The organism is uncultured Massilia sp., from assembly GCF_913773735.1.
Lineage (GTDB): Bacteria > Pseudomonadota > Gammaproteobacteria > Burkholderiales > Burkholderiaceae_D > Telluria.
In genome coordinates this window covers 55376-113046 of record NZ_CAJYEB010000025.1, presented here as the reverse complement: position 1 = coordinate 113046, position 57671 = coordinate 55376, and the positions used below count along the sequence as shown (strand labels likewise).

Here is a 57671-nt window from a genome sequence, read left to right as displayed (position 1 = left end):
CCGCCAGGTCGGCGCGATCGCCGCCAGCCTGGACCAGGCCGCCGGCACCGCCGCCGTCGAAGCCGACTGGACGCCGCCGTCCGGGATCAAGCGCTGGGCCTGCGGCCTGGCCCAGCTGGCGACCGTCCCGGTGCTGGTGACGCTGCGCATGGCGCAGTGGCTGGCGCCGTTCTTCACCTACCACTTCTTCACGGGCGACCCGGGCGATTCGGTGGCCCGGGCGATCGCCGCCTCGCTCGGCGTGTTCCTGCTGGCGACGCTGTTCGAATTCGTGCTGGCGATGCTCGGCAAGCGTCTCCTCGGCCGGCTCGAACCGGGCACGTACCCCCTGTGGGGCGTCACCTATTTCCGCTGGTGGCTGGGCGACCGCCTGGTCGAGGCGGCGCCGGTCTACCTGCTGGCCGGTTCCTCGCTGTATGCCTGGTGGCTGCGGCTGCTGGGCGCGCGGATCGGGCGCGACGTCGTGATCGGCTCGATGACGCTGCGCGCGCCGGAACTCCTGTGCGTCGGCGACAACGTCAGCATCGGCAACGGCGTCAACTTCGAGAACGCGCGCGTCGAGCGCGGGCGCCTGGTGCTGGGCCGCATCGTGCTGGACGACGATGCCTGCATCGCGTCCTACGCCGTCCTGGAAGGCAATACCCATGTCGGACGGCGTGGCCACCTGGAGGGACAGTCGGCGCTGCAGGACGGCGCCGCGGTGCCGGAGGGCCGCGTGTGGTCCGGTTCGCCGGCGCGCGATACCGGCGCCTTCGACCCGTCGACGCTGCCGCCGCGCCCCGTGGCCAGCCGCGCGCGCCTGGCCGGGGAAGCGCTGTTCTTCGTGTTCGGCATCCTGCTGGTGGCGACCGTGTTCTTCATGCCCGTCTTCCCCAGCTTCGTGCTGATCGACTGGTTCGACGAGCGCGGCGCCCTGCCCGGCTTCCACCAGAATGCCGTCTGGGGCCAGCTGGCGCGCTACTTCCTGCTGGCGCTGCCGGCCAGCGCCGTGCTGATCGCGCTGACGATGCTGGTGTCGGCGGCGATCCGCTGGGGCTTCCTGCCGCGCCTGCAGCCGGGCCGCTCGGCCGTGCACAGCAATACCTACTGCAAGAAATGGCTGGTCAGCCACATCCAGGAATCCAGCCTGAACGTCCTGCACGGCATCTACGCGACCGTGTTCGCGCCGTTCTGGTACCGCCTGCTGGGCGCCAGGGTCGGCCGCGACGCCGAGATCTCGACCGCGCTGGGCGTGGTGCCGGACATGCTGACGCTGGGCGACGAGACCTTCATCGCCGATGCCGTCATGCTGGGCGACGAGCAGATCGACGGCGGCTGGATGACGATGGAGCCGACCGTGGTGTCGAACCGCTCCTTCGTCGGCAACGGCAGCTACATCCCGGACGGCACCGTGCTGCCGGAAGGCGTGCTGGTGGGCGTGCACACCCATGCGCCGCCCAACGCGCACATGCGCGGCGGCGACACCTGGCTCGGCTCGCCGCCGATCCACCTGCCGGCGCGCGAACAGGTCAGCGGCTACCCGGAACACCTGACCTACCGCCCGTCCGCGCTGCGCCGCCTGGGCCGCACGGTCGTCGAGGCCTTCCGCATCGTCGCCCCGCATGCGCTGGTGATCGCGGTGGGCTACACGGTGGTGCTGGACCTGATGCCCCTGGCCGGCGCCGGCCGCTGGGGCGAGGTGCTGTGGGACCTGGCCCTGATCGGCCTGGCCTTCGGCATCGGCAACTACCTGTTCGTGCTGGCCTTCAAGTGGCTGCTGCTGGGCCGCTACAAGAAGCGCGCCGACCCGATGTGGACGCCGTTCGTCTGGCTGTCCGAGGGCGTCACCAATATGTACGAGGGCATCGCGGTGCCGAACTTCATGCGCTACCTGCGCGGCACGCCCTGGCTGCCGCTGGCCTTCAACCTGCTGGGCTGCCGCATCGGCCGCGGGGTCTACATGGACACGACCGACATCACGGAGTTCGACTGCGTGACCATCGGCGACCACAGCGAGCTGAACGCCCTGTCCTGCCCGCAGACCCACCTGTTCGAGGACCGGGTGATGAAGATCGACCGCGTCGAGATCGGCAGCAAGGTCTATATCGGCCCGCGCAGCGCCGTGCTGTACAGCGCCCGCGTCGGCGACAATGCGCGCCTCGGCCCGCTCACGCTGGTGATGAAGGGCGAACACATCCCCGGCGCCACCGCGTGGCACGGCCTGCCGGCGGCGCCGCAGCGGGGTTGACCGTGGCCGCGCGCGCTCCCGTCGACGTCCGCTGGGTGGATGGCGCCGACGCGGCGGCGGCGGCGGCCTCTACCCCTACCCCGGCCGTCGTCGGCGTGGCGGGGCAGGCCGACCGCGCCGCCGCGCGCCTGGCCATCCGCGCCGCCCTGCGCGGCGCGCTGGCCGCGGCCTGCGGCGTCGATCCCGCGCGCGTCCGGCTGGAGGAGGCGCCGGGCCGGGCGCCACGCGCCCGCGTCGACGACGGCACGCCGGGCGGGCGCGCCGCCTGGCTGGCCATCAGCCACGACGGCGCCCTGTCGCTGGCGGCCTGGCGCTTCGACGGGCCGGTGGGCATCGACGTCATGCAGGTCCAGCCGGTGCCCGACTGGGAAGCGGTGGCGCGCGACTACCTCGGCCCGGCCGCGGCGGCGTCGCTGGCGTCGCTGGCGGCGGACGCGCGCCCGGCCGCCTTCGCGCACGCCTGGAGCCTGCACGAGGCGCGCCTCAAGTGCCTGGGGCGCCAGCTCGAGGAGTGGCAAGCGGCCGTCGCACCGGCGCTGGAACGCTGCGCCTGCCTGCCGCTGGCCCTGCCGGAGGGCTACGTGGGCTACGTGGGCTACCTGGCGCTGGGCTGAGGCGCCCGCGCGCACTGGCGGCGCCGTGCCTCGTCTGTTGCCACCGCCGGTCGGTTAGTTGCGAAATTCGACGTTCCCCATCGGCATCGCGCCCGTTGTGCGTTACGGGTAAGATTGCAGGATGGATAACCTGACCCACTCCGTCGTCGGCCTCGGCATCGGCGCCCTGATCGACCGCAGCCTGGCGCCCGAACCCGATACCGCCGCCGAGCGCCTGCGCGCGCGCCTGCTGCTCACCGTCTGCTGCCTGGCCAGCAATTTCCCCGACCTCGACCTGGTGCTCACGCGGCTGCTCGAAGCGCCGCTCGGCTACCTGCTGCACCACCGGGGCCACACGCACACGCTGCTGGTCGCCGTCGGCGAGGCGGCCCTGCTGCTGGGCCTGGTCTGGCTGCTGTGGCCGGGCGCGCGGCGCCTGCTGCGCGCCAGCGCCCCCGCGCGCCGCGGCGCCGTGCTCGCGGCCGGCGCCGGCCTGCTGCTGCACATCGGGATGGATGGCCTGAACGTCTATGGCGTGCACCCGTTCTGGCCGTTCGACGCCGGCTGGTACTACGGCGACCTCGTGTTCATCGTCGAGCCGGTGTTCTGGATCGCCTTCGGCGTGCCGCTCGCCGCCATGGTGCGCCGGCCGTGGCTGCGCCGGGCCTGGCTGGCGCTGCTGGTCGCGGTGCCGGCCGGCTTCACGCTCGCCGGTTTCCTGCCATGGGGCTCGCTGGCCGGACTGCTGCTGCTGGGCGCCGTGCTGGCGTGGCTGCAGCGCCGCGGCGCCGCACCGTCGGCCGACGCCACCGCGCCCACTACCGCCACCGCCACCACCACGCAGCGCCCGCGCCGCCGCCGCACGGCCCTGGCCGCCGGCCTGGCGGCATCGCTGGCCTTCGTCGCGGTCCAGGCCGCGGCCATGCATGCGGCGCGCGGCATGATCGCCGCCGAGATCGCGCGCCTGGACGGCGGCGAGCGCCTGCTCGACGTGGCGCTGTCGGCCTATCCCGCCAATCCGCTGTGCTGGTCCTTCGTGACAGTCGCCCGCAACGCGGGAGACGACGCGGCCCGCAGCGCGGGAGACGACGCGGCCCGCGGCGCCGTTCACGGCGCGGCCGGCTACCACCTGCGCCGCGGCCTGCTCGCCATCGCGCCCGGCGTCGCGCCGGTCGGCGCCTGCCCGGCGCCCATCGCCGGCGCGGCGCCGAGCGGCGCGACCGCCCTGGCCTGGACCGCGGACGAGCGCCTGGACCTCGCCGTCCTGCGCACGCTGGGCGCGCACGACTGCCATGTCAACGCCTGGCTGCGCTTCGCGCGCGCGCCCTGGCTGGCGAACGGCGTGGCGACCGACGTGCGCTGGAGCCCGCCCGGCACCCCGAATTTCTCGACCATCGACTACGCCGCCCTGGCGCAGGCCCCCTGCCCGCATCCGGTGCCGGGCTGGGGGATGCCGCGCGCCGACCTGCTGGCCGCGCCATGAACGACCTGCCGATCCTGCACACCGCCCGCACGACGCTGTGCGTGCCCTCGCCCGCCAGCGCGCCGCTGCTGCAGGCCTATCGCATTGCCAACCGCGCCCACCTGGCGTCATGGGAGCCGGCGCGCACGCCGGCCGACTTCACGCTGGAGGCGGCGCGCGCGCGCCTGGAGCGCTCGCTGGCCGAGGCGCGCGCCGGCAGCGCACTGCACTTCCTCGCCTTCGCGCGCGCCGACGCTGACGACGCGGGCGACGACGGCGGCGACGGCGCGGCGCTGCTCGCCACCTGCTCGTTCACGAACATCGTGCGCGGACCGTTCCAGGCCTGCCACCTCGGCTTTTCGGTGGCGGCGCACCGCCAGGGCACCGGCCTGATGCACGAGGTGGCGGCGACCGCCATCGCCCACATGTTCGCGCACGAAGGCCTGCACCGCATCATGGCCTGCCACATGCCGGCCAACGCCCGCAGCGCCGCGCTGCTCGGGCGCCTCGGCTTCGTGCGCGAAGGCCTGGCCCGCTCCTACCTGCGGATCGCCGGCCGCTGGGAAGACATGGTGCTGACCTCCCTCGTCAATCCCCGCGACTAGCGACGCGGAGGGCCTCCCTTGCCCCCCGGCGCGTGCGAAACGGCGGCAGCGATGCCGTTCCGACATCGAAAGCGGGGCCAGATTGTTGTGCACGAGAAATTTCGTATCTCTGTGGTAATTGAACACTATTTCTCGTCATTTCTACCTGATAGACTACCTGTTCTCACCCATTACCAATAAATGCCGGTCGCTGATGCGATCCCGGGTGGCCGCACCGCACGACGCGGTCGGCGGGGCGGCGCAAAGAAGAACACAGGGAAGTCTCATGAAAGATCGACGGGTTCGCACGAACCCCAAGCTGCTGGCGCTCGCGGTCGCCGGCATCGTCGCGGGCAGCGCCCAGGCGCAGAGCACCGGCGACGGCATCCAGGAAGTGATGGTCACGGCCCAGCGCATGACCACGCCGGAATCGAAGACGCCGGTGGCGCTGAGCGTCCTCCAGGGCGAACAACTGGAGCGGGCCGGGCTCGACACCCCGGGCGCGCTCGGCCAGCGCCTGCCCAACACCTTCATCGAGAACGCGTTCGACGGCCTGCGCGTGACGATCCGCGGCATCTCCAGCGCCGACAATACCGACAAGGGCGACCCGTCGGCCGCCTTCATGGTGGACGGCATCTACCTGGCGCGCCCGCAGAGCCAGAACGTCACCTTCTACGACGTCGAGCGCGTCGAGGTGCTGCGCGGCCCCCAGGGCACCCTGTACGGGCGCAATACCACGGCCGGCGTGATCAACGTGATCAGCAAGGCGCCCGAGCGGCGCTTCGATGCCGGCTTCGACGTCACCGCGGGCGACCACGGCGCGCGCCAGGCCGGCGCCATGGTCAACGTGCCGGTCAACGACGTGCTCGCGCTGCGCGCCGCCGCGACCTGGAACGAGCACGACCCGTACCTGCGCAACGGCCCCGGCGTCACGCGCCGCCTGGGCCTGGACCGCGACGACCGCGCCGCGCGCCTGGCGGCGAAACTCGCCCTCGGCCGCGACGCCGACCTGCTGGTGCGCTACGAGACCAGCCGCGACGACACCAACAACGACAGCACGGTGCCGGACGCGAACTTCTACGACGGCATCGCCAGCGGCAAGCCGGTGTGGAAGGACGCCGCCACCCGCGACGTGTTGACCTACCGCTTCATCGCCCCCAACGTGGCGCAGCAGCAGGGCTACTCGCACAAGAAGACGGACGCCCTGTCGTCCGAGCTGAACTGGAACCTGGGGCCGGCCACGCTGTCCTGGCTGGGCGCGCACCGCGACTACGAACACCAGTACCGCTACAACTTCTACTACCGCGTCGCGCCCGCCATCGCCATCGGCGCGAACCAGGACTTCGACGCCCACTACGTGCAGGATTCGCACGAGCTGCGCATCGCCACGCGCGGCGCCGGCCCGCTGCAGGCCCAGGCCGGCGTCTACTGGTTCCGCGAAAAGACCAGCGCCCGGTACGACTTCAGCGGCCTGGAAGCGGTCGGCCTGACGCCGCACTACGTGTTCGTCAACGACCCGACCGTCTCGCGCAGCAAGGCCGTGTTCGGCCAGGCCACCTATGCGCTGCTGCCGCGCCTGCGCGCCACCGCCGGCGCCCGCTACACCGAGGACGACAAGACGCGCCGCGGCTATATCGGCTACCAGCAGACGCCGGTCTTCGACCCGGCCACCGATCCGCGCGAGCTGAACGCCAGCGCGATCTCCACCAGCAAGACCACCTGGCGCCTCGGCCTGGACTACGACCTGGCCCCGGCGACGCTGCTGTACGGCGCCGTCGCGACCGGCTACAAGTCGGGCGGCTTCAACGACGGCTGCGTGGCCGGCGCGGTCGTGGACGGCATCGCCTGCCCGGACGCCAGCGCCGTGCCGGCGGCCACCCTGGTCTACCAGCCCGAGACCGTGCGCGCCTACGAAGGCGGCCTGAAGACGCGTTTCTGGAACAACCGCGCCAGCCTGAACCTGGCGGCATTCCACTACGATTACCGCAACCTGCAACTGTCGGCCGAAACCGTCGTCAACGGCAAGCCCCGCTTCGACACCAGCAACGCCGGCCAGGCCAGCGTGCGCGGCCTCGAAGCCGAGGGCCAGGTGCTGCTGTCGGCGGCCGACCGCCTGACGTACGCGGCCGGCCTGCTCGACGCCCACTACACCCGCTACGCGCCGGACGGCGTGCATTCCTGGGCCGGCGTCAAGCTCGACCGCACCCCGACGCGCACGCTGACGCTCGGCTACGAGCACCGCTTCCGCCTGTCCGGCGGCAGCCTGGTCGCCGGCGCCGCCACCCGGGCCAGCTCAGGCTACCTGCTGTCGGTGCCGACGCAGCAGCTGATGTTCCGCGTGCCGGGCCATACGGAATCGGACCTGCGCCTGGGCTGGGAGCCCGACGGCGCGCGCTGGAGCGTGGTGGCGCGGGTGCGCAACCTCGAGGACGACGTGCGCCCGGTGTCGATCAACGCCTCCGGCCTGGCGGCGCCGTCGGCACCGCGCACCGCGGACGTGCGCTTCGACTACCGCTACTGAGGCGGCCCCGCGCGGACGGCGCGCGCCGTCCGCCGGCCGGTCGCGCCACGCCGCGTCGTTTCCACCGTTTCCACCGTTGCCACCGTTTTCCTCGTTCGCGCCACTGGAGCCATCGCCCATGACCTCGCTGCCGCACCGCCATCTCGCCCTGGCCAGCGCCCTGCTGCTGGCCGCCTTCCTGCTCGTTCTGTGCCTGCGCGGCTTCGGCGACACCAGCACCCTGCTGGTGGCCAGTTCGCTGCTGATGGCCGGCTGCTGCTGGGCCAGCGCCGCCCGGCTGCTCGGTCCCCGCGCCGCGCTGCGCCTGCTGCTGGCGGGCGTCGCCATCGGCTGGGTGGCCGAGGAACTCGGCGCCACGCGCGGCTGGTTCTTCGGCGACTACACCTATACCGACGTGCTCGGGCCGCGCCTGGGCGCGGTGCCGGTCGTGATCCCGCTGATGTGGTTCGCGCTCAGCTACTGCGGCTACGTGATCGCCGACCTGGTCGTCTGGCAGGCGCCGTCGGCCCGCATTCCCGGCCTGCCGATGACGGTGCTGAGCGCGCTGGTCGGCGCCACCGTCGTCACCTGCTACGACCTGGGCGTCGATCCCTACATGGTCTACAAGCTGCGCGCCTGGACCATGGCGCGCACCGACGGCTGGTGGTTCGGCGAGACCGTGCAGGGCTTCGCCGGCTGGATGACGGTGGCGTTCGCGATCCAGCTGGCGTTCCGGCTCTGGCTGCGCCGCCAGCCCGCCACCGCCACCGCCACCGCCACCGCGCCGGCGACCACGCGCCACGTGCTGGTGCCGCTGTCGGTGTACGCCGGCCTGATGCTGTTCCAGGTGTGCCTCGGCTATCCGGTCGAGGCGCGCACCATCGCCCTGTTCGCGATGGGTTTCCCCCTGTTGACCGCCGGCTGCGGCCTGCTGCGCTGGCGCGCCGCGGGCGCCGCGCCGGCGGCCGGCGCCACCCTGAAGGAGGCCGCGTGATGCGCGACGACCCGACCCCATCCGCCGACGACCCCTGCCTGCGCGCCGACCCGCTCGCCGATGCCACGATCGCGCGCGCCCTCGGCCCGGCGGCCGGCGGCGGCCCGGACCTCGACGCCATCGCGCTGCTCAACGGCGAGATCGCGCGCTGGAAGCTGAACGGCGACCTCGACGGCTGGTGCGCCAGCCCCGGCCTGCCGCCGCACATGGCCGCCGCGCTGGAGGACTACGTGGCGGCCGCGCGCGTGCTGCCGGCGTGGGCCGATCCCGCCGCCATCGCGCGCGCCGAGGCCCTGTTCATGGACATGAGCATGGCGTCGTGCACGCTGCTGTTCTGCGCCAGCCTGCCGCAATGCTACGTGGTGCCCGACCTGGCCGCCGTGCTGCACGTGGCCGGGCAGCTCGAGCAGCACACCGACTACCGGGTGCGCTCGACGGCCGCCATGATCTTCCCCGTCATGATGCGCGGCGGGATGACGGCGCCGGACGGCGGCGGCATCGCCCAGGCGCTCAAGGTGCGCCTGATCCACGCCACCATCCGCCACTTGGTCCTGCGCGGCGCGCCGGCCGACGCCATGGTGGCGCCGCGCCGCCTGCCGCGCATCGCCGCGCGCGGCGCCGGCCTGCACCACCTGCTGTATGCGCAGGGCTGGGACATCGACCGCCTCGGCCTGCCCTGCAACCAGGAAGAGCTGGCCTACACGCTGCTGACCTTCGGCTACGTGTTCGTGGACGGCATGCGCCGCCTCGGCATCCCCGCCGCCTCCGCCGACGAAGCGGCCTACCTGCATGCCTGGAACGTGCTGGGCCACGTGCTCGGCATCGAGCGCGCGCTGATGGCCGACACGATGGACCGGGCGCGCGCGCTGTTCGAGGACATCCAGGCGCGCAACCGCGACAGCGTGCGCCGGCCCGACCCGCGCCCGGCGCTGGCGGCCGACCTGGTGGCGGCGATGCAGCGCTACATTCCGCTGGGCCTGCTCAAGCCCTTCCCGGTGCTGCTGACGCGCCGCCTGTGCGGCGCGCGCGCGTCGCGCGACCTGGGCCTGGACGGCAAGGTGTCGCTGCCGGCACGGCTGGCGTTCGCCGCCTGCGCGGGCCTGGCGCGCGGGCTCGACGCGCTGGCGCGGCCGCTGTGGCCGGGCTTCTCGCTGGCGCGCCTGGCCACGCGCGTGCTCGGCTACCACCTGACCGTGCGCCTGCTGATGGACCAGACACGCCCGCTCAAGCTGCCCGACGCCCTGCTCGACCGGGTGCATGCCACGGTGCAGGGCTGGCAGGCCGATCCGCGCGCGCCGCGCTGGATGGTCCGGCTCGAAGACCGCCTCACCGGCCGCAGCGGAGGACGCGCGCGATGACCCGTTTCCCGTCCTCGCCGCGCATCGCGCGCGCCCCGCAGTGGCTGGCGCGGTGGCCGGTGCCGTCGTTGGTGCCGTCGTTTGTGCCGTCGCTGGTGCCGTCGTTGGCGTCATTACTGGCGCTATGCCTGCTGCAATGCCTGGCGCTGGCGATGTCGCCGGCGCGCGCCGCCGGCATCCCGGTGGCGTCCGCCGCCCCGCTCGTGCTGGACGAGCGCGCGCCGCACGTCGAGGCCTGGCCGGCGGCGACCGTGCTGCGCGATCCCGACGGCCGCCTGCAGGCCACGGAAGTGCTGGCCGCGCCCGAGCGCTTCGCGACGCCGTCGGGCGCCTACGCCACGCTGGGCATGGAAAAGGGGCCGGTGTGGGTGCGCGTGCCGCTGCAGGTCGGGGACGGCGGCGACGGCCGCTGGATCGCGAAGCTCGATTTCGGCCTGCTCAACCGCGTCGACCTCTACCTGGCGCGCGCCGGCCGCATCGAGCAGCACGCGGTGGCCGGCACCGGCCAGGCCCCGCAGGGCGCGCTCGGCGGCCGCGTGGCCGCGTTCGGCCTGACGCTGGAACCGGGCGCGCACTACGAGGTGCTGGTGCGCGTCGACACCAACGGGCCGAAGATCCTGCCGCTCAGCTTCGAGCGGCCCGACGCCTTCCTGGGGCGCGAGCTCGACGAGCAGATGCTGCAGGGCCTGCTGGCCGGCCTCACGCTGTGCCTGCTGCTGTACAGCCTGGCCCAGGCGGTCAACCTGCGCCAGACCCTGTTCGCCAAGTACGCGCTGCTGATCGGCGGCCTGGGCCTGTACAACTTCGCCTATTTCGGCCTGGGCGCCCAGTACCTGTGGGGCGGCAACGCATGGGCCACCACGCGCGGCACCGCCACCATTTCCCTGCTGTGCGCCTGCGGCGCCTACCTGTTCGTCGGCAGCGCCCTGCCGCGCCCCGGCCTGGACCGCATCTTCAAGCGCCTGATGACCACCGGCGCCGCGCTGTGCATGCTGTCCTCGGTCGTGTTCGCGGCCGGCCTGCTCGACGACGAGCAGGTGGTCGCGATCATCAGCACGCTGGGCATCATGCCGATGCTGCTCGGCCTGCCCGGCGCCTTCCGCCGTGCGCGCCGCGGCGACCACGTCGGCACCTATTTCCTGGCCGGCTGGGCCGTTAGCTTCGGCACCTCGGTGATCGGCGCCGAAGTCATCAAGGGCAACCTGGACGCGACGTTCTGGACCCTGCACGCGACCCAGTTCGGCGGTACCTTCGACATGGTGGTGTTCATGCGCATCCTGGGCCTGCGCACCAAGGGCATCCAGGACGCCATGGTGCGCGCCGAGGCCGCGACCCGCATGAAGTCGGAGTTCCTGGCCAACATGAGCCACGAGATCCGCACCCCGATGAACGCGATCATCGGCATGAGCCGGCTGGCGCTGATGGCCGACCCCAACCCCAAGCTGCGCAACTACCTCGGCAAGATCCTCGGCGCCGGCGAACACCTGCTGGGCATCGTCAACGACATCCTCGACTTTTCCAAGATCGAGGCCGGCCGCATGACCGTCGACCGCGTGCCCTTCGACCTCGACGAGATGCTCGAGCACCTGTCCAGCCTGAGCGCCATCAAGCTCGACGCCCGCCGCGTCGAACTGGTGTTCAGCGTGGCGCGCGGCGTGCCGACGCGCCTGGTCGGCGATCCGCTGCGCCTGGGCCAGGTGCTGGTCAACCTCACCAGCAACGCCGTCAAGTTCACCGAGGACGGCGAGATCGTCGTCGCCGTCGAGGTCGCCCAACGCGGCGAGGACCAGACGGTGCTGCGCTTTTCCGTCAGCGACACCGGCATCGGCATGGATGCCGAGCAGCTGGCGCGCCTGTTCCAGTCCTTCACGCAGGCCGACAGCTCCGTCACGCGCAAGTACGGCGGCACCGGCCTGGGCCTGTCGATCTCCAGGCAGCTCGTCGAGCTGATGGGCGGCACCATCGACGTCAGCAGCACGCCGGGCGTCGGCAGCCGCTTCAGCTTCACCGTCCCGCTGGGCATCGCCGCGGCCGACAGCACGACGACGCCGCTGTCGGCCGCCGCGCTGCAGCGCATGCGCGTGATGGTCGTCGACGACAGCGCCAGCGCGCGCGACGCCCTGGTCGAGATGCTGCGCGGCTTCGGCATCCACGCCGACGCCGCCGCGTCCGGCGAGGAATCGCTGGAGCGCCTGGCCGCCGCCATGGACGCCAACGCGCCGTACCAGGTCGTGCTGATGGACTACCTGATGCCCGGCTGGGACGGCGTCGAGACCATCCGCCGCATCCGCGCCGACCGCAGGTTCGCCGCCCCGCCGGCGATCCTGATGATCAGCGCCTGGACCCGCGAGGGCGTGCTGCAGCGCGAGGGCGAACTGCCGCTGTCCGGCTTCCTCACCAAGCCGGTCGGCCCGGCGCTGCTGTACCACAGCCTGGTGCAGGTGCTGCGCCCGGAGCTGGCGGGGCACGGCGCGCCCGATGGCGGCCGGGATGCCGGCGGCGCGGTCGCGGCGTCCGAGCTGGACCGCCTGGACGGCGCGCGCATCCTGCTGGTGGACGACAACGCCAACAACCGCGAGGTGGCGGTCGACTTCCTGGCGGTCGCGCGCCTGCGCGTGGACGTCGCCACCGACGGCGCCCAGGCCGTGGAGATGGTGCGCGCGCACGACTACGACCTGGTGCTGATGGACATCCAGATGCACGGCATGGACGGGCTGTCGGCCGCGCGCCTGATCCGCGCCATGCCCGGACGCGCCACGCTGCCGATCGTGGCGATGACGGCGCACGCGATGGCGGGCGACCGCGAGAAGAGCCTGGAAGCCGGCATGAACGACCACGTGGTCAAGCCGATCGATCCCGACCTGCTGTTCCGCGCCCTGCTCAAGTGGATCGACCCGCGCCGGCTCGCGGGCCGCAGCGTGCCGGCCGCAGCGGCGCCCGCGGCGGCAGCCGTGTCCGCGTCCGTCGCCGGCCTGCCGCCGGTGCGCGGCGTCGACTGGGAGCGCGCGCTGGCCAGCGCCGGCGGCCAGCCGGCGCGCCTGCACAAGCGCGTCGCCGGCTTCCTGCAGGAATATGGCGCCGCGCCGCAGCGCATGCGCGACGCGCTGGCCGGCGGCGACTACGCGCCGCTGCAGACGCTGGCGCACAACCTGAAGTCGGGCGCGACCTACCTGGGCATGGCGCCGCTGGCGGCGTTGGCCGGCGCGCTGGAGCAGGACCTGCGCGCCGGCCGCCTTGAGCGCATCGCCACGCTGGCGCCCGACCTGGTGGTCATGCTCGACGGCGCGCTGGAGGGACTGGCGCGGGTGCGCGCGCTGGCCGCCGCGCGCCAGCAGGGAGGCGAGCATGCCCCCGTGCGCGATCCCCGCGCGCCGCTGGCGCGCCTGCGCGACTTCCTGCGCACCGACGACGCCCGCGCCGACGACGCGCTGGCCGAACTCGAAGCGCTGCTGGGCGGCGCCCACGACAACCTGGTGGCGCCGCTGCGCACGGCCGTCGACGACATCGAATACGATGCCGCGCTGGCGCGGCTCGAACTGCTGGAAGCGGCGCTCGATGCCGGCGCCCGCACGGGAGCGCCGCCATGACATTGACCGAACCGCAAAAGGTGCTGGTCGCCGACGACGACCCGGTCAACCGCCAGGTGCTGGCCGAACTGCTCAAGCCGGAGTACACGGTATTGCTGGCCAAGAACGGCGAGCAGGCGCTGGAACGGGCGGCGCGCCACGCGCCCGACCTAGTGCTGCTGGACGTGATGATGCCCGACCTGAGCGGCTACGAAGTCCTGCGGCGGCTGCGCGCCGACCCGCACACCGAACGCATCTCGGTGATCTTCATTTCCGGACTGGACCGCCCGGAGGACGAGGCCAACGGCCTCAAGATGGGCGCCTCGGACTACATCGCCAAGCCGTTCAACGCCACCGTCGTGATGGCGCGCGTGGCGCTGCACCTGCAGCTGGCGCGCCAGCGCCACATGCTGGAGCGCCTGGCCAACGTCGACGGCCTGACCGAGCTGGCCAACCGGCGCCGCTTCGACGAACTGTATGCGATGGAATGGCAGCGTGCCCAGCGCAACGGCTGGCCGCTGTCGGTGGCCCTGCTCGACATCGACTGCTTCAAGCAGTACAACGACACGTACGGCCACCCGGCCGGCGACCGCGCCCTGCGCGCGGTGGCGCGCAGCACCGGCACCTGGCTGCGCCGTCCGGCCGACCTGGCGGCGCGCTACGGCGGCGAGGAACTGGTGCTGATGATGCCGCAGACGACGGCCGTCCATGCGCGCGTCGCCGCCGACGAGCTGCGCGCCGCCGTCGCCGCGCTGCAGATCGCGCACGAGGGCTCGCTGGCGGCCCCGGTGGTCACCGTCAGCATCGGCGGCGCCACGCTGGGCCAGGACGGCATGGAGAGCGCCGCCGAACTGTTCGAGGCGGCCGACGCCCAGCTGTACCGCGCCAAGCAGGACGGCCGCAACCGCGTGGCCTGGCGCGACGTGGCCGCCTGAATCCGCCCGGGCCGACTCCGCCGGCAGGGGACCGTCGGCCTGATGCGCCCGCGCTCAGGCGCGCGGCCGGCCTTCCAGTGTCGACACGACCAGCAGGCCGCCCACCATGCAGACATGCTCCATGAACGTGATCAGCTCGGCGTGGCGGGCCGCGCCGGCGGCGTGCCAGAAGCCGTGGTAGAGCACCGTCGCCAGCGCCGTGAAGGCGGCCAGCGCCCAGCATGCGGGACGCAGCCAGCGCCCCAGCATGACGGCGGCGCCGGCCGCCACCTGCAGCAGGATGGTCAGCCCCAGCGTCAGGGCGGGAAACGGCAGGCCGCCGCCCGCCACTTCCTGCAGCGCGCCGGACCAGCCCTGGATCTTGTCGATGCCGGCCCAGACGAACAGGACGCCCACCATCAGGCGGCCGGCCGTGCGCACCGCGCGGTCGAGGGAGCCGGGCCGGTCGGCGGCGGACGCGGTGGCGGACGTGGTGGACGTGGTGGACGTGGTGGACGGGGCGGATACGGTCATGGGGTCTCCTTGCGAAAGCGGCGCCACGCGCGAAGGTCGGGCGGGATGCCCAATCTACACCGCCGCCACGCGGCCCGGCTCCTCCTTTCGCAGGATTCGCAGCGCGACGGCGGCGTCCGCTGTCATCATGCCGACATCTGCGCGCGGTAGGATGGCGCCGTCTTCTCACAGGACACTCTCGACTTTCGTCCGTCGGCGTTGCAGCGCCGGCGGATTTTTTTTGGCGCCGTACGCGTCGATCGTGCGAACCGGGCCCGGTCCCGGCGGGTCATACCCGTTGTCGCGGTAAGACATGGAGAGACGGCGATGCCGGCTCGGGCGTGCGATGACGCATTGGCCGCACCTGAAGCGCTATCGCTGTGCACGCAAGCGCCGTGCGGCCAGGATGGTCGCGCGACCCCGCAGAGGTGACGGGCTGGCAGCGGCTGCCGGACGGCGTGCCGCGTTAGCGCGAACAGCGCCTTTTTCGGCGCAAACCTTACGTAAATGTAATCCGCCTGTCCGTTTTGCGTCGGTAAATATCGTTCACAATGCTCGCAGCATCGCCCTGACGGGCGCCCACGACGCAACGGAAGATTCCAGCATGACCAAGCACCTGCCGGCCGAACACGCGGACACGGCCCTCCAGCACCTCGTTTCCTCCCGCCCCGCCACGCCGGCGCGGCCCGCGGCGCGCGCCGGCGCGCCCGTCGTCGCGCTCGTCCTCGCGCTCGCCGCCGGCTTCGTCCTCGTCACGCTGTACGTGCTGTCGCTGCGCACGCTGGTGCCGCCCGACGAAGGCCGCTACGCCGAGATGGCGCGCGAGATGTTCGCCGGCGGCGACTGGATCACCACGCGCCTGAACGGCATCAAGTATTTCGAGAAGCCGCCGCTGCAGACCTGGATGAACGCCCTCACCTTCGCCGCCTTCGGCCTGGGCGAGTGGCAGGCGCGCCTGTGGACGGGGCTGTGCGCCATCTTCGGCGTGCTGATGACGGGCCTTGCCGGCGCGCGCGTGTTCGGCGCGCGCACCGGCCTGCATGCGGCGCTGGTGCTCGGCGCCTGCCTGTACTGGGTGGCCGGCGGCCAGGTCGATTCGCTCGACATGGGATTGTCCGCGATGATGACGCTGGCGCTGTGCGCCCTGCTGCTGGCCCAGCGTCCCGGCATCGGGGAACGCGCTCGCCGCCACTGGATGCTGGCCTGCTGGGCCGGCATGGCGCTGGCCGTGCTGGCCAAGGGACTGATCGGGATCGTGCTGCCCGGCGCCGCGCTGGTCGCCTATGCGCTCGCCGCGCGCGACACCGGCATCTGGAAGCGCCTGCACATCGCCCGCGGCCTGCCGCTGTTCCTGCTGGTCGCCGCGCCCTGGTTCGTGCTGGTGGGCCTGCGCAATCCGGAACAGCCGCACTTCTTCTTCATCCACGAGCACGTCGAGCGCTTCCTGCTCAAGGAGCACCACCGCGAGGCGCCGTGGTGGTACTTCCTGGCCCTGCTGGCCGTCGGCAGCATCCCCTGGCTGGGCCTGCTGGCCCACGGCCTGGCGGCCGGCGCGCGCCGCGACGCGGCGGACAGCGCGACCTTCCGCCCGCGCCTGCTGGCGCTGGCCTGGGTCGTCGTCATCGTCGCCTTCTTCTCGGCCTCGAGTTCCAAGCTGCCGGGCTACATCCTGCCGGCGTTCCCCGCGCTGGCCCTGCTGCTGGGCCGTTATGCCGGGGAAGCGCCGCGCCGCGTCCTCGCCGCCAACGCGCTGCTCGCGGGCCTGGCCGGCATCGCCCTGCTGGCGGCGGCGGCCTGCGCCGGCAGCTTCGCGCGCATCCCGGCCGAAGCGGCCGCCTACCGCGCCTGGACGCCCTGGATCGCCGCGGGCGGCCTGGCCATGCTGGGCGGCGCCGGCGCCGCGCTGTGGGACCTGCGGCGCGGCCGGGCCCGGGCCCGCCTGCTCGGCAACGTGGGCGGCCACGTCAGCGGCCACATCAACGGCCACGTCCTGGCGATCGCCCTCGGCGGCTTCCTGGCCGGGCAGCTGCTGATGGCCGGCTTCGGACCGGTGGCGGCGCTGCGCACCGGCGCCAACCTGCTGCCCGCGCTGCGCGCGACGCTGACGCCGGCCACCCGGCTGTACTCGGTGGGCATGTACGAACAGGCGCTGACCTTCTACCTGGGCCGCACCGTGACGCTGGTCGACTACGAGGACGAATTCGCCTTCGGCCTGGCGCAGCAGCCGGAACTGGCGATGCCGACGCTCGACGCCTTCGCCGCGCGCTGGACGCGCGACGCGCGGGCGGGCATCCCGGGCGTGGCGATCATCCGCCCCGACCTGGTCGGGAAGCTGCGCGCGCGGGGTGTGCCGCTGCGCGTGGTGGCGGCCGACGCGCGGCGCAGCGTAATCGCCACGCCGTAGGCCCGGGCGGCGCGCCGGTCGCGCCCCCGTCCCTTGCGCGCAGGAGGCCGCCGCAGGCCGCCGCGTCCGCCACGCTCGCGGCAAACGCGATCCCGTCGCCGCAGCGCAGCGCCAACGACCCGCACATGCGGCGCCCTTCGCGCCGAGGCCATCGCGCCCACATCATCGACACATCCCCTCCCCCCACCCGCGTCACGCCAGCGCCGCGGGCAATCCCCGGCAGCGCCCATAAAAATCATTTGATTTTTTGATCCTCATCAAATGACGGCCTGACGCCAATGCATGCGTGCCCTACATTAACGGTATCGCCCGACGTTGTTCACCGTTCCCGAAAGGAGATCCCATGTACAAGACGATCGTGGTCCATATCGACGGCCAGCCGCGCCAGGACAGCCGCGTGCGCGCGGCCGCGCTGCTGGCCGGGCAGCACCAGGCGCACCTGGTCGGCAGCGCCGCCACCGGCATTTCCTGGCTCGATTATGCGGTCCTGACGGGATCGATGGGTGCGCCGGCGCCCGATCCGGACAGGGATTTCCGCGGGCTGCGCGAGGCCGCCGGGGCGCGCCTGGAAGCGTTCCGGCGCGCCGCGCAGCAGCTCGGCGTCGACGCCGTCGAGACCCGCGTGATCGACGACGATGCCCGCTACGCCCTGCTGCTGCAATCGCGCTACGCCGACCTCGTCGTGCTCAGCCAGGATCCGGCCACGCCGGCGCAGGCGGACGATGGCGGCCTCGCGCCGCACGTGCGCGGCCTGCCCGAATTCCTGGCGCTGCACGGCGCGCGGCCGGTACTGGTGGTGCCGCCATCCTACGGCGGCCTGCCGATCCCGGGCCGCGCCGTGGTCGGCTGGGACGGCAGCCTGCAGGCGCTGCGCGCGATCGGCGCCGCCCTGCCGCTGCTGCGGCAGGCGGACAGCGTCGAGCTGGCCCTCGTCAACCCGGACGAGCTGTCCGAGCTGCACGGCGAGCAGCCCGGCGCCGACATGGCCCTGTACCTGGCGCGCCAGGGCGTGCGCGTCGACGTCGTCCTGGAACGCACCGTCTCCACCGCCGGCGACGCGCTGCTGGCGCTGGCGCGCGACTGCGGCGCCGGCCTGGTGGTCGCGGGCGCCTACGGCCACAGCCGCTACCGCGAATGGGTGCTGGGCGGGGTGACGCGCGCATTGCTCGCGCGCTGCCCGGTGCCCCTGCTGCTCGCCCACTGACAGGACCGGCCCCGCCAGGGCGCGGCGGACACGGCAGGCGATGGCGGTGCGCCCGGCCGCCGGCCATCGCCGGCCATGCATGCCAACCATGGCGGCCCGGGGCCGGGCCGCGAAAGGAAACAACGATGTGCTACAAGACCATCCTCGTCCATGCGGACCTGGCCGCCGCGGCCGACGAGCGCCTGCGCCTGGCCGCGCGGCTGGCGCGCACCTTCGCCGCGCACCTGGTCGGCGCCGCCGCGACCGGCGTGTCGCGCTTCGTGCCGCCGCAGGTGCTGGCGCACGGCGGCCCCGCGCTGGCCACGTGCTGCGCCGCGCTGCGCGCCGACGCACGGGAAGCGCTGGAACGCTTCGAACGCGTCGCGCGCGCGGAAGACGTCGCCTCCTTCGAGGCGCGCCTGGTCGACGACGACATCGACGGCGGCCTGGCGCTGCAGGCGCGCTATGCCGACCTGGCCATCGTCGGCCAGCCGGAACACGGCATCGTGGCGCCGCCGGCCTCGGGCGACCTGCCGGCGCAGCTCCTGCTGCACGCGGGGCGGCCGCTGCTGGTGCTGCCGCGCGCGGGCCGGCACGCCGGCCTGGACGGCGCGGCGCTGGTGGCGTGGGACGGCAGCACCGCCGCGACCCGCGCCGTCACCGCCGCCCTGCCCCTGCTGCGCCGCGCGCGCGCCGTCACCGTGCTGCACGTCGAGGCGCACGGGCCGGCGCCGCGCATCGACGACGATCCCTGCCTGGCGCTGGCCGGCTGGCTGGCACGCCACGGCATCCGCACGCACGCCGCCCACGCGGGCGCGCCGCACGGCGTCGGCGCGGCGCTGCTGGCGCATATTGCCCGCGACGACGCCGGCCTGCTCGTCATGGGCGCCTACGGCCGCCCGCGCCTGCGCGAACGCCTGCTCGACGGGACGACGGAGGCGCTGCTGCGCGCCACCACGGTCCCGACCCTCCTCGCCCACTAGCCCGCACGCCGCCATGAACAATCCGCATCCGCTCCCCATCGCCGCCCCCGCCGCTGTCCCGGTTCCCGAATTGCCGCGCGACCTGCCCGGCGCCGCGCCCGGCCCGGCCGCCAGCGCGGACATCGAGGCGCCCACCACCGCCGACCGCCTGCTGCATGCCGCCATGGGCCGGCTGACGTCGGGCATCTCCCCGGCCGCGCTGACGCTGGCCTGGATGGACTGGGCCCTGCACCTGGCCCAGTCGCCGGGCAAATGGGCGCGCCTGTGCGAGAAGGCCGTGCGCAAGGGCGGACGCTTCGGCCAGTACGCGACGCGCGCGCTGGCCGGCACGCCGGAACCCTGCATCGCGCCGCTGCCGCAGGACCGCCGCTTCGACGACGCGGCCTGGCAGCGCTGGCCGTTCAATGCGATCCACCAGGGTTTCCTGCTCAACCAGCAGTGGTGGCACAACGCGACGACCGGCATCGGCGGGGTTTCGCCGCACCACGAACAGGTGGTGTCGTTCGCCGCGCGCCAGTTGCTCGACATGGTCTCGCCGGTCAACTTCGTGGCGACCAATCCGCAGGTGCTGCAGGCGACGGCGGCGGAAGGCGGCATGAACCTGCTGCGCGGGGCCGCCAACCTGGCCGAGGACTGGCGCCGCCAGGCCGCCGGCAAGGCGCCGGCCGGCGCCGAGGACTTCGTGCCCGGCAGGACCGTGGCCGCCACGCCCGGCCGCGTCGTGCTGCGCAACCGCTTGGTCGAACTGATCCAGTACGCGCCCGCCACGCCCGACGTGCAGGCCGAACCCGTGCTGGTGGTGCCGGCCTGGATCATGAAGTACTACATCCTCGATCTCTCGCCGGGGAATTCGCTGGTGCGCTACCTGGTCGGGCGCGGCCACACGGTCTTCATGATCTCCTGGCGCAATCCCACCGAGGCCGACCGCGACCTCGGCATGGACGACTACCTGCGGCTGGGCGTGCTGGCGGCGCTCGACGCCGTGTCCGCCATCGTCCCCGACCGCCGCATCGACACGGTCGGCTACTGCCTGGGCGGCACGCTGCTGGCGATCGCCGCGGCCTGGCTGGCGCGCCGGCGCGACGCGCGCATCAACACGATGACACTGCTGGCCGCGCAGACCGACTTCACCGAGGCCGGCGAACTGACGCTGTTCGTCGACGACAGCGAACTCGACTACCTGGAAGACATCATGTGGCGCCAGGGCTACCTGCAGACACGCCAGATGGCGGGCGCATTCGAGCTGCTGCGCTCGAACGACCTGGTGTGGTCGCGCGCGGTCAACGACTACCTGCTCGGCCGGCGCCGGCCGATGAACGACCTGATGGCATGGAACGCCGACGCCACGCGCATGCCGTTCCGCATGCACAGCGAATACCTGCGCCGCCTGTTCCTGAAGAACGACCTGTTCGAGGGACGCTACCGGGTCGACGGCCAGCCGGTGGCGCTGGCCGACATCCGCGTCCCGTGCTTCGTGGTGGCCACCGAGACCGACCACGTGGCGCCCTGGAAGTCGGTCTACAAGATCAACCTGGTGGCCGACGCCGACGTCACCTTCGTGCTCACCAGCGGCGGCCACAACGCCGGCATCGTCAGCGAGCCCGGGCACCGCGGCCGCCACTTCCGCAGCGCCCGGCGCAGCGACGGCGACAGCTACGTGGCCCCGGAGGACTGGGCCGCCGCGACGCCGCCGCGCGCGGGATCGTGGTGGCCGGCCTGGGCCGACTGGCTGGCGGCGGCCGGCAGCGGCCGCGTGGCGCCGCCGCCGATGGGCAATCCGCAGCGCGGCCTGGCGCCGCTGGAGCCGGCGCCCGGACGCTATGTCTTCCAGCGCTGAGGGACACGCGATGGACACGATCGAGAACCGCACCTTCGACGAGCTGCGCGTGGGCGACAGCGCCAGCCTGACGCGCACGCTGACGCGCAAGGACATCGCGCTGTTCGCCGTGATGTCGGGCGACGTCAATCCCGCCCACGTGGACGACGAGTACGCGCGCAGCGACATGTTCCACAAGGTGATCGCGCACGGGATGTGGAGCGGCGCGCTGGTCTCCACGGTGCTGGGCACGCTGCTGCCCGGTCCGGGCACGATCTACCTGGGCCAGTCGCTGCGCTTCCTCAAGCCGATCGGCCTGGGCGACAGCGTCACCGTGACCCTGACCGTCACCCGGCTCGAGCCGGACAAGCGCCGGGTCGCGCTCGACTGCGCCGTGACCAACCAGGACGGCCAGCGGGTCGTGGCCGGCACCGCCGACGTCATCGCGCCGGCCGAGAAAGTGGCGCGCCCGCGCGTGGCCCTGCCCGAGGTCAGCCTGCGCGCGCCGGGCACGCACTACCGCGCGCTGCTGGCGGCGGCCGGCGCCGCGCCGCGCGTGACCACGGCCGTGGTCCACCCGGTCGACGCCGCGTCGCTGCGCGGCGCCCTCGACGCGGCCGCGCACGGCCTGGTCGAACCGGTGCTGGTGGGTCCGGTCGCGCGCATCCGCCAGGCGGCCGCCGCCGCCGGCGCCGGCCTGGACGGCGTGCGCCTGGTCGACGTCCCGCACAGCCAGGCCGCGGCCGAGGCGGCGGTGGCGCTGGCGCGGGCCGGCGAGGTGCAGGCCCTCATGCAGGGCGCCCTGTCCAGCCGCGAACTGCTGCGCGCCGTGCTGGAGCGCGAGCGCGGCCTGCGCACCGGCCGGCGCATCAGCCACGTGTACGCGGCCGACGTGCCGGCCTGCCCGCGTCCGCTCCTGATCACGGACGCCGCGATCAACATCCGCCCGACGCTCGAACACAAGCGCGACATCGTGCAGAACGCGGTCGACCTCGCGCAGGCGCTGGGCATCGCGGCGCCGCGCGTCGCCATCCTGTCGGCCCTCGAGACGGTGTACGCGAAGCTTCCCTCGACCATCGAGGCGGCGGCGCTGTGCAAGATGGCCGAGCGCGGCCAGATCGGCGGCGCGCTCGTCGACGGGCCGATGGCCTTCGACCTGGCCGTCGCGGACGAGGCGGCGGCCGGGCGCGGCTTCACGTCGCCGGTCGCGGGCCGGGCCGACATCCTGGTGGTGCCGGACCTGGAGGCCGGCGACATGCTGGCCAGGCAGCTCGCCTACCTGGCCGACGCCCAGGTGGCCGGCATCGTGCTGGGCGCGCGCGTGCCCATCGTGCTGGCCGGCCGCGGCGACGGTCCGCTGGCGCGGCTCGCCTCGTGCGCGCTGGCCGCCCTGCTGGCGCGCCGCGCGCTGGTCGCGGCGGCGGCGCCATCGGTGGCGCAAGGAACGGAGCAAGGACCGGCACAAGGGACGGTGCAATGAGCGCCCCCCGCATCCGCGGCTGGGCCGCGCGGCTGGCGGCACCGGCGCTGTGCCTGGCCGTCGGCGCCTGCGCCACCGCTCCCGAGGCGCCGCTGCCGCCGGCGCCGCTGCCCGCCGCCTATCCCGACAGCCGCGCGGACGGCGGGGCGGACGCGCCCGCGCTGCCCGCATGGCGCGACTTCTTCCTGGACGCGGAGCTGCGCCGCATCCTCGCCGTGGCGCTGGACAACAGCCGCGACCTGCGCGCGGCCGAGCTGCGCGTGCGCGAGGCGGCGGCCGCCTACGACGTCCAGCGCAGCGGACGCTACCCGTTCGTGGCCGCCAGCCTGGCCGGCACGCGCGCGCAGGTGGCGCCGGCCCAGAGTCCCACCGGCCGCTCGATGCTCGGCAACCAGTTCCAGGCCGGCATCGGCTTCGCCGACTGGGAACTGGACCTGTGGGGTCGCCTGCGCAGCCTGAACCGCGCCGCCCTCGACGGCTGGCTGGCGGCGGACGCCGCGCGCCGCTTCGCCGGCACGAGCCTGGTCGCGCAGGTCGCGGACGCCTACCTGGGCCTGCGCGAACTGGACGAGCGCCTGGCGCTGGCGCGGCGCACGCTGGCGTCGCGCGACGAGTCCCTGCGCATCTTCCGGCGCCGCCATGCGCTCGGCGCGGCGTCGCGCCTGAACCTGACCCAGGTCGAGCTGCTGCGCCAGCAGGCGCTCGCGCAGGTCGCGCAACTGGAGCAGGCGCGCGCCCAGCAGGCGGCCCTGCTCGACCTGCTGGCGGGCACGCCGGTGACGCTGGCTCCGGCCGCCGGCCCGCTCGGCGACCTGCGGCTGGCGCGCGAACTGGCCCCCGGCCTGCCGTCGGCACTGCTGCAGGAACGCGCGGACGTCGTGGCCGCCGAACACGCGCTGCGCGCCGCGCGCGCCAACGTGCAGGCCGCGCGCGCCGCGTTCTTCCCGCGCATCGCCCTGACCGCGTCGGCCGGCGCGGCCAGCACGGCGCTCGACAGCCTGTTCGAGCGCGACAGCCGCGCCTGGACCGTCGCGCCGGCGCTGGCGCTGCCGGTCTTCAACGGCGGGCGCCTGGCGGGCCAGCTGGGCGTGTCCGAAGCGCGCCGCGAGCAGGCGCTGGTCCAGTACGAGCGCGCCATCCAGGGCGCGTTCCGCGACGTGGCGGATGCGCTCGCGGCCCGGCGCTGGCTGTCCGGCCAGGCGCAGGCGCTGCAGGCGACCGTGCTGCTGCAGGGCGAGCGCGCGCGCGTGGCCAAGCTGCGCTACGACAGCGGCGCCGCCGCCTACCTCGAGGTGCTGGACGCGGAACGCGAGCGCTTCGGCGCCGAGCAGCAACTGGTGCAACTGCAGCGCCAGCAATTGTCGGCCCAGGTGGCGCTGTACCGCGCCCTCGGCGGCGGCGCGCGGCGCCTGCCCGAGCTGGCGCCGGCGCATGACGAATGACCGATCCGGATGGCGCAGGGAGATACGACGCATGGATGAACGACGCATGGATGAACGACGCATGGACAAGCGCCACCGGCTGGCGATGGCGGGACTGGCCGCGGTACTGCTCGCCGCGGCGGCATGGGGCGTCGCCGCGTGGCGCCCCTGGGCCGGCCACGACGATGCGGCCGGCTTCGTGAGCGGCAACGGGCGGATCGAGGCGACCGAGATCGACGTGGCGACCAAGGTCGCGGGGCGCGTGCGCGAGATCGTCGCGCAGGAAGGCGATTTCGTGCAGGCCGGCCAACTGCTCGCGCGCATGGACACGCGCAGCATGCAGGCCCAGCGCGAGGAAGCGCTGGCGCGCCAGGCGCAGGCGCTGGCCGCGCTGGCCGGCGCGCGCGCCGAGGTCACGCTGCGCGAGAGCGACCGCGACGCCGCGCAGGCGCTGGTCGGCCAGCGCGCCAGCGACCTGGACGCCGCGCGGCGGCGCCTGGTGCGCTCGCAGGCGCTGTCCGAAGACGGCGCGTCCTCGCTGCAGGAACTGGACGACGACCGCGCCCGGGTCGACGGCACGCTGGCCGCGCTGACGGCCGCGCGCGCGCAGGTACGGGCCGCCGGCGCCGCCGTCGCCGCGGCGCGCACCCAGGTGCTGGCCGCGCGCGCCAACGAAGGCGCCGCGCGCGCCACCGTGGCGCGCATCGACGCCGAACTGGACGACACCGTCCTGAGCGCGCCGCGCGCCGGACGGGTGCAGTACCGCATCGCCCAGCCGGGCGAGGTGCTGGGCGCGGGCGGCAAGGTGCTGAACCTGGTCGACCTGTCCGACGTGTACATGACCTTCTTCCTGCCCGAGACCGTCGCGGGCCGCGTCGGCCTGGGCACCGAGGTGCGCATCGTGCTCGATGCCGCCCCGCAGTACGCGATTCCCGCCACGATTTCCTACGTCGCCAGCACGGCCCAGTTCACGCCCAAGACGGTGGAAACCGCCAGCGAGCGGCAAAAGCTGATGTTCCGGGTGAAGGCGCAGATCGACCGGCGGCTGCTGCAGGCCTACCTGCGCCAGGTGAAGACCGGGGTGCCGGGGGTGGCCTGGGTCAGGCTCGATCCGAAGGCGCCCTGGCCGGCCGCCGTCGCCGGCAAGACGGTGCCATGACGGCCGTCGCCCCGAGCGCGCCGGTGGCCAGGCTGGCCGGGGTCGGGCTGGACTACGGCAAGGTGCGCGCGCTCGACCGGCTCGACCTCGACCTGCCGGCCGGCTGCGTGATCGGCCTGATCGGGCCGGACGGCGTGGGCAAGTCCAGCCTGCTGGCGCTGCTGTCCGGCGCGCGCCGCATCCAGCGCGGCACCGTCATGGCGCTGGGCGGCGACATGGCGTCGCGCCGGCACCGCGAGCGCGTCTGTCCGCGCATCGCCTACATGCCGCAGGGCCTGGGGCGCAACCTCTATCCGACCCTGTCGGTCGAGGAAAACCTGCAGTTCTTCGGACGCCTGTTCGGCCAGGACGGCGCCCAGCGCCGCGCCCGCATCGACCTGCTGGCGCGCAGCACCGGCCTGCATCCCTTCCTGGACCGGCCCGCCGGCAAGCTGTCCGGCGGCATGAAGCAGAAGCTCGGCCTGTGCTGCGCCCTGATCCACGACCCCGACCTGCTGATCCTGGACGAGCCGACCACCGGCGTCGATCCGCTGGCGCGCGCCCAGTTCTGGGAACTGATCGACGCCATCCGCCGCCAGCGCCCCGGCATGAGCGTGATCGTCGCGACCGCCTACATGGACGAGGCGCTGCGCTTCGACTGGCTGGTGGCGATGGACGCGGGCCGCGTGCTGGCCACCGGCGCGCCGGCGGACCTGCTGCGCCGCACCGGCGCCGCTTCGCTCGAGGCGGCCTTCGTCGCCCTGCTGCCCGTGGAGCGGCGCGCCGGCCAGGCGCCGCTGGAGGTGCCGCCGCTGGCCGCCGACGCCACCGAGATCGCCATCGAGGCCAGGGACCTGACGGTGCGCTTCGGCGACTTCGTCGCGGTGGACGGCGTCGGCTTCCGGATCCGGCGCGGCGAGATCTTCGGCTTCCTCGGCTCGAACGGCTGCGGCAAGTCGACCACGATGAAGATGCTGACCGGCCTGCTGCCGCCCAGCGCCGGCCAGGCCTGGCTGTTCGGCCGTCCGGTGGACGCGCGCGACCTGGCCACCCGGCACCGGGTCGGCTACATGTCGCAGTCGTTCTCGCTGTACGGGGAACTGACGGTGCGCCAGAACCTCGTGCTGCACGCGCGCCTGTTCCACGTGCCGCAGGCGCAGGTCGCGGCCCGCGCGGCGGCGATGGCGGCGCGCTTCGGCCTGGAAGACGTGCTCGACACCCTGCCCGACCGGCTGCCGCTGGGGATGCGCCAGCGCCTGTCGCTGGCCGTCGCGATGGTCCACGGTCCCGAACTGCTGATCCTCGACGAGCCCACCTCGGGCGTCGACCCGCTGGCGCGCGATGCCTTCTGGCGCCTGATGGTCGACCTGGCGCGCCGCGACCGGGTCACGATCTTCATCTCGACCCATTTCATGAACGAGGCGCAGCGTTGCGACAGGATCTCGCTGATGCACGCGGGGAAGGTCCTGGCCTGCGATGCCCCGGCCGCGCTGGTGGCCGCGCGCGGCGCCGCCACGCTGGAGGACGCGTTCATCGCCTGGCTGCGCGACGCCGGCGCCGCCGAGGCCGGCGCGGCGATGCCACCCCCGCAGCCGGCCCCGCAGCCGGCCTCATCCGACGCGCCACCGGCCGCGCCAACGGCGCGGCTGCGGCGCCGGGCGCCGTGGCGGGACGGCGCCGCGCGCGCGTTCACCTACCTCTGGCGCGAGACGCTCGAGCTGCGGCGCGACCCGATCCGCGGCGCGCTGGCCCTGTTCGGCTCCCTGCTGCTGATGTTCGTGATGGGCTTCGGGCTCAGCATGGACGTCGAGAACCTGCGCTTCGCCGTGCTGGACCGCGACGACACGGCGGTCAGCCGCGACTACCTGGCGGCCATCGCGGGATCGCGCTACTTCGTGGCGCGCCCGCCGCTGCGCGACTACGCCGACCTCGACGCGCGCATGCGCGACGGCGACCTGTCGCTGGCGCTGGAGATCCCGTCCGGCTTCGCGCGCGACCTGGCGCACGGACGCCCGGTCGAGGTCGGGGTCTGGGTCGACGGCGCCATGCCGCAGCGCGCCGACACCATCACCGGCTACGTGCAGGGCCTGCACCAGCACTGGCTGGAACAGCGGGCGCAGGAAGGCGGCCTGGCGGGCGCGCTCCCGCCGGCCGCGGTGGAGACGCGCTACCGCTACAACCCGGACGTGCGCAGCCTGCCCGCCATCGTCCCGGCCGTGATCCCCCTGCTGCTGTTGATGCTGCCGGCGATGCTGACCGCCCTGGCCGTGGTGCGCGAAAAGGAGCTCGGCTCGATCGTCAACCTGTACGTGACGCCGACCACGCGCGCCGAGTTCCTGGTCGGCAAGCAGATGCCGTACGTTGCCCTCGCCATGCTGAACTTCCTGGCGATGTGCGGCGCCGCCGTCGCGTGCTTCGGCGTGCCGGTGCGCGGCAGCTTCGGCGCGCTGGCGCTGGCCACGCTGGTGTACGTGCTCGGCACGACCGCGATCGGCCTGCTCGCCTCGGCGCTGACGCGCAGCCAGATCGCGGCGATGTTCTTCACCCTGGTCGGCACCATGCTGCCGGCGATCCAGTTCGCCGGCCTGCTCAATCCGGTGTCCTCGCTGGAAGGATTCGGGCGCCTGGTGGGCCAGGTCTATCCCGCCAGCCACATGCTCGGCATCAGCCGCGGCGTCTTCAGCAAGGCGCTGGACCTGGGCGACCTGCACGGGGCGCTGTGGCCGCTGCTGCTGGCCTATCCCGCGATCCTGGCCGCCGCCATCGCGCTGCTGAAGAAACAGGAGACCTGACATGCCGGCCAGCCTGAAGAACGTCTACCGCCTGGGCGTCAAGGAATTGTGGAGCCTGTGGCGCGATCCCGCGCTGCTGCTGCTGATCGTGTACACCTTCACGGTCGCGCTGTACGTCGCCGCCACGGCGGCGCCGGAAGGCCTGCGGCGGGCCGCGATCGCCATCGTCGACGAGGACGGCTCGGCGCTGTCGGCGCGCATCGCCGCGGCGTTCTATCCGCCGCATTTCGCGCCGCCGGCGCGCATCGGCCTGGCCGACACCGACGCCGCCCTCGACAGCGGCACCTCCACCTTCGTGCTCGACATCCCGCCGGATTTCCAGCGCGACGTCCTCGCCGGCAAGCGTCCGCAGGTCCAACTGGCCATCGACGCCACCCGGATGAGCCAGGCCTTCGCCGGCAACGGCGCGATCCAGCAGATCGTGCTCGGCGAGGTCGGCGAATTCGTGCAGCGCTACCGCGCGGGCGCGGCGGCCACGCCGGTCGACGCGACCATCCGCCAGCGCTTCAACCAGGCGCTCGAACCGGCGTGGTTCGGCGCCGTGATGGAGCTGTCGAACAACATCACGATGCTGTCGATCATCCTGACCGGCGCGGCGCTGATCCGCGAGCGGGAACACGGCACCGTCGAACACCTGCTCGTCATGCCGGTGACGCCGACCGAGATCATGCTGTCCAAGGTCTGGGCGATGGGCCTGGTGGTGCTGGCGGCCGCCGTGGTGTCGCTGGTCGCGGTGGTGCGCGGCGCGATCGGCGTGCAGGTCCAGGGCTCGATCGCCCTGTTCCTGGCCTGTACGGTGCTGCACCTGTTCGCGACGACGTCGATGGGCATCTTCATGGCCACGCTGGCGCGCAGCATGCCCCAGTTCGGCCTGCTGCTGATGCTGACGCTGATCCCCCTGCAGATGCTGTCCGGCGGCGTGACGCCGCGCGAGAGCATGCCGGACGCGGTGCGCTACCTGATGTCGCTCGCGCCGACGACCCACTTCGTCGGCCTGGGCCAGACCATCCTGTTCCGCGGCGGCGGCCTGGCCACCGTCTGGCCCTCGATGCTGGCGCTGGCGGCGATTGGCACGGTGCTGTTCGGCGTGTCGCTGGCCCGGTTCCGCAAGACGATCGCCCGGATGGCCTGACGCCGGATGGCCGCGCCGGCCGCCGGTCAGCCCGGGGCAGGCGCGTTCCAGTCGTGCCGCCCCTCGAACCAGCCGGCCAGGAAGTCGATCAGCAGGCGTACCTTGGCCGGCACGCGGCGCCCGCCCGGGTACACCGCGTGGATGTCGAGCGGATCGCTCTCGAACCCCGCCAGGACCGGCGTCAGGCGCCCCGCCGCCACCCACGGGCGCAGGACGAAGGCGGGGCCGAACACGAGCCCGAGGCCGCGCAGCGCGGCATGGCACGCCATCGTCATCGAGTTCGAGCGCAGCGGCCCGCCGACGTCGACCAGCAGCGGCCCGCGCGCGTCGCGGTACCACCAGGTGCCCGGCGTGCTGGCGGAATGGATCCACAGGCAGCGATGGCGCGCCAGCTCGGACGGGTGGGCCGGTTCGCCGTGGCGCGCCAGGTAGGCGGGCGCCGCGCAGGTCAGCATGTGGCTTTCGCCCAGCTTGCGCGCCACCAGCGAGGAATCCGGCAGCCGGCCGATGCGCACCGCGAGGTCGAAGCCCCGGTCCAGCAGGTCGGCGAAGCGGTCGTCGAACTCGGCCTCGAGCACGATCTCGGGATAGCGCTCGAGGAACTGCGCCAGCGCCGGCGCCAGGTGCAGTTCGCCGAAGGTCTGCGGCGCGGCCAGCCTGACCAGGCCCTTCGGCACCGATTGCAGCTGCATCGCCTCCAGGTCCGCGTCCTCGACGTCGCCCAGGATCTGCAGGCAGCGCTGGTGGTAGCGGGCGCCGGCCTCGGTCAGGGCCAGGCGGCGCGTGGTCAGGACGAGCAGCCTGGCGCCCACGCGCTCCTCCAGGCTGCGCAGGTGCTTGCTCACCATCGCTTGCGACAGGCCCATCTGGCGCGCCGCGCCGGACAAGCTGCCCGCTTCCACGCTCTTGACGAAAACGGCCATGCTGGTCAGGCGATCCATCCTTTATCTCCTACTCCTGGTTATAGGTGAGATGACCATCATACGGATTATCAGCGCAACGCGCTGCAGTTAACCTGTCCTCATGCCTGCACGGGCAGGCCAACACGAAAGGACAAGCATGACTTCCACGACACAAGACGATCGACGCCGGCCCGCCGGGCACGGCACCGGCACCAGCACCAGCACCAGCACCACGGTCCACGTCAACGGGCTGCGCCTGCACGTCGTCGAGCGCGGCACGCGCGGTCCCGCCCTCGTCTTCCTGCACTACTGGGGCGGCTCGGCGCGCACCTGGGCGCAGGTGGTCGACGCCCTGCCGGCCGACCAGCGCTGCGTGCTGCCCGACCTGCGCGGCTGGGGAGCGTCCGAAGCGCCGCCCGGCGACGACGCGTATGCGCTGGCGGACCTCGGCGCCGACATCGCCGCGCTGGTCGGGCGGCTCGGCCTGCGCCGCCACGTCCTGGTCGGCCACTCGATGGGCGGCAAGGTCGCGCAGTTGCTGGCCGCGCGGCGCCCTCCCGGCCTGGCCGGCCTGGTATTGGTGGCGCCCGCCCCGCCGGGTCCGCTGGCCCTGCCGCCGGCGGCGATCGAGGCCATGCGCACGGCCTACGCCACCCGGGACGGCGTGGAAGCCGCGATCGACCACATGCTGACCGCCCGGACGCTCGCGCCCGCCGTGCGCGCGCAGGTGATCGAGGACAGCCTGCGCGGCGCGCCCGGCGCCAAGTCGGCGTGGCCGACCCGCACCAGCCGCGAGGACATCCGCGCCGCGCTGGATGACATCGCGGTGCCGGTCATGGTGATTGCGGGCACCGAGGACCGCGTCGATTCGCTGGCGACGCTCCGCACCGGGTTGTTGCCGTACCTGCGCGACGCGGACCTGCGCGTGCTGGAAGGCGTCGGCCACCTGTCGCCACTGGAAGCGCCGGACGCGGTGGCCGGCTGCATCGCCGCCTTCGTCGCCCGGCTGGATGCCGGCACCGGGGCGCTGTCCGGCTAGCCGTGGATGTACCTGGCGAAGACGTCGCTGAAATCGCGCTTGGTGTGCGTCTCGAACATGGCGGTGTTCAGCGCCGCCAGCAATGCGCCGTACTGGCCGACCAGGCCGCCCTCGCCCGGCGCGATGTTCAGCTTGTGGACCGAGGCGGTCGCTTCCAGCGCGCGCAGGGCGTTGTCGCGGCATGCCGCGTCGCGCCGCTGCTGCTTGCCGATCGAGATCAGCGCCTTGTAGATGTCCTTGAGCTGCTCGATGAAGGTCTTCTTCACGTCGATCGAGAACTTGATGTCGTCGATGCTGAACTTGAGCTCGATGTCCATGTCCAGCGTGCCGGCGGTCTCGATGCTGACGCCGGACACCTGGTGCGACGCGTAGTCGTAGCGCTTGATCGCGCGCTTGGAGGAGATCGCGGAATCGCCGTCCACGTGGATCAGGGCGAGGTTGGTGAAGCAGTACTCGTCCTTCTTGCTCTTGATCAGGAAAAAGATCTGTTCGCCGTCTTCGCTGAACAGGTAGTCGTCCGCGTCCACCTTGTTGTAGTCCGCCGGTCCGACGATGATCCCGATATCGCTGATGCCCAGCGCATCCGCAGCCAGTTTCTTGAACATGATCGCCCTCGTGTGGTGAAAACGACTACGTTACCACGATCCAGGCGCCGTGGATGCGCCATCCTCCGGCACGGCGGGCAGCGGACGTCATGTGAAGTGAGGAAAACTCTCTACAGCACTCATTACCTCAAGCAACAATTCGCGCGCGCCATCCCAGACGATCTGCACGCCGAGGCAGAGCAGGATGAACGCCGTCAGGCGCAGGAACACGGCGGTGCCGGCCTCGCCGATCAGGCGCAGGAAGTGCTCCCCGTATCGGAACGCGAGGTACAGCAGCACGCCGATGACGGCCAGCGCCGCCAGCGCGGCGCCCATGCGCGCCAGCGACACCGCCAGCTGCGCGTCGTGCAGGGTCACGCCGACGGTGATGGCGACGGAAATCGACGCTGGTCCGCAGCTGATCGGAAAGGTGAGCGGATAGAACGCCTGGCGGTACGCATGGTCGGTCGTGAACGCTTCCGCCAGCGCCGCACGGCTGTCGGGCGTGGACGGCGTCGCCCCCAGCAGGCGCCACGCGACGGCTGCGAGGATCAGCCCGCCGCCGATGCGCACGATCGGCAGCGAGACGCCGAAGAAATCCAGGACGTACGACCCGACCAGCATCGATCCCGTCATCAGCCAGAACATATTGCGCGCGATCCGGCGCGCCAGCATCGCGCGGGTCGCCGGCGCGGCGCCCTCGGTCATGCTCAGGAAGATGGGCGCGGTGGCGGCCGGATTCAGGATGGGCAGCATCGTCGCGAAGACGAAGAGGAAACTCCGGATGGCGGCCGCGATCAGGTCATAGGTCATCTGGCATTGCCTCGCAAGGTACGGCACTGCCGGTTGCCGCGGTCGGGCACATGGCTAGGGCATCCGCCGCGCATGACGGAAGCGCGCATAACGGTTCAACAGGTCGTTGATCAGCTGTTCGCGCGTATAGCCGGTGACGTCGTGCTGCTGGTCGCCTTCCGAACTGTAGGCCATCGCCCGGTAATGGCGGTCGTCCGCGTTCCGGCTGTCGCTCTCGGCCCAGGCGAAGCTGGGCGCGCGGAAGCTGCGCGCGCGGATGGTGTAGCGGAACGCGCCACGGTCGCCGTGCGGCACGTCCAGGTCGAGCCGGTTGTCGCTTTCGTGCAGTTCGGGCGCCAGGCCGCTTTCCCGCATCTGCGCCGCCACCGCATCGAGCGCATCGCGCACCGTGCCGTCCAGGAACGCGGCGATCTCGGGCCGGTCGTAGAAGCTGGTGATGCTGGCCAGGCGCTGCTGCCAGCTCAGTCCCGTGGCCGGCGGCGTGTCGGCGGCCACCGACAGGTCGATCGCCGTGCCTTCCGACTCGGTCTGCAGCGCGCGCAGCAGGCCGTAGCACATGAGCAGCATCACCAGCGCGAACGGCAGCGCGCTGGCGAGGGCGGCGGTCTGCAGCGCCTGCAGGCCGCCGGCCAGCAGCAGCACCGCCGCCACCAGTCCGGCGCAGATGGCCCAGAAGATGCGCTGCCACACCGGCGGATTCGGTGCGGCGCCCGAGGTGATCATGTCGATGACCAGGGCGCCGGAGTCGGCCGAGGTGACGAAGAAGGTAATCACCAGCAGCGTGGCGAGACCGGAAGCGACCAGCGACAGCGGCAACTGCTCGAGGACTTCGAACAGCGCGACGGGCAGATTGTCGGCCACGGTCTGCACGATCGGCGCGGCGCCGCCCAGGTCGAGGCCGATCGCGGTGTTGCCGAACACCGTCATCCACAGGAACGTGAACAGGACGGGGACCAGCAGGACGCCGCCGACGAACTCGCGGATCGTGCGGCCGCGCGAGATACGCGCGATGAACATCCCGACGAACGGCGACCAGGAGATCCACCAGCCCCAGTAGAACAGCGTCCACTTGCCGAGCCAGGCATTCGGCTCGTAGGCATACATGCGGAAGGTGCGCTGCACGACCTCACCCAGGTAGGCGCCGACGTTCTGGACATAGGCCTCCAGCAGGAACACGGTGGATCCGGCCGCGAGGACGAACAGCAGCAGCGCGATCGCCAGGATGATGTTGAGTTCCGACAGGCGCTTGACGCCCTTGTCCAGGCCCGTTCCCGCGGACAGCGTCGCCATGCCGGTGATGACGGCGATCAGGACGATCTGCACCTGCGGGTTGACCGGCAGGCCGAACAGGTGTGCGAAACCCGCGTTGACCTGCAGGACGCCGAAGCCCAGCGACGTCGCGACGCCGAACATCGTGCCCAGTACGGCGAAGATGTCGATGGCGTGGCCGGCCGGCCCATGGATGCGGTTGCCGATCAGGGGAAACAGGCTCGAACGCAGGGTGAGCGGCAAGCCACGGCGGAACGCGAAGTAGGCCAGCGCCAGGCCGACCACGATGTAGATCGCCCAGGCATGCAGGCCCCAGTGGAAGAACGTCAGCACCATCGCGTGGCGCGCCGAATCGATCGTGCGTCCCGGCCCCGTCGGCGGCTGCGCGTAATGCTGGATGGGTTCGGCCACGCCGAAGAACAGCAGGCCAATGCCCATGCCGGCGCTAAACAGCATGGCGAACCAGGAGAGGTAGCTGTATTCGGGTTCGCTGTCGTCGGGCCCGAGCTTGACGTCGCCGTAGCGGCTCATCATCAGGAAGATCACGAAGATCAGGAAGATCGCGACCGACAGGATGTAGAACCAGCCGAAGTCCCGCACGATGGCCGCCTGCAGCGTGTCGAACAGGTTGCCGACGCGTTGCGGGAACAGGGCGGCGGCGGCGGCGAACGCGAGGATCAGCACCGCCGAGACGTAGAAGACCGGCGGATTCACCTGGATCCACCGGCGCTGGCCGGAACCGGCGGCGTGCCGCGGCAAGGGGTCTGTCATGGCATGAACCTTTCTGTTCAGAAGTAGTAACCGGCCTGCAGGTTGATCCTGCGCGTGAATCCGTCGTGTGCGGCGGACGTCGACGCGAGTCCCCCGAAGTCCGGCGACAGGTACGGATGGTGCTTGCCCAGCATGAGATCCAGGTAGAACGTCCACTTCCCGGCCGAGAAGGTCATGCCGGTGACGTTCTGCACCGAATCCTTGTAGCCGCCGGTCCGCTTGCGCAGCACCCCATAGTCGTTGTAGACCTTGAAACCCGCGAAGGGACCGATGCTGCCGGCGATGTCATGGCTGATGTTGGCGACGACGATGTCGCCGCCGGATGCGACCGGGAACGGATAGCCGAACGCGCCCAGCATCACGAAACTTTCCGGATCGAGGCCGCCGTACGTGCGTCCGGCGCCATGGGCCGTGCGGTAGCGATAGCGTACCGCCTCGAGCATCACGACCAGCGGGCCATACACGGCGCGGGCGTGCGCCGCCAACGCGTGGCGCCGCGTACTGGCGCCACGGCCGTTGTCGATCGATCCTGCCAGGCCGGACAGCCCCACCTCGTGGCGGCCGCCGGGGCCGACGTGCCAGGCCAGGCGCCCGACCACCGTGTCGCGCTCGCTGTCGCGCTGGCCGGTGCCGAACCCCTGCTCCTCGTCGTCCGGCACGATGTTGTACGAATAGCGGTTCGATTTTCCGGCCGTGTCGGCGCCGCCGCCGTACGAAGCGCCATCGCGCGGGAAATAGGCGAGTTGCCATTCGAACGGCCCGGGACGGCTGTGGTAGGTGATGCCGAGGTCGTACTTGTCCTCCAGGCCGGCATAGAAGGCGATCGACTCGTAGAAGTTGTTCGACGCGAGGGGCAACAGGCCGAACGGGTTCCGGTCGAGACCGACGTGCAATTCGCTCCGGTCGGCGAAGCGCACGCCCGCCCAGCCATGGTGCAGGAAGTGCTGCCAGTAGCCGCCCTGCCCTTTGGGGAACCGGTTGTAGCGGTACTGCGCGGAGCCGATCACCGTGCCGTCGTCGTAGTTCAGGTCCAGCCGTGCGGTATCCAGGCCGAAGAAGCCGCTGCGGTAGTCGTCCTGCCAGCTCTTGTGGACGTAGTTGAAACGGATCGCGCCGCCGACCGTGAGCGAAGGGCTTGCCGGCACTTGCGCGTGTGCGGCGCCGCCGAGCAGCAGGCCGGCCACCAGGCCGGCCGAGCGCATGCGGCGATGGCGGTCGCGGTGGCCGTCATGCCGGCAATGGCGGACCACGGCGCTCATGGCCCGCGCCTGTCGTCCAGCAAGCTGCCGCTGTGTTGAAAAATAAATTTATACAAATCAAAATGCTTTTTGAATAATCTTGTTCATTGTGACATACGCGGGTATGTACACGGCGCACGGCAGGAAGGCCGCCCGGCAAGCCTTCCGTCATCTTGGCAAGTCGACTATACTGGCCGGGGGTGCTTACACATCGTCGTGTAGCAGGGATGCGTCAGGTCGGGCCGCCACGCTTTTCCCGCTCGCCCATGCACAACGTCGACGCCCCACGCCATCGTCCCCCGCACCCGCCTTCCCGGTGGCTGCAGCGCCCATGCCCAACCGGTCCCGGCGCGCCGCAGCATCGCTACCGGCATCGCTTGCCGCTTCGCTTGCCGCTTCGCTTGTCCTTGCCTTGCCACGCCACGGCCGCCCCGGCGCGCCCGGCCATCCCACGCACCGAACAGGAGCACACCGCATGACCGTCATCCAGCGCGCCTTGTCGCAGACATTCAATCGTTTCTTCGCCTCCGAAAAAGCCGGTGGCATCGTCCTGATCGCCTGTACGCTGTTGTCGCTGCTGCTGGCGAATTCACCGGCCGGCCACGATTACCTGCAGTTCTGGCACGTGCAGGTCGCCGGACTGAGCATCGAGCTGTGGGTCAACGATGCCCTGATGGCGATCTTCTTCCTGCTGATCGGGCTGGAACTCGAACGCGAGATGCAGAGCGGCGAGTTGTCGAACTTCCGCAACGCCCTGCTGCCCATACTGGCCGCGGCGGGCGGTATCGCCGTGCCTGCACTGGTCCACTTCCTGTTCAACCGGGGCCTGCCGAGCCAGTCCGGGATGGGGATTCCGATGGCCACCGACATCGCGTTCGCCCTTGGCGTGCTGGCCCTGCTGGGCAAGCGCGTGCCGGCCTCGCTGAAGGTCTTCCTGACCGCGCTGGCCGTCATGGACGATCTCGGCGCCATCATCGTCATCGCCGTGTTCTACAGCAGCGGGCTGTCGCTGGCCTACCTCGCCGGCGCGCTGGCCGTGTTCGCAGGCCTGCTCGTCATGAACCGGCGGCTGCGCATCGTCGCGCTGGCGCCCTATCTCGTCGGTGGCGCGCTGATGTGGTTCCTCATGCTCAAGTCGGGCGTCCATGCGACCATCGCCGGCGTGCTGCTCGCGTTCGCCATCCCCTATTCCGCCCGCGAGGACGACGCGGCATCGCCCTCGCACCGCCTGGAACACGCGCTGCATTTCCCGGTCGCCTTCGTCATCCTGCCCATCTTCGCGCTCGCCAATACCGGCATCGTGATCGGCGCGGACTGGATGGCGCAACTGGCGTCGCCCAACAGCCTGGGCATCGTTGCCGGCCTGGTGCTCGGCAAGCCCGTCGGCATCACGCTCGCATGCCTGGCCGCGGTCCTGCTCGGCCTGTGCCGCCTGCCGCTCGACCTGAACTGGCGCCATGTGTTCGGCGCCGGCCTGCTGGGGGGCATCGGCTTCACGATGTCGATCTTCATCACCAATCTCGCGTTCACGGATGCGCCCACCCTCGTCAACGCATCGAAGATGGCGATCCTCGTTGCCTCGCTCACCGCAGGTGCGCTCGGCTTCGCCTGGCTCAAGCTGTTCGGCGGTCCGACGGCGATGGACAGCGATACCGCCACGATGGACTTCGAGGAAGACATGGCGCGCGCGCCCCGCACGGGACGAGGCATCCCGTCGTAATTGCCGCCCGCGTCGCGGCCCCGCCGCATGGTCGGTCCTCGTCACACCTGCATTGATTTTCGCAAAAACAACAATTATGGTAATTTAATAGCAAAATCATTTTATTTGTGGAAACATGGTGGCATGCCTTGCACGGGACGAGATCATGCTGAAAGACACCGCCGACGTCTGTACCACCCAGGAAGCCGCAACGTTGCTGGGCATTTCCCTGACTTCCGTCCAGAAACTGGTGGAAAGCGGCGAACTGGCGGGATGGAAGACGGCGGGCGGCCACCGCCGCATCCAGCGCGCGGCGGTGCTGGCGTTCCGCGACCGCGCTCCCGGCACGGCGGGGGCGGCGCCGTCCGCCGACGTCAGGACGACGCTCCTCGTGGTCGAGGACGACGAGGTGCTGCGCACGCTGTACGCGGCGCGCCTGCCGCGCTTCGGCCTGCCGCTGGACATCCAGTTGTGCAGCAACGGCTACGACGGCCTGATCGAGGTCGGCCTGCGTCCGCCCGACGTGCTGATGCTGGACATCGCGATGCAGGGCATCGACGGCTACGAGATCATGGAGACCGTGCTCGCCCGCCCGGCCCTGCGCCACATGCACATCGCGATCGTGACCGGCATGGCGGACCGGGACCTCGCCGCGCGCGGCGGCCTGCCGCCGGGCGTCGCCCGGTTCGGCAAGCCGGTCCCGTTCGACCAGTTGCGCGGCTTCCTGACGGCCTGCTGCATGCACAAGCAGCGCACCGCCGCCTAGCCCGCGGGAGGACCGGATGCCGCACTCGCACGTTCGCACGACCTCGCTGATCGGCCTGCTGTGCTGCCTGTCGGTGGCGCTGGTCGCCGCCATCTGGACGTCCACCTACCGGCAGGTCGCAGCGGCCGAACAACGCGCGCTGGCCGGGGCGACGCGCGACGCGGCCAGCTTCGCCCGGGTGTTCGAGGAGCACACGGCGCGCACCTTCCAGTCCGCGGACCAGGCCGTGCGCTTCATCAAGTACGAGTACCGCGACGAAGGACCGCATGTCGACCTGGCGCGCATGGTGTCCAGCGGCGTCATCCTGGGCGACATCTTCAACCTGTACTCGATCATCGACGCCGACGGCGACCTCGCGCTCTCCAGCCAGCCGTTCCGGCCGGTGAACCTGGCGGACCGGGAGCACGTGCGCGTCCACCGCGAGCGCGCGGACGTCGGGCTGTTCGTCAGCAAGCCGGTGCTGGGACGCGTGTCCGGAAAGTGGTCGATCCAGCTGACGCGCCGCATCGACTTGCCGGACGGCGGCTTCGGGGGTGTCGTGGTGGTGTCGATGGACCCGTTCTATTTCATCCGCCTGTACGAATCGACGCACATCGGCCGGCACAGCGTCGTGACCCTGATCGGCACGGACGGCGTGGTGCGGGCGCGCCGCAGCGGCACCCTCAGCGAAGTCGGTCGCGACCTGTCCGGCAGCCGGATGCTGCGGCTGATCGGGACGCGCACCGATGGCGTCCTGCGCCTGGCCAGCCCGGTGGATGGCCGGGAACGCCTCTATGCCTTCCGCCGGCTCGACGCGTATCCCCTGCTCATCCTGGTGGGCATCGACGTCCAGGAGACGCTGGCGCCGGTGGAGGCGCTGCGCCGGGAGCAGGTGGTGCAGGCCGTCGCGCTCAGCCTCGCGATCGCGCTGCTGACCGCGGTGCTCATCGCCCTGATCCGGCGCCTGATCCGCAGCCGCGCGCATGCCATCCAGGCCAGTGCGGCGAAGACGCAGTTCCTGTCGAACATGTCGCACGAACTCAGGACGCCGCTGAACGGCATCCTGGGCTATGCGGAGCTGCTGGGCGAGGAACTCGAGGATCCCGCGCACCGCGACTACGCCACCGTCATCCACGACAGCGGCACGCACCTGCTGGCGCTGGTGAACCGGCTGCTGCAGCTCAACAAGATCGAGGCCGCGCGCGAACGCGTGCTGGCGGCGCCCGAGGACATCCGCGCGATCGTGACGCATGCGGTCGACGCGCATCGCAGCAACGCCGCCCGCAAGTCCCTGGCGCTGGGCGCCACCGTCGACCCGGCCGTCCCCGCGCTCGTCGAGTGCGACCGGGTCAAGGTGACGCAGGTCCTGCACAACCTGTTGCACAACGCGATCAAGTTCACGGACGCGGGCCAGGTGCGGCTGTCGGTGTCGCCCCTGGGAGACATGCTGCTGTTCACCGTGGCGGACACCGGACGCGGCATCCCGGACGCGCTGCGCGAGCGCGTGTTCGAGAAGTTCTTCCAGGTGGATGCGCGCGACGCCCGCATCAGCGAAGGCTCGGGCCTCGGGCTGGCGCTGGTGCGCGAACTGGTCGTGCTGATGGGCGGGCAGGTCGCGGTGGCGTCGCGCGTCGGCGCGGGCACGACGTTCCGCTTCACCCTTCCCTGCCATCCGCCCGCGCCGCCCGCGGCGCAAGCCGAGGCAAGCTTACTGGAGAACGCATGAGCCACAAGACCATCCTGCTCGTGGAGGACAACGAGGTCAACCAGCGGCTGCTGGTCCTCCAGTTGTCCCGCCTCGGCGTAGCCGACGTGGACGTCGTCGGCAACGGCATCGAAGCCCTGGCCTGGCTCGATCGCCACACCTGCGAACTGGTCCTGGCGGATTGCCAGATGCCGGGCATGGACGGCTACGCGATGACCCGGGCGATCCGCGCCCGCGCGCTGCGGCGGCGCGACGGCGGCCGGCTGCCGGTCGTCGCCCTGTCCGCCGGCGTGATGGACGACGACAAGGCCGCCTGCCGCGCCGCCGGGATGGACGACCACGTGTCCAAGCCGACCCGGCTGGATACCCTGCGCGCGGCGCTGGAAACCTGGATCGCGCTGCCGCCGGCGCGCGGCGCGGGAAGGCAGCCATGAGCTACGCACCCATCCCCGGCAGGTTTTCCCATGCCATGCTGTGCGACGCCGCCGACCAGGATCCCGCGCTGGTCGCGGAGCTGCTCGACGTCTTCCTGCGCACCACGCCCGGCCGGGTGGCGCGCCTGCGCGCTGGCGTCGCGGCGCGGCGGGCAGCCGCCGTCGCGCAGGAGGCGCATGGCCTCAAGAGCACGCTGGCCCTGCTCGGCGCCACCGACGCCAGCGCCATGTGCGACCAGGCCGAGCGCCTGGCGCGGCGCACCGGCGCCTGCCCCGACCCCGCGACCGGCGCGCGCCTGTTCGCCCTGCTCGACCTGGCCATGGACGATGCCGCGCGCTGCCGCGACCACCATCGCGCCCTCGCCGGGGACATGCCATGACGCCCGGCCTGCCGCCCTTTCCCGTGCTGGCGCCGCTGCGCGTCCTGGTACTGGAAGACAATCCGTTCGAACGCAGGGTGCTGACGACCCTGTTGAAACGCCTGGGCGTGGGCCGCGTGGACGAGGTCGGAAGCGGCGACGCCGCGCTGGCCCGCCTGCGCACGCACGCATTCGACGTCGTACTGTGCGACCTGCAGGTCCGGGACCTCGACTGCATGGACGGCATCGAATTCCTGCGCAGCGCGGCGCCGCACCTCGACTGCCCCCTGATCCTCGTCTCCGGCATCGACGAAGACCTGGCGATCGCCGCCGAAGTCCTGGCGCAATCCTATGGACTGGCGTGGGGCGGCAGGCTGCGCAAGCCGGTCCTCGCCGCCGAACTCCGCCCGCTGCTGGAAGCCTGCACGGTGCGGCGCGCGGGAGCGGCGCGCCTTCCGCCCGAGGCTGCGCGGCGCCGCTGGAGCAAGGCGGATCTGCGCATGGCCTTGAAGCGCGGCCAGTTCGTGCCCTGGTTCCAGCCCCAGTACGGCCTGGCCACGGGCAAGCTGTTCGGCGCGGAAGCGCTCGCCCGCTGGGTGCATCCGGACGCCGGCCTGGTGCTGCCGGGCGACTTCGTCCCCCTGATGGAACGGGAAGGCATGGTGGACGCCCTGTTCGACGCCATGCTGGACGGCGTGCTCGACGCCATGGCCGGCTGGTCCGCCGCGGGCGTGCACGTGCCGGTCTCGATCAACGCCTCGCCGCTCACGCTGGAAAACGTGCACGTGCCCAACCTGTGGCGGCGCCGCGTCGAAGCGCGCGGCGTCGATCCGGGCACGCTCACCATCGAGGTCACCGAAACCGCCATCGCCAACGATTTCCCGTGCCTGCTCGAGAGCATCACCCGGCTGCGCATGCATGGGTTCCGGGTCTCGCTGGACGACTTCGGGACGAGCCATTCGTCGCTCCAGCAGATGAGCGAGCTGCCGGCCACCGAAGTGAAGATCGATCGCTCCTTCGTCGGACGGGCGCTGCGCCATTCCCGCACCCACCTGATCTTCCGCAGCATCGTCGACCTGGGCCGCAGGCTCGGCATGACCGTGGTCGCGGAAGGCGTCGAGACGCGCGCGCAGCATGCCTTCGTGCACGACATGGGCTGCGATGCGGCCCAGGGCTGGCTGCACGGCCGGCCGATGCCGCCGGACCAACTGCACGCGGCGCACCTGCAGGGCGCCGATCCGGTGGACGGGCCGCACGCCTGACGCGCGGGCGTGCGCGGCAGGACCTCCGGCAGCCCGCCCACGGCAGGCGCCGGCGCCCACCGCCGGGGACGGCGCCGCCCACGTGGCCGCCAGGCTGGCGCAACCCGGCCGCGCGGCCCGGCGTCACCCGACCGGCAGGTCGTGCGCCCGTTCGGGCGCCGCCGCCCGCCCCAGCCACGGCGCCAGCGCGTCCACCGGGAGCGGCGGCGCGTACAGGAAGCCCTGGAAGCGGTGGCAGCCGCATGCGAGCAGCGCGCGCCGCTGCGCCTCCGTTTCCACGCCTTCCGCCACCACCTCGAGACCCAGCTTGCCGGCCAGCGCGATGATGGCGCGCACGATGGTGCAGGCGTTGCGCGTCGCCAGCATGTCGCTCACGAAGGAACGGTCGATCTTGAGCTGCGTGATCGGCAGGCGCTCCAGGTAGCTCAGCGAGGAATAGCCGGTCCCGAAGTCGTCCAGGGCGAAGCCGATGCCGCAGTCCTTCAGCCGCCGCATCTTGGCGACCATGTCGTCGACGTTCCCCACCAGCAGGCTCTCGGTCAGTTCCAGCTTCAGGCGCGCCGGGTCGGCGCCGGTGCGGCCGACGATGGCGGTCACCCGGTCGACGAAGTCCGGCTGGCGCGCCTGGCGCGCGCTGATGTTGACGGCGACCGTCAGGCCGGCCGTGTGGGCGGCGCGGCGCCAGGCCGCGAGCTGGCGGCACGCCGCTTCCAGCACCCAGTCGCCGATCGCGACGATCAGCTCGGACTTCTCGGCTTGCGCGATGAACGCGGCCGGACCCACCAGGCCGCGCCGCGGATGCTGCCAGCGCAGCAGCGCCTCGGTCCCCAGCAGGCGGCCGCCGCGGTCCAGGATCGGCTGGTGGAACACGACGAACTGGCGCGCCACCAGCGCGTGGCGCAGCTCGGCGTCGAGCAGGACGCCCGCGTCGATGTTCGCCTGCATGGCCGGATCGAAGATGCGGTAGGCATTGCGGCCGGCCGCCTTGGCCTCGTACATCGCCATGTCGCCCTGCTTGAGCACGTCGTCGACCGAACGGGCCTGCGGGTCGAACAGGGCGACGCCGACGCTCGGCGTGCAGCGGACCGCGTGGCCGGCGATGGTGTGCGGCAGTCCGAGCGCCGCGACGACCTTGGCCGCCACCCGGGACGCGTTGGCGCAGGCCTCGACGCGCGTGGCGCCCAGGTGTTCCAGCAGGACGACGAATTCGTCGCCGCCCAGGCGCGCCGTCGTATCGGTCTCGCGCGTCGCCTCGCGCAGCCGCGCCGCCACGCGCCGCAGCAGCTGGTCGCCGACGTCGTGGCCCAGCGTGTCGTTGAGCCCCTTGAAGTCGTCCAGGTCCAGGAACAGGACGGCGCCCCAGGTCCTGTCGCGCTCGGCCTTGCGCAGGGCCTGCGCCAGGCGGTCGAGCAACAGGCGCCGGTTCGGCAGGCCGGTCAGGACGTCGTGGAAGGCCAGCTGCACGATCTCGGCCTCGGCCTGCTTGCGCGCGCTGATGTCCATGCGCGTGCCCACCAGGCGCAGCGCCTTGCCGGCCGCGTCGCGCTCGACCACCTTGCCGCGGCTGAGGATCCAGACCCAGTGTCCGAGCCGGTGGCGCAGGCGGTACTCGACGTCGAAGATGCCGTCCGCCGCCGTCGCCTGCCGCAGCGCGCGCTCGACGTCGCGGCGGTCGTCCGGGTGCACCTGCGCCAGCCAGTCCGCGCAGGTGCGGCCGGGGCCGGCGGCGCCGGCCGCCGCATGGCCGATCATGGCCAGGCCGCGCGCATCGATCTCGATCCGGCCGCTGTCCAGGTCCCAGTCCCACAGCCCCAGGTCGGCGCCGCCCAGCGCCAGCTCGACGCGTTCGGCGGCGGCGGCCTGCTCGGCCCGGCGCGCCGCGCGGACGGCGCGCAGCCAGCGGCGCCGGCGCTGGCGCAGGAACAGCGCGGCCGCGCCCAGCACGCCGGCCACGCCCGGCACCAGCGCGGCGTCGAGCGCCAGCCGGCGCCAGGGCGCGCGCACGGCGTCCAGGCTGCGGCTGACGCCCACCACCAGCCGCCGGTCCAGTCCCAGGTTGGCGCCGGCCACGGTCCGCTGCGCCACCAGGCGTTCGGCGCCGCCCGCGAACAACGGACCGCGCAGGATCGTGCTGTCGCGCCCGCTGCGCAGGTGGCGCAGGTAGAACGGCGTACCGCCCGGCGCCACGGTCGGCGGCGCCACGTCGCCATAGGGCACGAACAGCAGCCGGGCGCCGCCCTCGTCGACCACGGCGCTGGTCATGTCGGGCGCGTACAGGGCCGAGCGCATCACCACGTCGAAGTACGACGGATCGAGGACCGCGACCAGCACCTGCCCCGCCGCCGGCCCCGTGGCGCCGAGCGGCAGCGACGCCTTGATGTCGGCGACGCCGTGCGCGCCCGGCGCCGACGCGGACAGGTAGAGCGTCCGCGCCGCGTCCATGTGGCGCAGGCGCGCCACGAAACCGGCGTCGTCGAGCCGCGTCCGGGCGTCGTCGTCCGCCTGCAGCACCCGGCCCTGGCGGTCGACCAGCATGATGGCGCGCACGCCGGGCATCGCGCTGCGCAGCGCATGCACCGCGGCCCGCTGGCAGGCGCGCCCGCAGCCGTCGTCGCGGTCGACGATCGTGGCGCGCACGTTCTCCAGCACGCTGCGCACGGCGGCCAGCTGGCGCACCAGGTTCTGGCCGATGATGGCGGCCTGCTCGCTCATGCGTGCCTGTTCGGCGCGCAGCGCGGCGTCGCGCTCGGACCAGGCCAGGCTGGCGCTGGCCAGCACGGCCAGCGCCAGGGCAATGCCCAGGGCCAGCCATTCGCCGGCGTCGCGGCGCACGTCACTGCCGTCGTCGTCCGTCTCGTCCCGCTCGTCGTTGCGCGCTGCCCGATTCATGCCGCCCCCTCGTGACTGGATGGTTACCGCTCGATGCAGGCACTCTACCCGCGCGCGCGGCGGCCGATAAGCGGGGCGGCGCGGGTAACTGTATTGCGCGGCGCGCAAAGGACAAGCCGGTCCGGCGGAACTACAATCCTTCCATCGGTCCCGCCTGCGCCGGACCGGAAAAAAAGATGATCGACCGATAATCAATCGATGCGTGCCGAGTGGATGCGACTCCTCCGGTCCCCATCAGACAGGAACACACGATGACCACGAATCACACGTCCAACTACGCTCCCGACATCTCGCCGGGCATGGTGCGCCTGCTGGCCACCGCCGCCGGCCTGATCGTCGCCAACCTCTATTACGCCCAGACCCTGGTCGGCCCGATCAGCGCCGCCACCGGGTTGTCGCCCCAGGCGGCCGGCCTGATCGTGACGCTGACGCAGGTCGGCTACGCCCTCGGCCTGCTGTTCATCGTCCCGCTGGGCGACCTGGTCGAAAACCGCAAGCTGGTGTGCACGCTGCTGCTCGCCACCGCCGCGGCGCTGCTGGCCGCCGCCTTCAGCCCGAACGCCTGGCTGTTCCTGGCCGCCTCGCTCGGCATCGGGCTCGGTTCCGTCGCGGCCCAGATCCTGGTGCCCTTCGCCGCCCACCTGTCGCGCGAAGCCACGCGCGGCCAGGCGGTCGGCAAGGTCGTCAGCGGCCTGCTGCTGGGCATCATGCTGGCGCGCCCGGCGGCGAGCCTGATCGCCGACCACGCCGGCTGGCACACGGTGTTCGGCGGCGCAGCCGTCGCGATCCTGGCGCTGGCGTTCATCCTGCGCAACAAACTGCCGCAGCGCGTGCCGACGTCGACCCTGTCGTACGGCAAGCTGATCGGCTCGCTCTGGCACCTGCTGGCCACCACGCCGGTGCTGCGCCGCCGCGCCGCCTACCATGCGGGCCTGTTCGGGTCGTTCAGCCTGTTCTGGACCGTGGCCCCGCTGATGCTGGAAGGCCCGCAATTCCACCTGTCGGGCACCGGCATCGCGATCTTCGCCCTGGTCGGCATGGCCGGCGCGATCGCCTCGCCGATCGCCGGCCGCCTGGCCGACGGCGGCCACACGCTGCCGGCCACCGCGGCCGCGCTGGTGCTGGGCATCGTCGGCTTCGCGCTGCCGCTGTACCAGCCGGAGTCGCGCGCCGCCGGCATCGCCATCCTGACGGTCGCCTCGATCGTGCTCGACATGGCCGTCGCCGCCAACCTGGTGCTGGGCCAGCGCGCCATCTTCTCGCTCGGCGCGGAAATCCGCAGCCGCCTGAACGGCATCTATTTCGCGCTGTTCTTCGCCGGCGGCGCGCTCGGCTCCGCGGCGGGCGCCTGGGTCTTCGCCCACCACGGCTGGCACGCCGCGCTGCTGACCGGCATGGCCTTCCCGGCGCTGGCCCTGCTGTACTGGTTCGGCGAGCTGGCCGGGCACAAGGCGGCGCAGCGCGCGGCCTGACCCGCCGCCGCGCCGGTCGCCGGTCGCCGGTCGCCGGTCGCCGGTCGCCGGACGCCGGACGCCGAACGCCGGACGGATCATGCCGCGCCGGCGCACCGGCGGGCTCAGAACTTGTGGCGGATGCCGACGCCGTAGGTGTTGGCGCGGTTCGCGCTCCTGAGCCGGTCGGTCTGGGCGACCGCGTACAAGTCGGTACGCCTGGACAGGAAGTAGTCGTAGCCGACGGCGCCGGTATCGCGCCGGTTGTCGGCGCCGGCGGCCACGTCGATGTCGGTGCGGGCGAACGACAGCATGACGCTGCCGCCGCCCGCCGGCACGGCCACGCCGGCCTGCGCCGTCCTCGCCTTCAGGTCCGGACGGCGGCTGTCGGCGCTGTCCCACGAGGCGAACAGCTTGGCCTTGCCCAGGTCGTAGCTGCCGCCGGCGAACACCGTGCGCTGCTCGGACTCGCCGATCCTGGCCAGGCCGGGGCCGACGCGGGCACGCTGCGCGACCACCCAGGCCACGGCGGGCCCGCTCGCATAATGCAGGAACAGGCCATCGTTGCGCGTCGCCACGCCGAACGTGGTTTCCCCCAGCGAGGCCAGCGCGGCCAGCCGGAAACCGTACAGCGCGGGCGTGGTGTACGACACGACGTTGTCCCAGCTGGTATCGCCCGACACCGCGCGGCCCATCGTGGGCGACCAGACCTGGGCCAGCAACGGCGCGAAGCGGATCGAGCCGCCGAAGGGATTCGATTGCGCGGTCGCGACGAACAGCGGATTCAGGATGCGCCCGAGCTTGAGTTCGCCGGCGCGTCCCTGCAGGCCGACGAAGGCGTTGCGGGCGAACATGGCGTCGGTATTGGTGCGGCCGGCGGCGCCGGTGTCGAGCTGCAGGTAGCCCTCGATCGCGTAGACGACCTTCAGGCCGCCGCCGAGGTCCTCGCCGCCGGCGAAGCCCCAGTACGAAGTCTGCATGCCGCCGCTGTTGACCTGGGTCGTTGCCGGCCCGGCGCCGCTGATGCCGGAACGCCCGGCCCACATGTCCAGCAGGCCGTAGACCTGGGTCGCCGACTGGGCGCAGGCGTTGCCGCCGGCGAGGACGAGCGCCGCCAGGGCGCTGGTCGCGAGAATCGATTTCAATGCCGTCTCCTTGTAAGTGATCGAGTCCCTGATTATCGTTCGATCACTTAATTTCGCAAAGAGTTCGGCGCACCGCGCGGCGCAACGCGCCATTTTCAACCATATATCTGTCGTTTCCGCGCCATGTTCCGCGCACGGCACGGAATCGCCTTGTTTTTTTTATTGATCGAACTATCATTAGAGAAGGCCACGCAGATGGCCTCAACCACGACATTGGAGATCGCATGACCGATAGAAGACACTTCCTCAAGCATGGCACGCTGGCCGTCGGTGGCATCGTCCTCACCGGCTGCGGCGTGCTGGACGCGGCGCACGCCGCGCCCGCCCCCGCCCCGGCAGGCGCGACGCCGGCGCAACGGATCCCGCTGGTCCTGGCCGGCCAGGCCGTCCGCACGATCGACGTGCACGCCCATTGCGTGATCCCCGAGGCGCTGCGCCTGATGGGCATCGACGTGTTCGCGCTCTACCCGAAGACGATGAAGGGCGGCCAGGAAAACATGATCGTCGTCGCCGAGCGGGTGGCGGCGATGGACGCCCAGGGCGTGGACATGGAAGTCCTGAGCATCAACCCGTTCTGGTACACGCAGGAGCGCAACCTGTCGGCGCGCATCGTGCGCCTGCAGAACGAAAAGCTGGCCGAACTGTGCGCGGCGCGGCCGGACCGCTTCGCCGCGTTCGCCTCGCTGTCGCTGCAGCACCCCGACCTGGCCGTGCGCGAACTCGACCACGCGGTGCGCACGCTGGGCCTGCGCGGCGCGGCGATCGGCGGCAGCGTGGCCGGCGTCGACTTCGCCGACGCGCGCTTCCATCAGGTCTGGGCGCGGGCCGAGGAGCTCGGCGCCACGCTGTTCGTGCACCCGACCGGCACGCCGGAACTGGCGCAGCGCTTCGCCGGCAACGGCTGGATGCCGAACGTGATCGGCTACCCGCTCGAGACCACCATCGCGCTGCAGCACTTCATCTTCGAGGGCGTGCTCGACAAGTTCCCGGCACTGAAGATCTGCGCCGCGCACGGCGGCGGCTATCTCCCGGCGTCGGCGGCGCGCATGGACCACGGCTGCTTCGTCAACCCGGGCGCCTGCGCCCACGGCCCGGCGCTGAAAAAAGCCCCGAGCGAATACGTGAGCCAGCTCTACTTCGACAGCCTGGTGTTCACGCCGCAGGCGCTGCAGCACCTGGTGCGCCAGGTCGGCGCCTCGCAGGTGCTGCTCGGTTCCGACCACCCGTTCCCGTGGTCGGCGCAGCCGGTCGCGCACGTGCTGGCGACGCCGCAGCTGTCGGATGCCGACAAGGCCGCCATCGTCGGCGGCAACGCGCGGCGCCTGCTGGGACTCTGAGCGGTCAGGGCTTGCGGATCCGCTTCAGGACCGCGGGCGCGCTGTCGAGGAAGGCGTGCACCTTCTGCTCGATCACGCGATCGAGGTCCTTCGGCACCTGCAGGCCGTAGATCCACTTGCGCACGCCGACGTAGAAGATCGCGGCATGCAGTCCCCAGATGAACTCGATCTCGTCCTCGTATTGCTGCGGGGTCGGGTCGGGCACCTTGAACTGGCGCCGCAGCTCGCCCAGGATGACGTCGAAGATGCGTTCGCGCAGGCGCGCCAGGTAGCGCGTGTTGATGCCCTCGCGCGTGAGGCCGGCGAAGATGAAGATGCGGATCCAGTCGCTCTTGAGGATCACGCGGCCGTACTGGCGATAGAACTCCTGCAGGCGCTCGCTCAGGGGCCGCGTGCGGTCCTTCAGGATGTCTTCCCACTCGTGGTTCCAGCGCGACAGGTAGACTTCGTGGAACACGCGGTCGGCCAGCGCCTCCTTGTTCGGGAAGTAGCGGTAGAGCAGCGGCTGCGACACCCCGATTTCCTTGGCCAGTTCGCGCGTGCTGGCCGAGAAGCCGTGCGTCGCGAAGTACTTGATGGCTTTCTGGACGATCAGCGCTTCACGGTCTTCGCGCGCCAGGCGGCGCCCGGTCTCGGGCGCGCCCGCCGGCGCCGCCTCGGCCCTGGGTGCCTTGGGCGCCCTGGGGGCCTTGGCGGCGCGCGTCTTCTTCACGATAGTCGAACTCATTCTGGCCTTTCCTTGTGTGCCACGAGTATAGAGAGTCGATGATCGTTTGACAAACGCGGGCCGGGCGCGCCGGCGCCGGTGCGGCCATCGCCGTTGCGGCGACGGCGCGGCGCCGGGGCAGGCGCGGACGATGGCATCGCGCCCCGTTCAGCCCGGCTCCTGCCCGAACCGCGGCGGCACCGCCGTCTCGCGCATCACCGCCGCCGGCGTCCGGTACAGCTCCGCCATGCGCATCTCATGCTCGTTCGCCAGTTGCGCCTGCATGTAGGCGCCCAGGTGGCGCGCATGCGCGACGATGCGGCTGCCGTAGGCGACGCGCTCGTCGGAGTAGGCGGCCAGCGCTGCCGCGGACGGCAGCCTGTCCAGCCAGCCGGCCAGCGCCAGCGCGTCGCCGGCCGCCTTGGTCACGCCCATGCCGCAGTGCGGGCGCGCGACGAAGGCGGCATCGCCCAGCAGCGCCACGCGGCCGAAGGCGAGCCGGGGCGACTCGAGGTCGTAGATCGGCTGGAAGAACGGCTGGCTCGTGCGCGCCACCACTTCGGCGAACTGGGGCGACAGCGACGTGCCGGCGACGGTGCGGATCTCGGCCAGCACGGCGTCCGAGATCAACGGCGGCGGAATGCCTTTCGCATGCACCCGCCCCGCGTTGTCGGTCGACATGCGCAGCACCTCGGCCTCGTCGGCCGGGCGGTACCAGACGAAGTTGTAGCGCCGGCTGCCGGCCTCCATCGCATTGCCGGCGCCGGCGACCGGATAGCCCAGCATCTGCTCGCGCGGCGGCAGGCAGAAGCCGAAGTGGCCGAACAGGCGGCCGTGCGTCGCGGGACTGAGCGCGCTTTCGTCGACCAGGCCACGCCAGGCGACGTAGCCGGCGTACTGCGGCTGCACCTCGGGCGCCAGCAGCTGGCGCACCGTGGAGCGGATGCCGTCGGCGGCGACCAGCAGGTCCGCCGCGGCCTGGCTGCCGTCCGCGAAGTCCACCACCACGCCTTCGCCGTCCTGCACCAGGCCGACCATCTGCTTGCCATTGTGGTAGTGCTCCGACGGCAGGGCGGCGCGCAGCAGCGCATACAGGCGCCCCCACGCGGTCAGCACCTGCGGGTGCGGATGCTCGCCGACCACCTCGCCCTCGCGCGACAGCGTCAGGCGCGACGCGACCTCGACGCCGATGCGGGCATCGTCGATGCCGATCAGCGCCAGGATGTCGAACAGTTCGGGGTGGGTGACGACGCCGGCGCCCCGTTCGGCCAGTTCCTCGCTCACGCGCTCGTACACGTCCACCCGCCAGCCGGCGCGGTGCAGCAGGTTCGCGGCGAACAGGCCGCCCAGCGAACCGCCGATGATGGCTACACGTCCCTTGTCCATGGTGTCTTCCTCCTTGTGTGCATGCTTGTCTGCGTTGTTGTCAGTGTGCTTGCCTGCGCTCATGCCCATGCCGCCGCCGGCACGGCTATGCCAGCCCGAGGTCGCGGGCCTCGTCGTGCGGGTAGTTCATTTCCACCGTCACGCCGCTCGGGTCGGCGATGAACAGCTGGTACAGGCCCAGCGACGGCACCGTGCGTTCGGTGAACGGGTGGCCGGCGTCGGCCAGGCGCGCGCGCATCGCGCCCAGCCCGGTGGCCAGGAACGCGACGTGGTCGATCGCGCCGGTGCCGGCGAGTCCCGCCTCGTCCTTGTCGCCCAGGTAATCCTTCAGGCCCTGCGGATCGTCGCGGTCGATGCCGATGATGTGGACCACGCCGAAGTCGGCCTCGTCGCCGCCGGCATACAGCCAGATGCCGGGAAACTTGAACGGCGGACGGAAACCCTCGCGCAATCCGAGAACCCCGGTGTAGAAGCGGCGCGACGCTTCCAGGTCGACCGTGCGGACCGAATAATGGCCCAGCTTCCTGATTCCCATGTGCTCCTCCATTGTTGTTCGATACGGCAGAATATAGGTGATCGATCGATCAATAGCAAGCGCAATTCGGCAAAGATTCGCTTGACTTTCCCATTCACGCAATCGATTATTTATCAAACGCTCACTTAAGAAACGCAAGCGCGGCCCGTCCGACGCTTTCCCACAACGGAGACAACATGAAGCCACCCCATGCCCTTGCCGGCGCCGCCTGCATCGCACTCGCATTCGCCCTGCCGCCCGCGGCCCATGCCCAGCCGCAGTCCGGCCCCATCCGGATCGGCCTGCCCGTTCCCCTCACCGGCCCCTACGGCGCCGAGGCGCAGGACCAGGTGCGCAACGCCGAACTGGCGGTCAAGGAGTTCAACGACGCCGGCGGCCTGGGCGGGCGCAAGGCCGAGCTGCTGGTGCGCGACGACAAGCTGAACCCGGCCGAGGCGGCCGCGCGCGCGCTCGAGCTGATCGAGAAGGACCACGTCGATTTCATCGTCGGCAGCCTGTCGGCCGCGACCCAGCTCGCGGTCAACAACGTGATCAAGCAGCGCAAGGTCCCGTACATCTCGATCAGCCAGTCCGACGCCATCAACGAGGCCACCGACTTCTCGCGCTACACCTTCCACGAATCGCTGAACCCGCACATGACGACGCAGGCGGTCGGGCGCTATGCGTTCAAGAAAGGCATGCGCATCGCCTTCCTGACCGCCGACTACGCCTACGGCCACGAGATGACGCGCGGCTTCACCCGCGTGGCCAGGGAAGTCGGCGCCACCGTGGTGGGCGAGATCAGGCACCCGCTGGGCGCCACCGACTATTCGGCGTTCCTGCCGCGCCTGATGGCGATGCGTCCGGATGTCATCGTGTTCAACAATTTCGGCCGCGACAACCAGATCTCGATCCGGCAGGCCGGCGACTTCGGCCTGAAGTCCGCGATGAAGTTCGTCACGCCCGTGCTGACCTACACGTCGCGCGTGGCGGCCGGACCGCGCGTCTACGAAGGCGTGATCGGCGGCAGTTCGTATTACTGGTCGATCGAGGCGAACACGCCGTCGGCCCGGGCGCTGAACGCGCGCTACCGCCAGGCCTTCAACGGCGCCGTGCCGTCCGACTACGGCTCGATGGCCTATTCCGCCGTGAAGTCGCTGCTGATGGCGGTGAAGGCGGCCGGCACGAGCGACACCGAGAAGGTCGTGGACGCGCTGGCCGGCCTGCGCTACGACACCTACAAGGGCATGCAGTCCTACCGCGCCTGCGACCACCAGTCGGTGCAGTCGGTGCTGGTGATCGCCTCGAAGGACGCGCCCAAGGGTTCGTCCGACGTGTTCTCGGTGCTGCAGGTCGCGCCGGCCGCCAGCCTGACCTTGCGCAGCTGCGCGGAACTGGGCCACCAATGATGGCCCGCGTCCCCCACCCCACCCGCATCGCCATCGACAGGAGGTAGCATGGACGGCATCACTCTGCAGCTGGTCGGACTCCAGCTGTTCACCGGACTCGCGCTGGGCGCGGTCTACGTGCTGCTGGCGGTCGGCCTGTCGCTGATCTTCGGCATGCTGACCGTCGTGAACTTCGCGCACGGCGCCTTCTTCATGGTCGGCGCCTACGCCGGCTACCTGCTGTACGGCTGGGTGCCGAACTTCTGGCTGTGCCTCGTGCTGGTACCGCTCGTCACGGGCGCGCTCGGCATGCTGGCCGAGCGCACGCTGGTGCGGCCCCTGTACGGACGGGGCATCGACTATCCGCTGCTGCTGACCTTCGGCCTCGCCTACGTGATGGTGGAACTGGTGCGCATCGGCTTCGGCAAGCAGGGCCTGCCGGTCGACACGCCGGAACTGCTGCAGGGCGCGGCGGACATCCTGGTCGGGCAGTTCCCGCTGTACCGCCTGTTCGTGATCGGCGTCACCGCGCTGGTGCTGCTGGCGCTGTGGGTCTTCATCGAGAAGACCTCGTTCGGCCTGGTCGTGCGGGCCGGCGCGCGCGATCCGCAGATCGTGCGCATCCTCGGCATCGACGTGGCCCGGGTCTGGCTGATCGTGTTCGGCGTGGGCACCGGCGTGGCCGGCCTGGCCGGATTCCTGGCCGCGCCGCTGCAGGGGATCAGCCCGGAAATGGGCGGCTCGGTGCTGACCGTCGCCTTCGTGGTCACGGTGGTGGGCGGCATGGGATCGCTGGCCGGCGCCATCGTCGCCGGCATCCTGGTCGGCGTCGTCGAGAGCATGGCCGTGCTGTTCGTGCCGGAAGCGGCCAAGGTGTCGATGTTCCTCATCATGGCCCTGGTCCTGCTGTTGCGCCCGCAAGGCCTGTTCGGCCGCGCCGGCTTGATGAATTGAGAGGTCGAGCATGAATGCACATACCGATATCCTGCGCGCGGCGCCCGCGCCGCGCGCGCTGTTCCGCCACGTCCGCACGCACCGCGTGCTGGCCAGCGTGCTGGTGCTGGCGATCCTGCCCTGGCTGGTCCCGAACCAGTCGGTGGCCACCAATATCCTGGTCTACGGCCTGTTCGGCGCCGGCTTCAACCTGATGTTCGGCTACATGGGGATGCTGTCGTTCGGCCACGCCGCCTTCTTCGGCGTCGGGGCCTACGGCGCCGGGATCCTGATCGCCCAGGCCGGCCAGCCGTGGTGGATCGCGCTGCCCGCCGCCGTCGTCATCGCCGCCGTGCTGGCGCTGGCCATGGGCCTGCTGGCGATCCGCACGCGCGGCATCTACTTCGCCATGGTCACGCTGGCGCTGTCGCAATGCGTGTACTTCCTGGTCTACCAGCTGCCCGAGTCCGGCGGCGAGAACGGGCTGCGCGGGGTCAACGTGGCCACGCTGCGCCTGCCCGGCGTGACGCTCGACCTGCTCGACCCGACCGTCAAGTACTTCGCCTTCCTCGCCGTGGTGGCGCTGGCGCTGCTGGCGCTGTCGCGCGTGCTGGCCTCGCCGTTCGGCGGCGCGGTGGAAGCGATCCGCGAGAACGAGGCGCGCACCCGCGCCTGCGGCTTCCACGTCGAGCACACCAAGCTGATCGCCTTCGTGCTGTCCGGCGCCGTGTGCGGCCTGGCCGGCGCATTGAACGCGATCCACCTGTCCAGCGTCGCCATCGAGAGCCTGCACTACGAGACCTCGGGCCTGGTCGTCATGCTGTGCCTGCTGGGCGGCATGGGCACCTTCTTCGGCCCCTTCGTCGGCGCCGCCCTGTTCCTGCTGATCCAGGACGTGTTCTCGCTCTGGACCGAGCACTGGCAGCTGTACGTCGGTGCGATCTTCATGTTCTTCGTCCTGTTCTTCCCGAAAGGGGTATGGGGCACCTTCCTGGAGAAGACCGATGGCCGCTGACATCATCCTGCGCACCGAGCACCTGACGCGCCGCTTCGGCAAGTTCACCGCGCTGAACGACGTCTCGGTCGACTTCGAGCGCGGCAGGCTCACCTCGATCATCGGCCCCAACGGCGCCGGCAAGAGCACCTTCTTCAACGTGCTGTCGGGCAGCTTCGCACCGTCGTCCGGCCGCGTGCTGTTCGACGGCGTCGAGACGTCGCGCCTGCGCCAGCACGCGTTCTCGCACATCGGCGTGGCCAAGTCGTTCCAGATCACCAACGTGTTCCCCTCGTTCAGCGTGCTGGAGAACGTGCGCGTCGCGCTGCAGGCGCGCGTGGCGCGGCTGAACTTCTGGCGCCGGCGCGACACGCTGGACCTGGAGCCGCGCGCCCGCGACCTGCTGCAGCTGGTCGGCCTGGGCCAGCACGCGGCCCGCCCCGCGCGCGAACTGGCGCACGGCCAGCAGCGCGCGCTGGAAATCGCGATCGCGCTGGCGACCGACCCGAAGCTGCTGCTGATGGACGAGCCCACCGCCGGCATGAGTCCGGAAGAGACGCGCACGATGATGGACCTGATCGTGCGCCTGGCCGCCCAGCGCACCGTCGTGCTGGTCGAACACAAGATGAAGATGGTGATGGGCATCAGCGACCGCATCGTGGTGCTGCACCACGGCGAACTGCTGGCCGCCGGCACGCCGGCCGACATCCGCGCCAACGACGAGGTGCGCCGCGTCTACCTCGGACGCCACTGACTGGAGAAGCACATGCTGAAGATCGACAAGCTGAACGCCTGGTACGGCACCAGCCACATCCTGCAGGACGTCAGCCTGGACGTCGACCGGGGCGAGGTCGTGTCCCTGCTGGGCCGCAACGGGGCCGGCAAGACCACCCTGATCAAGAGCGTCATGGGCCTGGTGGCCAACACCGGCGGCAGCGTCGCGTTCAAGGGCCGCCAGCTGCTCGGCCTGCCCGCCCACAAGCGCTACGGCCTGGGCCTGGCCTATGTGCCGGAGGAGCGGCGCATCGTGCCGGGCATGACGGTGCTGGAGAACCTGCGGCTCGGGATCCTGGCCTCGGACAAGGCGAAGCACGAGGCGGAAATCGTCGAGCGCATCGCCGCCACCTTCCCGCGCCTGAAGGAGCGCCTGCACCAGGAAGCGGTGACGATGTCGGGCGGCGAGCAGCAGATGCTGGCGATCGCGCGCGCGACCGCGTCCGACCCGGACATGATCCTGCTGGACGAGCCGTCCGAGGGCATCATGCCGGTGCTCGTGGACGAGATGTTCGCGTTGTTCGCGCAGCTCAAGCGCGAGGGCAAGACCATCCTGCTGGTCGAGCAGAGCGTGGAGACGGCGCTGGCGATCTCGGACCGGGCCTACATCCTGGACCAGGGCGCGATCGTGTATGCGGAGCGTGCCGACGTCATGCTGGCCGATCCGGCGATCCAGGAGCGCTATTGCGCGGTGTGACCGGCGCGGCCTTCAGCGCCGTGCCGGGGACGGACCGGCAGGCAGCGACGCCGGCTCGACCGGGCCATCCTTGCCTGGAGCGCAACGGTGTTGTCGATCCGCGCCGGCTTATCGCGCGCCGGGGCCGCCGTTACAGTCGGTCCGTCCTTCGCCCCGGAGCCACGCCATGACCAGCCTTCTCGATCCCGTCCGCCTCGGCGACCTGACCCTGCCCAATCGCATCGCGCTGTCACCGCCGCCGCATGCGCGCTGCGGCGCGGACGGCGTGCCCGGCGCCGCCAGCGCCGCCGACCATGCACAGTGCGCGACGGCGGGCCTGGTGATCGCCGACGCGGCCAGCGTGTCGCGCAATGCGGTCGCCGACGAACTGGCGCCCGGCCTGTACGGCCAGGCGCAGGTGCAGGGCTGGCGCCGCGTCGCCGCGGCGGTGCACGCCGCGGGCGGCACCGTGTTCGCGCCGCTGTGCCACAGCGGCCGCGTGAGCTCGTACGCGCTGCTGGAAGGACGCGCGCCGCTGGCGCCGTCCGCCGTCGACGACGACCTGCACCTGCTGCGGGTGTACGCGCGCCTGGCCAACGGCTGCCACGGCCGCATCGCGGCCTCGCCGGCGCGCGCGATGACGATCGCAGAGATCCACTGCGCCGTCGAGGAATTCCGCGCCGCCGCCCGCAACGCGCTGCGCGCGGGCCTGGACGGCGTCGAGATCCACGCCGGCGACGGCTACCTGCCGCAGCAGTTCCTGTCGCCGCACACCAACCGCCGCGCCGACCTGTTCGGCGGCCAGCTGGTGGACCGCGTGCGCTTCCTCGACCTGGTGCTGCGCGCCGTGCTCGAGGAAGTGCCGGCCGGCCGCGTCGGCGTGCGCATCTCGCCTTTCTCCACCCGCAACAACGCGCCCGACCCGGATGCGGTGGCGACCTACACCTACCTGGCGCGCGTGCTCGGCGTCGCCGGCGTCGCCTACCTCCACGCGACCGATTGCGATGAGCGGGGCGGCATGCCCGAGATGCAGCGCCTGCTCGCGATCGTGCGTCCGCACTTCTGCGGCGTCGTCATCGCCGGCTGTGGAACCGACCGGGCGGCCGGGGCGGCGCTGCTGGCATCCGGGCAGGCCGACATGGTCGCGCTCGGGCGCCACCGCCTTGACGGCGCCGCGCCGGACGAAGGCGACCGACTGTCGCATCCGCGCGAACCGGCACATTTAGCGCTTGCTAGTGATCGTTCGATCATTTAATCTCTGCAACTTCGCGAGTGCATACCCGAACCATCGTATCGATCGCGACCACAACGAACAGCAATCGATCAACAGGGATTCCCATGCACTTCACTTTTCGTCAAAAACTATGGCTGCCGCTGGTGGCCAGCCTCGCCTGCCTGTGCGCCATCTCGGGCTACGACGTGCTGCAGGCGCGCGAGCTGCGCGTGGCCGAGCGCAAGGCGGACCTCGTCAACGTCGGCAAGATGGCGCGTTCCGTCGTCGCCGATTTCGCCGCCCAGGCGCAAGCCGGACGCATGAGCGAGGACGAGGCCAAGTCGCGCGCCAGGGCCGTGCTGAAGGCGATGCGCTACGGCGAGGA

At 71.7% G+C, this 57671-nt stretch carries 45 protein-coding genes (2 of these 45 running past the window's edge); 34 read left to right on the top strand and 11 right to left on the bottom strand.

Annotated elements, in window-relative coordinates:
- From QZ749_RS13225 to QZ749_RS13185, 9 genes are all read left to right on the top strand, one after another.
- Window positions 1-2227: the 3' portion of a Pls/PosA family non-ribosomal peptide synthetase gene (locus QZ749_RS13225; protein ID WP_296947581.1), read on the top strand. The gene continues 1796 nt to the left of window position 1, outside the view; 2227 of the gene's 4023 nt are visible here — the last part of the coding sequence; its start codon lies off the left edge, out of view; the stop codon is at window positions 2225-2227.
- Window positions 2191-2841, top strand: a complete 651-nt coding sequence (locus tag QZ749_RS13220; RefSeq protein WP_296947580.1) for a 4'-phosphopantetheinyl transferase superfamily protein — start codon at window positions 2191-2193, stop codon at window positions 2839-2841. Before QZ749_RS13225 ends, QZ749_RS13220 begins: the two co-directional genes overlap by 37 nt.
- Before the next feature lie 121 nt (window positions 2842-2962).
- On the top strand, window positions 2963-4303 hold the full coding sequence (locus QZ749_RS13215; RefSeq protein WP_296947577.1) for a metal-dependent hydrolase: 1341 nt from the start codon (window positions 2963-2965) through the stop codon (window positions 4301-4303).
- Complete coding sequence (locus tag QZ749_RS13210; protein WP_296947575.1) at window positions 4300-4887, top strand: GNAT family N-acetyltransferase; 588 nt, start codon at window positions 4300-4302, stop codon at window positions 4885-4887. The genes QZ749_RS13215 and QZ749_RS13210 overlap by 4 nt, the downstream gene beginning before the upstream one ends.
- Before the next feature lie 265 nt (window positions 4888-5152).
- Window positions 5153-7387, top strand: coding sequence for a TonB-dependent receptor (locus QZ749_RS13205; RefSeq protein WP_296947572.1), 2235 nt, complete (start codon window positions 5153-5155; stop codon window positions 7385-7387).
- Window positions 7388-7505: 118 nt separating this feature from the next.
- Entirely contained in the window at window positions 7506-8360 is an 855-nt protein-coding gene (locus QZ749_RS13200; RefSeq protein ID WP_296947570.1) for a carotenoid biosynthesis protein, read from the top strand.
- Window positions 8360-9718 (top strand): oxygenase MpaB family protein, encoded by a 1359-nt coding sequence (locus QZ749_RS13195; RefSeq protein WP_296947568.1) that lies wholly within the window; start codon window positions 8360-8362, stop codon window positions 9716-9718. The genes QZ749_RS13200 and QZ749_RS13195 overlap by 1 nt, the downstream gene beginning before the upstream one ends.
- Entirely contained in the window at window positions 9715-13305 is a 3591-nt protein-coding gene (locus QZ749_RS13190) for a hybrid sensor histidine kinase/response regulator (RefSeq protein WP_296947565.1), read from the top strand. Before QZ749_RS13195 ends, QZ749_RS13190 begins: the two co-directional genes overlap by 4 nt.
- Complete coding sequence (locus tag QZ749_RS13185; protein ID WP_296947562.1) at window positions 13302-14219, top strand: diguanylate cyclase; 918 nt, start codon at window positions 13302-13304, stop codon at window positions 14217-14219. The genes QZ749_RS13190 and QZ749_RS13185 overlap by 4 nt, the downstream gene beginning before the upstream one ends.
- A 54-nt stretch (window positions 14220-14273) precedes the next feature.
- Here QZ749_RS13185 and QZ749_RS13180 read toward each other — a convergent pair whose 3' ends face one another.
- On the bottom strand, window positions 14274-14732 hold the full coding sequence (locus QZ749_RS13180) for a DoxX family protein (protein WP_296947559.1): 459 nt from the start codon (window positions 14730-14732) through the stop codon (window positions 14274-14276).
- 583 nt (window positions 14733-15315) lie between these two features.
- Here QZ749_RS13180 and QZ749_RS13175 point away from each other — a divergent pair.
- The 9 genes from QZ749_RS13175 (at window position 15316) to QZ749_RS13135 (ending at window position 29060) form a co-directional block, all read left to right on the top strand.
- Window positions 15316-17115, top strand: a complete 1800-nt coding sequence (locus tag QZ749_RS13175; RefSeq protein ID WP_296947556.1) for a glycosyltransferase family 39 protein — start codon at window positions 15316-15318, stop codon at window positions 17113-17115.
- Between the two features lie 343 nt (window positions 17116-17458).
- Window positions 17459-18319, top strand: coding sequence for a universal stress protein (locus tag QZ749_RS13170; RefSeq protein WP_296947553.1), 861 nt, complete (start codon window positions 17459-17461; stop codon window positions 18317-18319).
- Window positions 18320-18444: 125 nt separating this feature from the next.
- On the top strand, window positions 18445-19281 hold the full coding sequence (locus tag QZ749_RS13165; protein WP_296947550.1) for a universal stress protein: 837 nt from the start codon (window positions 18445-18447) through the stop codon (window positions 19279-19281).
- Window positions 19282-19294: 13 nt separating this feature from the next.
- Window positions 19295-21118: an alpha/beta hydrolase gene (locus tag QZ749_RS13160; protein WP_296947548.1), complete on the top strand. Its 1824-nt coding sequence runs from the start codon at window positions 19295-19297 to the stop codon at window positions 21116-21118.
- A gap of 10 nt (window positions 21119-21128) precedes the next feature.
- A complete protein-coding gene (locus QZ749_RS13155) occupies window positions 21129-22577 on the top strand; it encodes a bifunctional enoyl-CoA hydratase/phosphate acetyltransferase (RefSeq protein WP_296947545.1) in 1449 nt (482 codons plus the stop codon).
- The gene (locus tag QZ749_RS13150; protein ID WP_296947542.1) at window positions 22574-24019 is read left to right on the top strand and encodes an efflux transporter outer membrane subunit; all 1446 of its coding nucleotides are present in this window, start codon (window positions 22574-22576) and stop codon (window positions 24017-24019) included. Before QZ749_RS13155 ends, QZ749_RS13150 begins: the two co-directional genes overlap by 4 nt.
- Before the next feature lie 46 nt (window positions 24020-24065).
- Window positions 24066-25157, top strand: a complete 1092-nt coding sequence (locus tag QZ749_RS13145) for an HlyD family secretion protein (RefSeq protein WP_296947540.1) — start codon at window positions 24066-24068, stop codon at window positions 25155-25157.
- Window positions 25154-27928, top strand: a complete 2775-nt coding sequence (gene rbbA, locus QZ749_RS13140; RefSeq protein ID WP_296947538.1) for a ribosome-associated ATPase/putative transporter RbbA — start codon at window positions 25154-25156, stop codon at window positions 27926-27928. The genes QZ749_RS13145 and rbbA overlap by 4 nt, the downstream gene beginning before the upstream one ends.
- Before the next feature lies 1 nt (window position 27929).
- Window positions 27930-29060, top strand: a complete 1131-nt coding sequence (locus tag QZ749_RS13135; protein WP_296947535.1) for an ABC transporter permease — start codon at window positions 27930-27932, stop codon at window positions 29058-29060.
- 26 nt (window positions 29061-29086) lie between these two features.
- Here the strand turns inward: QZ749_RS13135 and QZ749_RS13130 are convergent, their stop codons facing one another.
- Window positions 29087-30001 carry a LysR family transcriptional regulator gene (locus QZ749_RS13130; protein WP_296947534.1) on the bottom strand — a complete coding sequence of 305 codons (915 nt, stop codon included), beginning with the start codon at window positions 29999-30001 and terminating at the stop codon, window positions 29087-29089.
- Between the two features lie 118 nt (window positions 30002-30119).
- Between QZ749_RS13130 and QZ749_RS13125 the strand changes: the two genes are divergently transcribed.
- Window positions 30120-31001, top strand: coding sequence for an alpha/beta fold hydrolase (locus QZ749_RS13125; protein WP_296947531.1), 882 nt, complete (start codon window positions 30120-30122; stop codon window positions 30999-31001).
- On the opposite strand, the gene QZ749_RS13120 is transcribed toward QZ749_RS13125, so the two are convergent.
- The 4 genes from QZ749_RS13120 to QZ749_RS13105 all read right to left on the bottom strand — a co-directional run bounded on the left by QZ749_RS13120 (window position 30998) and on the right by QZ749_RS13105 (window position 35697).
- A complete protein-coding gene (locus QZ749_RS13120; protein ID WP_296947529.1) occupies window positions 30998-31606 on the bottom strand; it encodes a PH domain-containing protein in 609 nt (202 codons plus the stop codon). The two genes, QZ749_RS13125 and QZ749_RS13120, sit on opposite strands and share 4 nt — an antisense overlap.
- Before the next feature lie 87 nt (window positions 31607-31693).
- Window positions 31694-32398, bottom strand: coding sequence for a MarC family protein (locus QZ749_RS13115; RefSeq protein ID WP_296947527.1), 705 nt, complete (start codon window positions 32396-32398; stop codon window positions 31694-31696).
- Between the two features lie 54 nt (window positions 32399-32452).
- A complete protein-coding gene (locus QZ749_RS13110; protein ID WP_296947524.1) occupies window positions 32453-34438 on the bottom strand; it encodes a BCCT family transporter in 1986 nt (661 codons plus the stop codon).
- A 17-nt stretch (window positions 34439-34455) separates the two neighbouring features.
- On the bottom strand, window positions 34456-35697 hold the full coding sequence (locus QZ749_RS13105) for a hypothetical protein (RefSeq protein WP_296947522.1): 1242 nt from the start codon (window positions 35695-35697) through the stop codon (window positions 34456-34458).
- A gap of 454 nt (window positions 35698-36151) precedes the next feature.
- On the opposite strand from QZ749_RS13105, the gene nhaA reads away from it, so the two are divergent.
- The 6 genes from nhaA (at window position 36152) to QZ749_RS13075 (ending at window position 41880) form a co-directional block, all read left to right on the top strand.
- The gene (gene nhaA, locus QZ749_RS13100; protein ID WP_296947519.1) at window positions 36152-37396 is read left to right on the top strand and encodes a Na+/H+ antiporter NhaA; all 1245 of its coding nucleotides are present in this window, start codon (window positions 36152-36154) and stop codon (window positions 37394-37396) included.
- A gap of 145 nt (window positions 37397-37541) precedes the next feature.
- Window positions 37542-38141, top strand: coding sequence for an excisionase family DNA-binding protein (locus QZ749_RS13095; RefSeq protein ID WP_296947516.1), 600 nt, complete (start codon window positions 37542-37544; stop codon window positions 38139-38141).
- Window positions 38142-38157: 16 nt separating this feature from the next.
- Complete coding sequence (locus tag QZ749_RS13090; protein ID WP_296947514.1) at window positions 38158-39846, top strand: hybrid sensor histidine kinase/response regulator; 1689 nt, start codon at window positions 38158-38160, stop codon at window positions 39844-39846.
- Window positions 39843-40259, top strand: a complete 417-nt coding sequence (locus QZ749_RS13085) for a response regulator (protein WP_296947510.1) — start codon at window positions 39843-39845, stop codon at window positions 40257-40259. Before QZ749_RS13090 ends, QZ749_RS13085 begins: the two co-directional genes overlap by 4 nt.
- The gene (locus QZ749_RS13080) at window positions 40256-40639 is read left to right on the top strand and encodes an Hpt domain-containing protein (RefSeq protein ID WP_296947507.1); all 384 of its coding nucleotides are present in this window, start codon (window positions 40256-40258) and stop codon (window positions 40637-40639) included. Before QZ749_RS13085 ends, QZ749_RS13080 begins: the two co-directional genes overlap by 4 nt.
- Entirely contained in the window at window positions 40636-41880 is a 1245-nt protein-coding gene (locus QZ749_RS13075; protein WP_296947506.1) for an EAL domain-containing protein, read from the top strand. The genes QZ749_RS13080 and QZ749_RS13075 overlap by 4 nt, the downstream gene beginning before the upstream one ends.
- 123 nt (window positions 41881-42003) lie before the next feature.
- Here QZ749_RS13075 and QZ749_RS13070 read toward each other — a convergent pair whose 3' ends face one another.
- On the bottom strand, window positions 42004-44769 hold the full coding sequence (locus QZ749_RS13070) for an EAL domain-containing protein (RefSeq protein WP_296947503.1): 2766 nt from the start codon (window positions 44767-44769) through the stop codon (window positions 42004-42006).
- A 251-nt stretch (window positions 44770-45020) separates the two neighbouring features.
- Between QZ749_RS13070 and QZ749_RS13065 the strand changes: the two genes are divergently transcribed.
- Window positions 45021-46241, top strand: a complete 1221-nt coding sequence (locus tag QZ749_RS13065; protein WP_296947500.1) for an MFS transporter — start codon at window positions 45021-45023, stop codon at window positions 46239-46241.
- 104 nt (window positions 46242-46345) lie between these two features.
- Here QZ749_RS13065 and QZ749_RS13060 read toward each other — a convergent pair whose 3' ends face one another.
- On the bottom strand, window positions 46346-47365 hold the full coding sequence (locus QZ749_RS13060) for a porin (RefSeq protein WP_296947498.1): 1020 nt from the start codon (window positions 47363-47365) through the stop codon (window positions 46346-46348).
- 224 nt (window positions 47366-47589) lie between these two features.
- Here QZ749_RS13060 and QZ749_RS13055 point away from each other — a divergent pair, with 224 nt between their 5' ends.
- Complete coding sequence (locus QZ749_RS13055; RefSeq protein ID WP_296947496.1) at window positions 47590-48702, top strand: amidohydrolase family protein; 1113 nt, start codon at window positions 47590-47592, stop codon at window positions 48700-48702.
- A 4-nt stretch (window positions 48703-48706) separates the two neighbouring features.
- On the opposite strand, the gene QZ749_RS13050 is transcribed toward QZ749_RS13055, so the two are convergent.
- From QZ749_RS13050 to QZ749_RS13040, 3 genes are all read right to left on the bottom strand, one after another.
- Window positions 48707-49429, bottom strand: coding sequence for a TetR/AcrR family transcriptional regulator (locus QZ749_RS13050; protein ID WP_296947493.1), 723 nt, complete (start codon window positions 49427-49429; stop codon window positions 48707-48709).
- Between the two features lie 147 nt (window positions 49430-49576).
- Window positions 49577-50794, bottom strand: a complete 1218-nt coding sequence (locus QZ749_RS13045; protein WP_296947490.1) for an FAD binding domain-containing protein — start codon at window positions 50792-50794, stop codon at window positions 49577-49579.
- An 85-nt stretch (window positions 50795-50879) separates the two neighbouring features.
- The gene (locus QZ749_RS13040; RefSeq protein ID WP_296947488.1) at window positions 50880-51329 is read right to left on the bottom strand and encodes a VOC family protein; all 450 of its coding nucleotides are present in this window, start codon (window positions 51327-51329) and stop codon (window positions 50880-50882) included.
- Between the two features lie 176 nt (window positions 51330-51505).
- Here QZ749_RS13040 and QZ749_RS13035 point away from each other — a divergent pair, with 176 nt between their 5' ends.
- The 7 genes from QZ749_RS13035 to QZ749_RS13005 all read left to right on the top strand — a co-directional run.
- Complete coding sequence (locus tag QZ749_RS13035) at window positions 51506-52717, top strand: ABC transporter substrate-binding protein (RefSeq protein WP_296947486.1); 1212 nt, start codon at window positions 51506-51508, stop codon at window positions 52715-52717.
- 57 nt (window positions 52718-52774) lie between these two features.
- Window positions 52775-53650 carry a branched-chain amino acid ABC transporter permease gene (locus QZ749_RS13030; RefSeq protein WP_373896822.1) on the top strand — a complete coding sequence of 292 codons (876 nt, stop codon included), beginning with the start codon at window positions 52775-52777 and terminating at the stop codon, window positions 53648-53650.
- A gap of 10 nt (window positions 53651-53660) precedes the next feature.
- Entirely contained in the window at window positions 53661-54644 is a 984-nt protein-coding gene (locus QZ749_RS13025) for a branched-chain amino acid ABC transporter permease (RefSeq protein ID WP_296947483.1), read from the top strand.
- The gene (locus tag QZ749_RS13020; protein ID WP_296947481.1) at window positions 54634-55377 is read left to right on the top strand and encodes an ABC transporter ATP-binding protein; all 744 of its coding nucleotides are present in this window, start codon (window positions 54634-54636) and stop codon (window positions 55375-55377) included. The genes QZ749_RS13025 and QZ749_RS13020 overlap by 11 nt, the downstream gene beginning before the upstream one ends.
- Window positions 55378-55389: 12 nt before the next feature.
- Window positions 55390-56094: an ABC transporter ATP-binding protein gene (locus QZ749_RS13015; RefSeq protein ID WP_296947478.1), complete on the top strand. Its 705-nt coding sequence runs from the start codon at window positions 55390-55392 to the stop codon at window positions 56092-56094.
- Window positions 56095-56260: 166 nt separating this feature from the next.
- Window positions 56261-57328: an alkene reductase gene (locus QZ749_RS13010; protein ID WP_296947476.1), complete on the top strand. Its 1068-nt coding sequence runs from the start codon at window positions 56261-56263 to the stop codon at window positions 57326-57328.
- Window positions 57329-57411: 83 nt separating this feature from the next.
- Window positions 57412-57671, top strand: partial view of a methyl-accepting chemotaxis protein gene (locus QZ749_RS13005; RefSeq protein ID WP_296947472.1) — the beginning only. The gene runs 1399 nt beyond the window's last position; the window shows 260 of its 1659 coding nt (coding positions 1-260); the start codon lies at window positions 57412-57414; the stop codon falls past the right edge of the window.

Coding starts and splice junctions, on each gene's coding strand:
- QZ749_RS13025 (WP_296947483.1), top strand. CDS start 53,661: ATGAATGCACATACCGATATCCTGCGCGCGGCGCCCGCGCCGCGCGCG.
- QZ749_RS13065 (WP_296947500.1), top strand. CDS start 45,021: ATGACCACGAATCACACGTCCAACTACGCTCCCGACATCTCGCCGGGC.
- QZ749_RS13170 (WP_296947553.1), top strand. CDS start 17,459: ATGTACAAGACGATCGTGGTCCATATCGACGGCCAGCCGCGCCAGGAC.
- QZ749_RS13205 (WP_296947572.1), top strand. CDS start 5,153: ATGAAAGATCGACGGGTTCGCACGAACCCCAAGCTGCTGGCGCTCGCG.
- QZ749_RS13035 (WP_296947486.1), top strand. CDS start 51,506: ATGAAGCCACCCCATGCCCTTGCCGGCGCCGCCTGCATCGCACTCGCA.
- QZ749_RS13120 (WP_296947529.1), bottom strand. CDS start 31,606: ATGTTCAAGAAACTGGCTGCGGATGCGCTGGGCATCAGCGATATCGGG.
- QZ749_RS13075 (WP_296947506.1), top strand. CDS start 40,636: ATGACGCCCGGCCTGCCGCCCTTTCCCGTGCTGGCGCCGCTGCGCGTC.
- QZ749_RS13045 (WP_296947490.1), bottom strand. CDS start 50,794: ATGGACAAGGGACGTGTAGCCATCATCGGCGGTTCGCTGGGCGGCCTG.
- QZ749_RS13125 (WP_296947531.1), top strand. CDS start 30,120: ATGACTTCCACGACACAAGACGATCGACGCCGGCCCGCCGGGCACGGC.
- QZ749_RS13015 (WP_296947478.1), top strand. CDS start 55,390: ATGCTGAAGATCGACAAGCTGAACGCCTGGTACGGCACCAGCCACATC.
- QZ749_RS13070 (WP_296947503.1), bottom strand. CDS start 44,769: ATGAATCGGGCAGCGCGCAACGACGAGCGGGACGAGACGGACGACGAC.
- QZ749_RS13150 (WP_296947542.1), top strand. CDS start 22,574: ATGAGCGCCCCCCGCATCCGCGGCTGGGCCGCGCGGCTGGCGGCACCG.
- QZ749_RS13020 (WP_296947481.1), top strand. CDS start 54,634: ATGGCCGCTGACATCATCCTGCGCACCGAGCACCTGACGCGCCGCTTC.
- QZ749_RS13185 (WP_296947562.1), top strand. CDS start 13,302: ATGACATTGACCGAACCGCAAAAGGTGCTGGTCGCCGACGACGACCCG.
- QZ749_RS13155 (WP_296947545.1), top strand. CDS start 21,129: ATGGACACGATCGAGAACCGCACCTTCGACGAGCTGCGCGTGGGCGAC.
- QZ749_RS13080 (WP_296947507.1), top strand. CDS start 40,256: ATGAGCTACGCACCCATCCCCGGCAGGTTTTCCCATGCCATGCTGTGC.
- QZ749_RS13130 (WP_296947534.1), bottom strand. CDS start 30,001: ATGGATCGCCTGACCAGCATGGCCGTTTTCGTCAAGAGCGTGGAAGCG.
- QZ749_RS13160 (WP_296947548.1), top strand. CDS start 19,295: ATGAACAATCCGCATCCGCTCCCCATCGCCGCCCCCGCCGCTGTCCCG.
- QZ749_RS13200 (WP_296947570.1), top strand. CDS start 7,506: ATGACCTCGCTGCCGCACCGCCATCTCGCCCTGGCCAGCGCCCTGCTG.
- QZ749_RS13180 (WP_296947559.1), bottom strand. CDS start 14,732: ATGACCGTATCCGCCCCGTCCACCACGTCCACCACGTCCACCACGTCC.
- QZ749_RS13190 (WP_296947565.1), top strand. CDS start 9,715: ATGACCCGTTTCCCGTCCTCGCCGCGCATCGCGCGCGCCCCGCAGTGG.
- QZ749_RS13105 (WP_296947522.1), bottom strand. CDS start 35,697: ATGAGCGCCGTGGTCCGCCATTGCCGGCATGACGGCCACCGCGACCGC.
- QZ749_RS13110 (WP_296947524.1), bottom strand. CDS start 34,438: ATGACAGACCCCTTGCCGCGGCACGCCGCCGGTTCCGGCCAGCGCCGG.
- QZ749_RS13055 (WP_296947496.1), top strand. CDS start 47,590: ATGACCGATAGAAGACACTTCCTCAAGCATGGCACGCTGGCCGTCGGT.
- QZ749_RS13085 (WP_296947510.1), top strand. CDS start 39,843: ATGAGCCACAAGACCATCCTGCTCGTGGAGGACAACGAGGTCAACCAG.
- QZ749_RS13195 (WP_296947568.1), top strand. CDS start 8,360: ATGCGCGACGACCCGACCCCATCCGCCGACGACCCCTGCCTGCGCGCC.
- QZ749_RS13115 (WP_296947527.1), bottom strand. CDS start 32,398: ATGACCTATGACCTGATCGCGGCCGCCATCCGGAGTTTCCTCTTCGTC.
- QZ749_RS13090 (WP_296947514.1), top strand. CDS start 38,158: ATGCCGCACTCGCACGTTCGCACGACCTCGCTGATCGGCCTGCTGTGC.
- QZ749_RS13095 (WP_296947516.1), top strand. CDS start 37,542: ATGCTGAAAGACACCGCCGACGTCTGTACCACCCAGGAAGCCGCAACG.
- nhaA (WP_296947519.1), top strand. CDS start 36,152: ATGACCGTCATCCAGCGCGCCTTGTCGCAGACATTCAATCGTTTCTTC.
- QZ749_RS13050 (WP_296947493.1), bottom strand. CDS start 49,429: ATGAGTTCGACTATCGTGAAGAAGACGCGCGCCGCCAAGGCCCCCAGG.
- QZ749_RS13145 (WP_296947540.1), top strand. CDS start 24,066: ATGGATGAACGACGCATGGACAAGCGCCACCGGCTGGCGATGGCGGGA.
- QZ749_RS13010 (WP_296947476.1), top strand. CDS start 56,261: ATGACCAGCCTTCTCGATCCCGTCCGCCTCGGCGACCTGACCCTGCCC.
- QZ749_RS13175 (WP_296947556.1), top strand. CDS start 15,316: ATGACCAAGCACCTGCCGGCCGAACACGCGGACACGGCCCTCCAGCAC.
- QZ749_RS13135 (WP_296947535.1), top strand. CDS start 27,930: ATGCCGGCCAGCCTGAAGAACGTCTACCGCCTGGGCGTCAAGGAATTG.
- QZ749_RS13210 (WP_296947575.1), top strand. CDS start 4,300: ATGAACGACCTGCCGATCCTGCACACCGCCCGCACGACGCTGTGCGTG.
- QZ749_RS13040 (WP_296947488.1), bottom strand. CDS start 51,329: ATGGGAATCAGGAAGCTGGGCCATTATTCGGTCCGCACGGTCGACCTG.
- rbbA (WP_296947538.1), top strand. CDS start 25,154: ATGACGGCCGTCGCCCCGAGCGCGCCGGTGGCCAGGCTGGCCGGGGTC.
- QZ749_RS13165 (WP_296947550.1), top strand. CDS start 18,445: ATGTGCTACAAGACCATCCTCGTCCATGCGGACCTGGCCGCCGCGGCC.
- QZ749_RS13215 (WP_296947577.1), top strand. CDS start 2,963: ATGGATAACCTGACCCACTCCGTCGTCGGCCTCGGCATCGGCGCCCTG.